This window comes from Salipiger thiooxidans (genome assembly GCF_900102075.1).
In the GTDB taxonomy this organism is placed as follows: Bacteria; Pseudomonadota; Alphaproteobacteria; order Rhodobacterales; family Rhodobacteraceae; genus Salipiger; species Salipiger thiooxidans.
The window spans coordinates 1-57,442 of sequence record NZ_FNAV01000015.1; the positions used below are offsets into that span (position 1 = coordinate 1).

At 61.7% G+C, this 57,442-nt stretch carries 48 protein-coding genes and 1 pseudogene (1 of these 49 cut by a window edge); 16 read left to right on the forward strand and 33 right to left on the reverse strand.

All coding sequences use genetic code 11. From position 1 onward, the window contains the following. Positions 1-22 precede the first annotated feature (22 nt). From BLQ77_RS29480 to BLQ77_RS20520, 14 genes and pseudogenes are all read right to left on the reverse strand, one after another. On the reverse strand, positions 23-187 hold the full coding sequence (locus BLQ77_RS29480; protein ID WP_242661793.1) for a hypothetical protein: 165 nt from the start codon (positions 185-187) through the stop codon (positions 23-25). Between the two features lie 452 nt (positions 188-639). After that, positions 640-1,797 carry an acyl-CoA dehydrogenase family protein gene (locus BLQ77_RS20460; protein WP_009504319.1) on the reverse strand — a complete coding sequence of 386 codons (1,158 nt, stop codon included), beginning with the start codon at positions 1,795-1,797 and terminating at the stop codon, positions 640-642. Positions 1,798-2,002: 205 nt separating this feature from the next. Beyond that, complete coding sequence (locus BLQ77_RS20465; protein WP_009504320.1) at positions 2,003-2,929, reverse strand: electron transfer flavoprotein subunit alpha/FixB family protein; 927 nt, start codon at positions 2,927-2,929, stop codon at positions 2,003-2,005. After that, entirely contained in the window at positions 2,929-3,687 is a 759-nt protein-coding gene (locus tag BLQ77_RS20470) for an electron transfer flavoprotein subunit beta/FixA family protein (protein WP_089962628.1), read from the reverse strand. The genes BLQ77_RS20465 and BLQ77_RS20470 overlap by 1 nt, the downstream gene beginning before the upstream one ends. Positions 3,688-3,726: 39 nt before the next feature. After that, positions 3,727-4,509, reverse strand: coding sequence for an enoyl-CoA hydratase/isomerase family protein (locus tag BLQ77_RS20475; protein ID WP_009504322.1), 783 nt, complete (start codon positions 4,507-4,509; stop codon positions 3,727-3,729). A gap of 11 nt (positions 4,510-4,520) precedes the next feature. Then, a complete protein-coding gene (locus BLQ77_RS20480) occupies positions 4,521-5,393 on the reverse strand; it encodes an enoyl-CoA hydratase-related protein (RefSeq protein ID WP_242661794.1) in 873 nt (290 codons plus the stop codon). Beyond that, positions 5,390-6,640 carry an ABC transporter substrate-binding protein gene (locus tag BLQ77_RS20485; protein ID WP_089962630.1) on the reverse strand — a complete coding sequence of 417 codons (1,251 nt, stop codon included), beginning with the start codon at positions 6,638-6,640 and terminating at the stop codon, positions 5,390-5,392. The genes BLQ77_RS20480 and BLQ77_RS20485 overlap by 4 nt, the downstream gene beginning before the upstream one ends. A gap of 83 nt (positions 6,641-6,723) precedes the next feature. Beyond that, complete coding sequence (locus BLQ77_RS20490; RefSeq protein WP_311135904.1) at positions 6,724-7,962, reverse strand: ABC transporter substrate-binding protein; 1,239 nt, start codon at positions 7,960-7,962, stop codon at positions 6,724-6,726. A gap of 33 nt (positions 7,963-7,995) precedes the next feature. Beyond that, entirely contained in the window at positions 7,996-8,808 is an 813-nt protein-coding gene (locus tag BLQ77_RS20495) for an ABC transporter ATP-binding protein (protein ID WP_009504326.1), read from the reverse strand. A 12-nt stretch (positions 8,809-8,820) separates the two neighbouring features. Beyond that, positions 8,821-9,894: a branched-chain amino acid ABC transporter permease gene (locus BLQ77_RS20500; RefSeq protein WP_009504327.1), complete on the reverse strand. Its 1,074-nt coding sequence runs from the start codon at positions 9,892-9,894 to the stop codon at positions 8,821-8,823. 3 nt (positions 9,895-9,897) lie between these two features. Beyond that, a pseudogene (locus BLQ77_RS29900) lies at positions 9,898-10,784 on the reverse strand (branched-chain amino acid ABC transporter permease). Next, positions 10,785-12,704 carry an AMP-dependent synthetase/ligase gene (locus BLQ77_RS20510; protein WP_223870755.1) on the reverse strand — a complete coding sequence of 640 codons (1,920 nt, stop codon included), beginning with the start codon at positions 12,702-12,704 and terminating at the stop codon, positions 10,785-10,787. It lies immediately after the preceding pseudogene. Then, positions 12,697-13,503: an ABC transporter ATP-binding protein gene (locus BLQ77_RS20515; protein WP_009504332.1), complete on the reverse strand. Its 807-nt coding sequence runs from the start codon at positions 13,501-13,503 to the stop codon at positions 12,697-12,699. Before BLQ77_RS20515 ends, BLQ77_RS20510 begins: the two co-directional genes overlap by 8 nt. 38 nt (positions 13,504-13,541) lie before the next feature. Further along, positions 13,542-14,396 (reverse strand): SDR family oxidoreductase, encoded by an 855-nt coding sequence (locus BLQ77_RS20520; RefSeq protein WP_009504333.1) that lies wholly within the window; start codon positions 14,394-14,396, stop codon positions 13,542-13,544. Positions 14,397-14,946: 550 nt separating this feature from the next. Here BLQ77_RS20520 and BLQ77_RS20525 point away from each other — a divergent pair. Together BLQ77_RS20525 and BLQ77_RS20530 are read left to right on the forward strand one after the other, a co-directional pair. Beyond that, positions 14,947-15,615, forward strand: coding sequence for a cupin domain-containing protein (locus tag BLQ77_RS20525; protein ID WP_089962634.1), 669 nt, complete (start codon positions 14,947-14,949; stop codon positions 15,613-15,615). A 165-nt stretch (positions 15,616-15,780) separates the two neighbouring features. Continuing rightward, positions 15,781-16,842, forward strand: a complete 1,062-nt coding sequence (locus BLQ77_RS20530; RefSeq protein ID WP_089962635.1) for a flavin monoamine oxidase family protein — start codon at positions 15,781-15,783, stop codon at positions 16,840-16,842. Positions 16,843-16,906: 64 nt separating this feature from the next. Here BLQ77_RS20530 and BLQ77_RS20535 read toward each other — a convergent pair whose 3' ends face one another. Both BLQ77_RS20535 and BLQ77_RS20540 read right to left on the reverse strand, forming a co-directional pair. Further along, positions 16,907-19,987 (reverse strand): efflux RND transporter permease subunit, encoded by a 3,081-nt coding sequence (locus BLQ77_RS20535; protein ID WP_009504340.1) that lies wholly within the window; start codon positions 19,985-19,987, stop codon positions 16,907-16,909. A 31-nt stretch (positions 19,988-20,018) separates the two neighbouring features. Continuing rightward, positions 20,019-21,167, reverse strand: a complete 1,149-nt coding sequence (locus tag BLQ77_RS20540) for an efflux RND transporter periplasmic adaptor subunit (protein WP_165617169.1) — start codon at positions 21,165-21,167, stop codon at positions 20,019-20,021. A gap of 623 nt (positions 21,168-21,790) precedes the next feature. Here BLQ77_RS20540 and BLQ77_RS20545 point away from each other — a divergent pair. From BLQ77_RS20545 to BLQ77_RS20565, 5 genes are all read left to right on the forward strand, one after another. Continuing rightward, positions 21,791-22,603, forward strand: a complete 813-nt coding sequence (locus BLQ77_RS20545) for a DODA-type extradiol aromatic ring-opening family dioxygenase (RefSeq protein ID WP_009504343.1) — start codon at positions 21,791-21,793, stop codon at positions 22,601-22,603. 28 nt (positions 22,604-22,631) lie between these two features. Next, positions 22,632-23,129 (forward strand): SDR family oxidoreductase, encoded by a 498-nt coding sequence (locus tag BLQ77_RS20550; RefSeq protein ID WP_089962637.1) that lies wholly within the window; start codon positions 22,632-22,634, stop codon positions 23,127-23,129. Between the two features lie 257 nt (positions 23,130-23,386). Beyond that, positions 23,387-24,454 (forward strand): HlyD family secretion protein, encoded by a 1,068-nt coding sequence (locus tag BLQ77_RS20555; RefSeq protein ID WP_089962638.1) that lies wholly within the window; start codon positions 23,387-23,389, stop codon positions 24,452-24,454. Next, on the forward strand, positions 24,451-27,192 hold the full coding sequence (rbbA, locus tag BLQ77_RS20560) for a ribosome-associated ATPase/putative transporter RbbA (protein ID WP_089962640.1): 2,742 nt from the start codon (positions 24,451-24,453) through the stop codon (positions 27,190-27,192). The genes BLQ77_RS20555 and rbbA overlap by 4 nt, the downstream gene beginning before the upstream one ends. Before the next feature lie 3 nt (positions 27,193-27,195). After that, positions 27,196-28,299 carry an ABC transporter permease gene (locus BLQ77_RS20565; protein ID WP_009504348.1) on the forward strand — a complete coding sequence of 368 codons (1,104 nt, stop codon included), beginning with the start codon at positions 27,196-27,198 and terminating at the stop codon, positions 28,297-28,299. Between the two features lie 31 nt (positions 28,300-28,330). On the opposite strand, the gene BLQ77_RS20570 is transcribed toward BLQ77_RS20565, so the two are convergent. Continuing rightward, the gene (locus tag BLQ77_RS20570; RefSeq protein ID WP_242661796.1) at positions 28,331-28,840 is read right to left on the reverse strand and encodes a universal stress protein; all 510 of its coding nucleotides are present in this window, start codon (positions 28,838-28,840) and stop codon (positions 28,331-28,333) included. A 47-nt stretch (positions 28,841-28,887) separates the two neighbouring features. On the opposite strand from BLQ77_RS20570, the gene BLQ77_RS20575 reads away from it, so the two are divergent. Genes BLQ77_RS20575 through BLQ77_RS20585 form a run of 3 tightly spaced genes read left to right on the forward strand, consistent with a single transcriptional unit; the run spans position 28,888 to position 32,042 of the window. Next, a complete protein-coding gene (locus tag BLQ77_RS20575) occupies positions 28,888-29,352 on the forward strand; it encodes a MarR family transcriptional regulator (protein ID WP_009504351.1) in 465 nt (154 codons plus the stop codon). Further along, the gene (locus tag BLQ77_RS20580) at positions 29,336-30,505 is read left to right on the forward strand and encodes an HlyD family secretion protein (RefSeq protein WP_242661797.1); all 1,170 of its coding nucleotides are present in this window, start codon (positions 29,336-29,338) and stop codon (positions 30,503-30,505) included. The genes BLQ77_RS20575 and BLQ77_RS20580 overlap by 17 nt, the downstream gene beginning before the upstream one ends. After that, a complete protein-coding gene (locus BLQ77_RS20585; RefSeq protein WP_034452351.1) occupies positions 30,492-32,042 on the forward strand; it encodes a DHA2 family efflux MFS transporter permease subunit in 1,551 nt (516 codons plus the stop codon). The genes BLQ77_RS20580 and BLQ77_RS20585 overlap by 14 nt, the downstream gene beginning before the upstream one ends. A 118-nt stretch (positions 32,043-32,160) precedes the next feature. Here BLQ77_RS20585 and BLQ77_RS20590 read toward each other — a convergent pair whose 3' ends face one another. The 4 genes from BLQ77_RS20590 to BLQ77_RS20605 are packed head-to-tail and all read right to left on the reverse strand — an operon-like array spanning position 32,161 to position 35,193. Continuing rightward, the gene (locus tag BLQ77_RS20590; RefSeq protein WP_089962641.1) at positions 32,161-32,886 is read right to left on the reverse strand and encodes a lipoate--protein ligase family protein; all 726 of its coding nucleotides are present in this window, start codon (positions 32,884-32,886) and stop codon (positions 32,161-32,163) included. Continuing rightward, the gene (locus BLQ77_RS20595; RefSeq protein ID WP_009504357.1) at positions 32,883-33,119 is read right to left on the reverse strand and encodes a biotin/lipoyl-containing protein; all 237 of its coding nucleotides are present in this window, start codon (positions 33,117-33,119) and stop codon (positions 32,883-32,885) included. Before BLQ77_RS20595 ends, BLQ77_RS20590 begins: the two co-directional genes overlap by 4 nt. A 30-nt stretch (positions 33,120-33,149) precedes the next feature. After that, on the reverse strand, positions 33,150-34,166 hold the full coding sequence (locus tag BLQ77_RS20600) for an alpha-ketoacid dehydrogenase subunit beta (RefSeq protein ID WP_009504359.1): 1,017 nt from the start codon (positions 34,164-34,166) through the stop codon (positions 33,150-33,152). A 43-nt stretch (positions 34,167-34,209) separates the two neighbouring features. Beyond that, positions 34,210-35,193, reverse strand: coding sequence for a thiamine pyrophosphate-dependent dehydrogenase E1 component subunit alpha (locus BLQ77_RS20605; protein ID WP_242661798.1), 984 nt, complete (start codon positions 35,191-35,193; stop codon positions 34,210-34,212). Between the two features lie 368 nt (positions 35,194-35,561). Between BLQ77_RS20605 and BLQ77_RS20610 the strand changes: the two genes are divergently transcribed. Then, entirely contained in the window at positions 35,562-36,725 is a 1,164-nt protein-coding gene (locus BLQ77_RS20610) for an ATP-binding protein (protein WP_089962718.1), read from the forward strand. Here BLQ77_RS20610 and BLQ77_RS29905 read toward each other — a convergent pair. After that, positions 36,722-37,069, reverse strand: coding sequence for a hypothetical protein (locus tag BLQ77_RS29905; protein ID WP_089962644.1), 348 nt, complete (start codon positions 37,067-37,069; stop codon positions 36,722-36,724). The genes BLQ77_RS20610 and BLQ77_RS29905 overlap by 4 nt on opposite strands. Before the next feature lie 718 nt (positions 37,070-37,787). Between BLQ77_RS29905 and BLQ77_RS20620 the strand changes: the two genes are divergently transcribed. From BLQ77_RS20620 to BLQ77_RS20635, 4 genes are all read left to right on the forward strand, one after another. Then, complete coding sequence (locus BLQ77_RS20620) at positions 37,788-39,143, forward strand: ParA family protein (RefSeq protein ID WP_190323952.1); 1,356 nt, start codon at positions 37,788-37,790, stop codon at positions 39,141-39,143. Next, on the forward strand, positions 39,140-40,162 hold the full coding sequence (locus BLQ77_RS20625; RefSeq protein WP_089962646.1) for a ParB N-terminal domain-containing protein: 1,023 nt from the start codon (positions 39,140-39,142) through the stop codon (positions 40,160-40,162). Before BLQ77_RS20620 ends, BLQ77_RS20625 begins: the two co-directional genes overlap by 4 nt. Before the next feature lie 224 nt (positions 40,163-40,386). Next, positions 40,387-41,667: a plasmid replication protein RepC gene (gene repC / locus BLQ77_RS20630; protein WP_089962647.1), complete on the forward strand. Its 1,281-nt coding sequence runs from the start codon at positions 40,387-40,389 to the stop codon at positions 41,665-41,667. 314 nt (positions 41,668-41,981) lie between these two features. Then, positions 41,982-43,184, forward strand: coding sequence for a CaiB/BaiF CoA transferase family protein (locus BLQ77_RS20635; RefSeq protein WP_009504368.1), 1,203 nt, complete (start codon positions 41,982-41,984; stop codon positions 43,182-43,184). A 315-nt stretch (positions 43,185-43,499) separates the two neighbouring features. Here BLQ77_RS20635 and BLQ77_RS20640 read toward each other — a convergent pair whose 3' ends face one another. The 11 genes from BLQ77_RS20640 to BLQ77_RS20690 form a co-directional block, all read right to left on the reverse strand. Continuing rightward, on the reverse strand, positions 43,500-44,252 hold the full coding sequence (locus BLQ77_RS20640) for an SDR family NAD(P)-dependent oxidoreductase (protein WP_089962649.1): 753 nt from the start codon (positions 44,250-44,252) through the stop codon (positions 43,500-43,502). Between the two features lie 92 nt (positions 44,253-44,344). Then, a complete protein-coding gene (locus BLQ77_RS20645; RefSeq protein ID WP_009504372.1) occupies positions 44,345-45,508 on the reverse strand; it encodes an acyl-CoA dehydrogenase family protein in 1,164 nt (387 codons plus the stop codon). Between the two features lie 3 nt (positions 45,509-45,511). Then, entirely contained in the window at positions 45,512-46,306 is a 795-nt protein-coding gene (locus BLQ77_RS20650; protein ID WP_034452341.1) for a citryl-CoA lyase, read from the reverse strand. Beyond that, a complete protein-coding gene (locus BLQ77_RS20655) occupies positions 46,306-47,220 on the reverse strand; it encodes an SDR family NAD(P)-dependent oxidoreductase (RefSeq protein WP_009504375.1) in 915 nt (304 codons plus the stop codon). The genes BLQ77_RS20650 and BLQ77_RS20655 overlap by 1 nt, the downstream gene beginning before the upstream one ends. A gap of 15 nt (positions 47,221-47,235) precedes the next feature. Then, positions 47,236-48,195, reverse strand: coding sequence for a hydroxymethylglutaryl-CoA lyase (locus BLQ77_RS20660; protein WP_009504377.1), 960 nt, complete (start codon positions 48,193-48,195; stop codon positions 47,236-47,238). A 4-nt stretch (positions 48,196-48,199) separates the two neighbouring features. Next, a complete protein-coding gene (locus tag BLQ77_RS20665; RefSeq protein WP_009504378.1) occupies positions 48,200-50,206 on the reverse strand; it encodes an acetyl/propionyl/methylcrotonyl-CoA carboxylase subunit alpha in 2,007 nt (668 codons plus the stop codon). 10 nt (positions 50,207-50,216) lie between these two features. After that, positions 50,217-51,824, reverse strand: a complete 1,608-nt coding sequence (locus BLQ77_RS20670) for an acyl-CoA carboxylase subunit beta (protein WP_009504379.1) — start codon at positions 51,822-51,824, stop codon at positions 50,217-50,219. Next, positions 51,821-53,212: a phenylacetate--CoA ligase family protein gene (locus BLQ77_RS20675; RefSeq protein ID WP_009504381.1), complete on the reverse strand. Its 1,392-nt coding sequence runs from the start codon at positions 53,210-53,212 to the stop codon at positions 51,821-51,823. The genes BLQ77_RS20670 and BLQ77_RS20675 overlap by 4 nt, the downstream gene beginning before the upstream one ends. 26 nt (positions 53,213-53,238) lie before the next feature. Then, the gene (locus BLQ77_RS20680; protein ID WP_009504383.1) at positions 53,239-54,399 is read right to left on the reverse strand and encodes an acyl-CoA dehydrogenase family protein; all 1,161 of its coding nucleotides are present in this window, start codon (positions 54,397-54,399) and stop codon (positions 53,239-53,241) included. Between the two features lie 9 nt (positions 54,400-54,408). Continuing rightward, positions 54,409-55,188, reverse strand: a complete 780-nt coding sequence (locus tag BLQ77_RS20685) for an enoyl-CoA hydratase/isomerase family protein (protein WP_089962650.1) — start codon at positions 55,186-55,188, stop codon at positions 54,409-54,411. After that, positions 55,185-56,366: an acyl-CoA dehydrogenase family protein gene (locus tag BLQ77_RS20690; protein ID WP_089962652.1), complete on the reverse strand. Its 1,182-nt coding sequence runs from the start codon at positions 56,364-56,366 to the stop codon at positions 55,185-55,187. Before BLQ77_RS20690 ends, BLQ77_RS20685 begins: the two co-directional genes overlap by 4 nt. A gap of 95 nt (positions 56,367-56,461) precedes the next feature. On the opposite strand from BLQ77_RS20690, the gene BLQ77_RS20695 reads away from it, so the two are divergent. Next, on the forward strand, positions 56,462-57,442 hold the start of the coding sequence (locus BLQ77_RS20695; protein WP_207545868.1) for an NADPH-dependent 2,4-dienoyl-CoA reductase. Its footprint extends 1,053 nt past the window's final position; only the first 981 of its 2,034 coding nucleotides appear in the window; its start codon is at positions 56,462-56,464; its stop codon lies off the right edge, out of view.

Genomic DNA, 57,442 nt, shown 5'->3' on the forward strand with positions numbered 1-57,442 from the left:
CCCCCCCCCGCCGGGAAGGCGATCATTTGCCCTCGAGGATCGGCAGCAGCCGGGCCAATGCTTCCGGGTCCACCGAAGACGGCACGAGCAGGCGCCGCCCGCTCCTCAGAACGATCTCGAGCTGGATGTCCGGGGCCGGCTGCCGCAACGACTGGGTATCCAAGTCGGGCACCATCTTCACCGGCACGAACGCCGGACCGCTCTGGGTCGCGAACTCACCGTTCCGATACTGTCGCCGCCAGACGGTCAGCCAGACGGTCAGCAGCGAACGGCAGATGCCATGCCGCCGCGCTGTCGCTGAGACCTGCCGATGTCCCCCAAGGCTTTCTCGACCACCCTGATCTTGTCGGCATCGCTCCAGTACCGACGACGCGGCGCATCCTCGGTGGACAGGATCTCGATCCGGGGTGTGACCGTAAGGTCGACCATAACGTCGGACTTATCATCGCCTCCAACGCCCCGTCAGACGGCCCCCACCGGAGGGATACGACCGAGCACCCCTGCGAAGGGACAATCCGGCCCCCACCGCCGCTCCGGGTCTTCGAGGCCCCGGCCCAGTACGACCGCCGCTTATCGCACGACATACCGCGAAGGTTCCCGGCCTCGACGGCGATCAGGGGGCGACCAGGGCAAGTCCGTTCAGATATCCATTGACCGGGCGATCAGTTCCTTCATGATCTCATTGGTGCCGCCATAGATCATCTGAACCCGGCTGTCGGCGTAGAGGCGCGCGATAGGGTACTCCATCATAAAGCCGTAACCGCCGTGCAGTTGCAGACATTCGTGCATGACTTCGTTCTGCGTCTGGCTGCCCCACCATTTCGCCATCGAAGCGGTGGCCGCGTCAAGCTCGCCGGCCTCAAGCCGCGCGATGCCGTCATTGACAAACGTGCGCAGCAATTCGGCCTTTGTCTTGCATTCCGCCAGCTTGAAACGGGTGTTCTGGAAATCCATGATCCGCTTGCCAAAGGCCTTGCGGTCCTGAACGTATTTCACCGTCTCGTCGATCGCGAAGTCGATGAAGCCAAGCGCGGTGATGCCGATCATCAGCCTTTCCCACGGAAGTTGCTTCATCAGCTGATAGAACCCCTGCCCCTCTTCCTGACCAAGGAGGTTGGCTGTCGGCACCCGCACATCCTCAAAGAACAGTTCGGCCGTGTCAGACCCTTTCATGCCCAGCTTCCTGAGGTTCCGCCCACGACGGAAGCCCTCCGCGCCCTCGGTTTCCAGAACGATCAGGGACACGCCCTTGGCACCGGCGCTGCGATCCGTCTTGGCCACGATGACGATGATATCGGCGGTATGTCCGTTGGTGATAAAGATCTTCGAGCCGTTGATCTTGTAATGATTACCGTCCTTTTCGGCATGGGTCTGGACGCTCTGAAGGTCCGAGCCCGTTCCCGGTTCGGTCATCGCGATGGCCGCAACGCTGTCGCCGCTGATCAGCCGCGGCAACCACTTCGTTTTCTGCTCTTCACTGCCGTAGGCATTGATATAGTGGATAACGATGGTCTGGATGCCATAGCCCCAACCGGTGTCTCCGACGCGCCCCTGCTCGTAAATCGTAATCGCATCGAACCCGATTCCGCCGCCGGACCCGCCATAATCCTCGTCGATCGAGCCCCCCATCACGCCCTGCTCGCCAACTGTTTTCCAGAAGCTGCGATCGACGATACCCTGTTCGGCCCATTTCTCGATATTGGGGGCCATTTCCGCCTGAAAGAGCTTGCGCGTGCTGTCCGCGAACATCTTGTGTTCATCAGAAGCCCAGGTTGTCGTGTTCTTGATCAGAGACATGTTTCTTTACCTGTGGAGCCTTATTTGCATCTCGAAAAAACTACCAAGTGTTTTGTTTTCTGACAACGATCCGGAGCCGGCCCTGGCAATTCCGTTACGTTTCCGGGACGCGCAACGCGCGGTTCCCGACGCGACACAACACCACCGCCGCATGAAAAAGGCCCTCCGCGATCAGAGGGCCTTTTGCGGTTTCGCTATGTCGGGCTCAGAGTTTCTCGACCAGTTCCGGCACGGCGGTGAACAGGTCGGCAACCAGTCCAAAATCCGCAACCTGGAAAATGGGGGCTTCCTCGTCCTTGTTGATCGCAACGATGATCTTGGAATCCTTCATGCCCGCAAGGTGCTGGATCGCGCCCGAGATGCCAACGGCCACATAAAGACCAGGCGCGACAACCTTGCCGGTCTGGCCGACCTGCCAATCGTTCGGGGCATAGCCACTGTCAACCGCCGCGCGGGACGCGCCGACTGCGGCGCCCAGCTTGTCGGCGAGTTTTTCGATCAGGGCAAAATCCTCCTCCGAGCCGACACCGCGCCCGCCGGAAACAACCACACCGGCAGAGGTCAGTTCGGGACGGTCGCTTTCGGCAACCTTGTCTTCGATCCATTCGGAAAGGGCCGGATTTTCCGCAGCCGAGATGGTTTCCACCGCAGCCGAGCCGCCCGTCCCCGCCGCGTCGAAGGTCGAGGTCCGGAAGGACACGACTTTCTTGGCGTCTTTGGATCTTACGGTCTGGATCGCGTTGCCCGCGTAGACCGGGCGTTCAAACGTGTCCCCGTCGACCACGCCCGAAGCGTCGGAAATCACCATAACGTCCAGCAGCGCGGCGACGCGGGGCAGCACGTTCTTGGCGTCGGTGGTGGCGGGGGCGACGATATGTTCGTAGTCGCCCGCCAGGCTAACGATCAGCGCCGCGGTGGGTTCGGCAAGCCGGTGCCCAAGGGCGGGATCTTCGGCCACGAGTACCTTTGCCACGCCGTCGATCTTGGCGCAGGCCTCGCCCGCGGCGGCGGCCGAGGCACCGCAGCAGAGCGCGGTCACGTCGCCCAGTTGCTTTGCAGCCGTAACGGCTTTTGCAGTTGCGTCAAACGCCAGTTCACCATCGGTGACTTCTGCGAGAAGTAGAACAGCCATTACACAGCCCCCGCTTCTTTGAGTTTCGATACCAGTTCATCGACCGACTCGACCATGATCCCCGCCTTGCGGGCCTCGGGTTCTGCGGTCTTCACGATTTCCAGACGATTGGCGACATCAACGCCGTAATCGGCGGGAGTCTTTTCATCCAGCGGCTTTTTCTTGGCCTTCATGATGTTGGGCAGCGACGCATAGCGCGGCTCGTTCAGCCGCAGGTCGACGGTCACGACCGTCGGCAAGGACACTTCGATGGTTTGCAGACCGCCGTCCACCTCGCGGGTGACCTTTGCCTTGTCGCCGACAATCTCCAGATCCGAGGCGAAGGTCGCCTGCGACCAGCCCATGAGGGCGGCCAACATCTGGCCGGTGGCGTTCATATCGTTGTCGATGGCCTGCTTGCCACACAGCACAAGACCTGGCTGCTCTTCGTCAACGATCGCCTTGAGGATCTTCGCAACGGCCAGAGGCTCGATATCGTTGTGCACGTCATCCGCCGCCACAACAAGGATCGCACGGTCCGCGCCCATCGCCAAAGCGGTGCGCAGCGTTTCCTGGCTTTGCTTGACCCCGATGGAAACGACCACGACTTCGTCCACCTGACCCGCTTCCTTGAGGCGGATCGCCTGTTCGACGGAAATCTCGTCAAACGGATTCATCGACATCTTCACATTGGCAAGATCGACACCTGAACCGTCCGCTTTGACGCGTACTTTCACGTTGTAGTCGATCACGCGTTTGACAGGCACCAGCACCTTCATGAGCGGTTTCCTCCAGTTATTGATGTGGTTTCGACCGTCTTAACGGTCCTTGAATTCGGGTCTTCGTTTCTCCGAGAACGCCTTCATGGCTTCGGGGAAATCATGCGCGCACAACAGAACGCTTTGGGCATCACGCTCGATGTCCAGCGCTTCCAGATAGCTGCATTCGGCTGCGGCGCGCATCACGCGTTTGGCGGATTGTACGCCGAACATCGGATGGGGGGCAATTTCGCGGGCGATCTCAAGCGCACGTTTCTCGACCTGCTCGGCAGGAACGCATTCTTCCACAACGCGCAATTCCTTCGCGGTTCGCCCGTCGATCTCGCGACCGGTAAGAACAAGCATCCGCGCCACCCCCGCGCCGGCGCGTTGCTGGAGCAGCCAGCTTGACCCTGTATCGGGACAACCGCCAACGCGGGCAAAAACCTCGCACAGCCGCGCATCTTCGGCGGCAACGACAATATCCGCCGAAAGAGCAAGGCTCAGACCGGCACCGAAAGCGACACCGCAGACGGCCGAGATCAGCGGCTTGCGAAAAAGATATGCGGCGCGTCCGCCATCGTGAACCTTGTCGACCATTTCGGACGTGGCCCTGGCCCCCTTGGCAACCTCGGACTGGAACCCGACCAGATCCCCGCCGCTGCTGAAATGATCGCCCCCGGTCATGACCACCGCCCGGATCGTGTCATCCTGTTCGGCGTCGCGCAGATGCGCCACCAGTTCCCCGACGAAGGCGATGCTGTAGGGGTTGCGCTTGTTGGTCTGAACAAAGCGCAGGATGCCGACAGGGCCATCTTTTTCAAAGCGAATAAGTTCGGTCATTCCAGCCTCCGTCAGGTTCCGGTCCAGACCGGCGCGCGTTTTTCGGCAAACGCCTTGGGGCCTTCAACAGCATCATTGCTGGCATAGACGACCTCATGCAGGCGCCTTCCCTCTTCGAGGCCGCCGGCGCAGCCCAGATCCATGGTTGCGCGCACGCCGCCTTTCGCCGCAATAACCGAAAGCGGGGCCGCGCTGGCGATCCGTCTGGCAAGCTCATATGCCCGCGCGCGCACGGCGTCCGGCGTTTCCTCAAGATAGTTGGTAAACCCGTAATCGTGCAGTCTTTCGATCGGCATCAGATCACCGGTCAGGACAATTTCCATAAGGATCGGTTGGGGCAGCATCGACAGAGCCGGAGCCGCCCACGGAGACCCGCGCCCGATCTTCACCTCGGTGATGCCGACCTTGGTGCCCATGAGGCCAACGCGAAGATCGCAGTTGAGCGTCAGCATCATGCCGCCGGCCATCAGGGATCCGGTCATGGCGGCGATGATCGGCTTTTTGCAGGCGCGCATGGTTTCGTGAAACGGGTCGCGCATCTTGGACAGAATATCGACCCCCTCGTCACGCGCGATCTGGGCAGCTTCCTTGAGATCCATCCCGGCAGAGAACACACCGCAATCGGCCGAGGTCAGAATGGCGACGCGAACGCTGTCATCCGCCTCGATCTTTTCCCAGGCATCCGCCAGCCCGTTCGTTGCGGCCACCGACAGCGCATTCTTGCGCTCGGGCCGGTTGATACTGACGGTCGCGATGCCGTCTTCGATCTTCACGTCAATAGGGTTCATCATATCTGCCTCGTTTCTTTGGGACATTCCCGATGGAAAACTCGGGCCGAGGTTCCCCCGCGCGACGATGTCGCGCGCGGGGGTGTTCAAGCTCATTCGACGGTGAACTTCTCGGAGCTTTCCTTGATCACTTCCCACACAACGTCGAGGTACTCGGCGCTCCAGTCTGTCAGCGGAACCCACTTTTCGCCGTCCCACTGCTCGATGCGGGTTTTACCGCCGCCGCCGTGATCTTCGGGTGTCACAGACAACGGAGCCATCAGGCCGTTGGCATCGTATCCCGAAAGCGCCTCGTAGGCCGTCTTCATGGTTTCCGGGGTCAGCGGCCAACCGTTTTCTTTGATCGCCATCCGCGCGGCTTCAAACCCGGCCGAATAAATCGCCATGCCAATGTTGTAATACACGTCACGCACCAAGCTTTCGGGCCCGCTGCCTTTGCCGTCGGCATAGTAGGTTTCCAGCATCGTTTTCACGATCGGGACTTCCTGGCCACCGGCGACGTTGGTGCCGCGAAGAATGCCCGTCGCCTCTTCCGCGCCGATGTTGGCGATATCGACCTCGTTCAGCCAGTTCGATGTCAGGTAACGGTCGATCGGGAACCGGTTGCGACGCATTTCCTTGGAGGCGACCACATGTCCACCAGCCAGCAGCCAGCTGATGACATAGTCAGGCTTGTCGCGGCGAATTTTGCTCCACGCGCCGGACTGGTCCGACCCGGGCAGCGGAACCGGATACAACTCGAGTTCAAAGCCCTCTTTCTCGGACAGGGTTTTCAAGATCTCGATCGGTTCCTGACCGAACGGATAATCCAGATAGATGAACCCGACCTTGGCGTTGCTCAAATCGCCGTCGAGCTGCTCCTTGATGAAGGCAACGTCGTTGGCGGCCTGCTGCCAGTAGGTCGGACCCACCGGGAAAACCCATTCGAACACCTCGCCGTCAACCGCATCGCCACGGCCAACGAAAGACTGCATCAGAAGGTTTTCGTCCTTCATCGCACGCGGCATGACAGCGTTGGTGACAGGCGTGGACAGGAAGTTGAAAATGAAAACGCCGTCGCGCTTGAGCTGTTCGTAGCATTCCACGCCGCGCTGGGGTTCGTTGCCGTGGTCGCGCACGATGACTTCAACCGGGTGCCCTTCGATGCCACCGTTGTCGTTGGTGTACATCGCGAGATCCTGGGCGGCCTGGGCCACCTGGGGCGAAATGAACGTATACGATTTGCTGAGGTCGAAACAGAGCCCGAACCGGATCGGCTCCTTGTCTTGCGCGGACGCAATAGTCGCGCCTGTCGCCAACGCGGCGGTGAGCGCCACCGCCTTGATGTGCTGTTTGATTTCCATGCTTTCTTTCTCCCTTTGATCGACATCAGCGCAGCTTATCGCTATTCGGGCGCGCCGCCGCCGACCCTTGTGCTAGCTGACCGTCACTGTTCGTATTTCGAGGAACTTTCCCTGACCACGTCCCACACCACATCGCTGTATTCCGCGAGCCAGTCGGTTTGCGGCACCCAGGTCTCTCCGTCCCACATCTCGATGCGGGTCTTGCCGCCGCCGCCGTGATCCTCTGCTGTCAGCGTGATCGGCGCCATCAGCCCGTTGGCGTCGTAGTTTTCCAGAGACTCCAGTCCGGCCTTGTAGGACTGCGCGGTGATTGGAAGGCCTTCCATCTCTTCCGCCCGTCGCGCGGCCTCGAAAATGATCGAGTGCATCGCCAGGCCGGTATTGTAGTAAACGTCTTGCGTATTGACCAACGGACCCGAACCTTGCCCCTTGTCATAAAGTTCACTTATGATCTCGGTCCGAAGGGCCACGTCCGGCCCCCCCACGACATTGGTGCCGCGCTTCAGTCCGATGGCGGCCTCGGTCCCGATATTGGCGATATCCACTTCGTTCAGCCAGTTGACCGAAATGTACTTTTCCATCGGAATGCGATTGCGCTGCATTTCTTTCGAAGCAACGACATGCGCACCGCCAAGCATCCACGAAATCACATGATCGGGCTTGTCGCGGCGCATTTTCGACCAGGCCCCCGACTGGTCGCTGCCAGGCAGCGGCACCGGGTAGAGCAGAAGCTCGAAGCCCTCCATTTCCGACAACGTCTGCAGAATCTCGATCGGCTCCTGCCCGAACGGGTAGTCGAAATAGATGTAGCCAACCTTGACGTCCGAAAGATCGCCGTCGTGCAATTGCTTGATATAGCCGATATCGTTGGCCACCTGCCCCCAGTAGGACGGGCCGGCCGGATACACCCAGTCGAATACCGTGCCGTCCACCGCATCGCCACGACCGACAAGCGACTGCATGAGAACGCGTTCGTCTTGCATCGCACGCGGCAGAATCGCCAGAGACACCGGCGTGGACAGGGTATCGAAGACAAAGACCCCCTCGCGGCTCAGCCTCGAATAGCATTCGATCCCACGCTGCGGTTCGTTACCGTGGTCGCGCACGATGACTTCAACCGGCTCGCCGCCGATCCCGCCCTTCATGTTTATGAGCTTTGCGAGATCCAGCGCGGCCTGCGAAACCTGCGGTGTCGCAAAAGTATACGCCTTGCTGAGATCATAACAGACACCCACCTTGAACGGCTCGGCCAGAGCCTGCGTCCCGGTAATCAGGCCGCCCATCATCGAAAGTGCTGCTAACGCCTTGGTAAGTTGTTTCATCTTTTCCTCCCTGAACACTGCCTGTTTGGAACCTCAACTCAGCCAACGTTTGCGTCGGCTGTAGTGTTTGACATTGTGGAAATCCGTCCCTTCACCTCCTCCGAGATAGAATTCCTGAATGTCCGAGTTTGATTTGAGAGCTTCGGCGGTGCCGTTCATGACAACGCGGCCGTTTTCGATCAGATACCCTTCGGAAACGATCTCCAGAGCGGCCAGGGCGTTCTGTTCCACAAGCAGAACCGACATTCCCTCTTCCTTGTTGATCTTTTGTAGGATGCCAAAGATCTCGGCCACCAGGAACGGCGCAAGTCCTAGGCTTGGCTCGTCCAGCATCAGCAGGCTGGGCTGGGTCACCAGCGCGCGACCGATGGCCAGCATCTGCTGCTCGCCGCCCGACAGATAGCCCGCCAGAGAATTGCGCCGCTCGGCAAGCCGGGGGAAGTAGTTGTATATCTTCTCCTTTTCCCCGCTCAGATCCGATCGCGACATTCCGGTCGGGGCGGCGGCCGTCAGATTTTCGTCCGGCGTAAGATGTTCAAAGACGCGCCGTCCTTCGATGACGTGACAGATGCCCAACTCCACGCGGTTCTGGGCAAGCATCTCGGTGATATCCGTTCCGTTGAACCTGATTTCACCCCGGCTGACGCGCCCGCGTTCAGCTTTCAAAAGTCCACTGATCGCCTTCAGCGTGGTGCTTTTCCCCGCTCCGTTCGACCCCAAAAGCGCGATCATCTCGCCCTTTGGGACCTGAATCGAAACACCCTTGATCGCCAGCATCACGTTGTCATACAGCACCTCGACACTGTTCATCGACAGAATGGGCTGGGCTTCGACCTTTTCCTGCATCGGCTTTCCTTTTTACTTCCTGAGCTGATCGAAGGGCCAGACCATCAGATAGTCCCGGATGTTTCCGTAAAGCTTTCCCAGCCCCAACGGTTCGATCAGAAGAACCACGACGATCAGCGCGCCATAGACCGCGTTCGGGATATGGGCGAGCGTTTCGACATTGATCTGCGTGCCAAGTCCGGCACTTCCCGCAACGACCAGACCGTTCACAAGACCGGGTACGAGCAGGATCAAGGCAACACCGAAATAGGATCCGATGACGCTGCCAAGCCCGCCGACAATCACCATTGCCAGAACCTGGATCGAAACGTTTACCGAAAACTGCTCGGGCGCGGCCAGGAAAAAGAAGGTCGCAATCAGCAGGGCGCCACTGACGCCCGCAATAAAGGACGATGTCGCGAAGGCCAGGATCTTGTAGTAGAAACTGTTCACCCCCAGGATCGCGGCGGCAAAGTCCTTTTCCCGCACGGCGACCAGGGCGCGGCCCAGACCCGTACGCTTCAGATTCAACATGAAAATCGTGACCAGCACGCACCATCCGAAGGCGACATAGTAATAGCCGGCATCCGACGTGATATCCTGCCCAAGCAGCGCCAGCGTCGGAGATTGCAGCGACGCATGTGAGCCCCCGGTGATCGCCGGCGAATGGGTCAGCACCCAGTCCATCACGAATTGCATCGCAAGCGTCGTGAGCGCAAGATACAGACCTTTCACCCGCAATGCCGCAAAGGCAAACAGGCTGCCGATTACCGACGATGACAGCCCACCGATGATGAGGGCGAATTCCCAGGGAATCCCGAACCGCGCGGCGTGGATCGCGGAATACGCGCCAACCGCCATGACCGCGGCATAGCCCAGATGAAGCTGGCCGGCCCACCCCGTCACCAGGTTCAGCCCAAGGGCGGCCGCCGTCCAGATCAGCCACGGCAGTATGTAACTGTTCAGGTAAAGCGACGGTATGATGAACGGTGCCACAAGACCGAACAGAAAGATGAACGCAGCCAGATTCCGGTCGGCAGGCAACTTGAAGATCCGGGTGTCGGATACATAGTCGGCGTGGTGAACACCGGAGAGTCGGTAAAACATTCCTTACACCCTTTCGATGTCGTGACGGCCGAACAGTCCGTGCGGACGGATCATGACTGTCAGAATAAGCACGGCGGCGACGATCAGTTCGCGGCTTCCCCCCCCGACAAGCGGATCCAGGAAGTCGGCGCCCACGTTTTCCACGATCCCCAGGATGAGACCGGCGATCACCGCCCCCAGGATACTGTCGAGTCCACCAAGGACAGCGACCGTCAGACCTTTGAGAAGCAACAGTGACAGCGACTGATCGACGCCCTGGATTTCACCCCAGATGACGCCCGCCCCGAGGGCAACGACCGATGCCAGGGCCCAGGACAGGCCGACGCCGCGCTCGACCGAAATCCCGACCGACCACGAGGCCATGTAGTCATCCGCGATGGCCCGCAGTTTCACGCCGGTTCGCGTGCGGAAAAACAGCATGAAGGCGACAAAGAACGCGATCGTGACCGCTGCGCCGACCAGATGGATGCGACTGACGAAGATGTCGCCGACGAACAGCGGTTCATAACTGACCCCCAATTCCATCGACCGCGACGTACCCCCCAGATTGCAAGCGTTGTGCCGCGCAGGAAGATGTCCAGGCCAAGCGTCAACATGAGGATCATGACGACCGGGCGCCCCGCGAGACGGCGCAGTGCCACACGCTCGATTCCGAAACCCAGCGCGAACATGATGACCGCACCGAGGGGAATGGCGACCCAAAGCGGCAGGCCCGCATCATGGGACAGAGCAAGAACCACATAGGCCCCGACCATCGTCAGCCCGCCCTGCGCAAGATTGGGCACCGAGGAAGCCTTGTAAATCAGCACAAGGCCGATGGCGAAAAGCGAATACAGAAGGCCCGTCAGGGCACCGTTGATCGCAAGCTCTGATAGAAAGACCCAGTCCATTCATACCTCCCTGATGGGAAGGCTTCTTTCGACCTTCCCGACTTCGCCGGTCTCGTAAGTCACCTGGGCGCTTACATGGACCTCTTTTGAACCATCGTAGAGCGCCGCGACGACGTCGGCATAACGTTCCTCCACGACCTTGCGACGCAGTTTCCGTGTTCTCGTGATCTCGCCATCGTCCGGATCGAACTCTTTCGGCAGGCTGACAAAGCGTTGCAGGCGCAATGGCTCGGTGAGGGCGTTGTTCACCCGCTTGAAAGCCCCGTGCAGCAGCGTGGCAACCTCGGCGCGCTGGGACAGATCGGCATAGGACGTGTATGGCACGCCGTTCACCTCGGCCCAGTGTCCGACCGCTTCGAAATCCACGCAGACCATCGCCGTGAGTTCATCCAGCCCGGCACCAAGCACCGCCGCATCCTTGATGTACGGGCTGAACTTCAGCCGGTTCTCGATATAGTTCGGCACATAGCGTTCACCGCCGGCGGTATACATGACCTCGGAGACACGCCCCAACACCACGAGTTGCCCGTTTTCCTCCACATAGCCGGCGTCGCCGGTACGCAGCCACCCTCCCTCAAGGGCCTCGGCAGTCGCTTCGGGCTTGTTGAAATAACCTTTGAACACGCTGTCGGAGCGGATCAGGATTTCCCCGTCGTCCGCGATTTTCAGCTCGACGCCCGGCACCGGTTTGCCAACGGTGTGAAGGCGTACCTCGCCCGGAGACTGGATCGCATTGATCGCGCTGTTTTCGGTCTGGCCATAGAGCTGGCGCAGCTTGATCCCAAGAGCCCGGTAGAAAACAAAAGTGTCTTCGCCGATCGCTTCGCCGCCGGTGAACGCATTCTTCAGGCGGCTCATCCCGAACTGGTCCTTGATCGGACCGAAAACGATCGCCTCTCCCAGAAGCCGTCCCAGAGGCTCCAACGCACCGCCGCTCTCGCCATTCAGCTTACGCGTCTCGGCAGCAACCGCCCGGTCCATGAAGAAACGGTACAGCCATTTCTTCAACGGGGTCGAATTTTCCATGCCGACCTGGATCGTCGTCAGCATCTGGTCCCAGCTTCGGGGGGCCGCAAGGTAAAAGGTCGGTGCGATTTCCCGCATGTCGCGCACGACCGTTTCCTGCCGCTCGGGCACGTTCACGGTAAAGCGCCAAAGCAGCGCCGCCGCGACGGTAATGGCAAAGTCACCCACCCAGGCCATCGGCAGATAGGCCAGCACTTCCTCGTTCTCCTCGAAGGCACCGGCTGCATGGCCGTTTCTTGCCGCGGCGAGAACGTTCTTCTGGCTCAGGACGATCCCTTTCGGTTTGCCGGTCGTCCCCGAGGAATGCATGAAAATTGCCGGATCGTCGGGTTTTGTGCGGTTCAGAATTGACTCTCGGCGGTGCGGATCCTCGTTAAGATCATGTCGGCCGATATCGATCAGGTGATCCCATGACATCAGTCCGTCGTCTTCATAAAATCCAAGCCCGCGCGTTTCGTCGTATATGACATGAGCGATGCCGCTCGCGCCCGCGGTCCGGACCTCGAGAATCTTGTCGACCTGCTCCTGATCTTCCGCGATGGCCGCCACGATTTCGACTTCGCCCAGGAAATGCTGAAGCTCTTCGAGCGTCGCCCCCGGATAGGCCGGCATCGCGTAGGCCCCGAGCAGGGAAACCGCAAGCATGCCAGCGTAGAGCCGCGCACGGTTGTCGCCCAGAACAAGCACGGCCTTGCCCGGCTCTACTCCGAGCTTTTCAAGTCCAGCCGCGCAGGCCAGAATCTCTTCGACATACTCGGCCCAGGTGCTTTCTTTCCAGATTCCGCGCTCTTTTTCGCGAAGCGCAATACTCGACCCGTAGCGTGACGCGTTCCGCGCCAGCAATGTGCCGATCGTCTCGCTGGCGGAGACTTGCAATGTCGCCTCTTCAGCCATGCGTCCCTCCAACATATGCCTCGATGACCCTCGGATGCTTTACAACTTCCCTAGGAATGCCGCTGGCGATCATTTCGCCGTAGTTCAGCGCCAGCATGCGGTCGCAGATGCCGATGATGACATCCATGTGGTGCTCGATCAGAAGGACGCTGACGCCGCGTTCGGCCCGAGCGTCCAGAATGAAGCGGGACATATATCCCTTCTCCTCTTGGTTCATACCTGCCATCGGCTCGTCGAGGATCAGCAATTGCGGCTCCGCCACCAGCGCGCGCGCAAGCTCGACGCGCTTTTTCAGGCCGATCGGAAGGCCATCGACCAGCTCGTGCCGAATGCTCTCAAGCTGAAGAAACTCGATCACCTCTTCGACGATTTTACGGTTCTCGATTTCTTCGCGCTGCGCGACCCACCAGTAAAGCGCCGTGCGCAGAACGCCCTGCTTCATGTGGATGTGTCGCCCAAGCAGAATGTTGTCCAGAACGCTCATTCCGTTGAACAGGGCAAGGTTCTGAAAGGTTCGGGCGACCCCGAGCTTTGCAACCTTGTGCGGCGCGGTGCCCGTGATGTCATTTCCCGCCAGCCGGACAGTCCCTGTATTCGGAGGGTAGAATCCGGTGATCGCGTTCGTAAGCGTTGTCTTGCCGCTGCCATTCGGACCGACAAGACCAAAGATCTCCTTGGGTTGAATGACGAGATCCACACCTGTGACAGCGACGATACCGCCAAACCGCCGTTCAATCCCACGGCACTCCAGTATTGCCCCATCACCGGTACCGACATCTGTTGTTCTTTGCGTCATCATCTGGATCCTGTTGTCCCCCGCTAGGTTCGTCGCTTGTATCAGGAAATCCGGAAATAATCCGGTCGCCCTGTCGGCCAGGGATCGCCCCACATCTGTTGCCCGCCGTCGATGTTCAGAACTTCACCAGTCACGAATTTTCCGGAACTGGCCGCCATATAGACAACGCCTTCCGCGACATCCCATTCGTCCCCGGCGTGCCGCATCGGATTGGAGTCCTGAAAGGTTGCCGCGCCCTCCTCGGGATAGTTCCCGAAACCGTTGCTTTCGCAGCACCCCGGCGCCACGCAGTTCACGCGGATGTCATGCGGCGCCCATTCTACTGCGACCGATTTGGACAGGTATATCACCCCCGCCCTGGCCGCGCAGGTATGCGCGATGCCGGGCATCCCGCGCCAGACGTCGGCCACAATGTTCACGATCGCGCCCGGCTGTTCGTGCTTTACCCAATGGCGCGCCATGGATTGCATCATCCACCAGGTTCCATTGAGGTTGGTGTCGATGACGGCATTCCAGCCCTTTGGGCTGAAATCCAGGGCGGCCTGCGGAAACTGCCCCCCTGCATTGTTCACCAATACGTCAATCGAACCGAATTCCTGATTTACCCGGCCAACGAAATCCTCGACCTGCTCGGGATCCCGGATGGTCATGGGCATGGCAAAGGTTCTGGCACCCAGACCTTCGAGAAATTCCGTGGCCGACGCCAGCTTTTCCTCGTTGCGCCCGTTTATCGCAAGGTTGGCACCCAGCCTGGCGAACAGGCTTGCAATCGCCAGACCCAGACCACCGCCCGCCCCTGTGACAACAGCGGTCTTGCCTGCGAACAGATCGCGTGCGAAAACGGTCGAGCGCACTTTCAGGTCTTCTGGCGAAGAACCGAACTGCGTCTTATTCATGACGCCTCCTCCCTATCCCCATTTGGGGTTATTTCGATAATCTAACGCGCGTTAGAAAGTTAATCAAGACAAGAATATGCTTTGTGCCCGCACCTCGCATTCACATGGCAAATACCTGAAAATAAACGATTTTATCCACTGCCATCAAGAGTGTCCGCGCGGACACCGGTACGATGCGGAACGCCAGCGCTTCTCTGGCAAGGGGCGCGACGGGATATGTCCAGGCATCGCAGAATCCACCGAAAGCGATCCCTGCGGCTTTGCTCGCCCCGCCCGCGGCAATCGACACCGCAGGTCGCACGCCCGGCGTCGATCGTGCCGTCCTTGTGCATTCGGGCCTGCGCCATTTCGCCATCGCAAGACCCGAAGCTTTTGCAAATCGCGGTGCCCGGAGTCAGGCCGTCCGGTACCGCACGCCTGCCGGATGCCCCAAGGACAAGGGAAAATGAACTTGCCATTACAAATCTCGTGCCTAGCTACTGGCAACAATAGGCCATCAACCAGTTAAAAGCCTCTGCCAAGCGCCTGAGGCCAGGAAGGACTGAACGTCGTGGAACTCAACGCTGATTTCTCAAAACCGGTCGTCGTTCATTCGGACAGGATCGACTGGCAGCCTTCGCCGATCAAGGGCGTGGACAGACGTATGCTGGACCGGATCGGCGATGAGGTGGCGCGGGCCACCACCATCGTGCGCTATGCGCCGGGCAGCCGGTTTTCGGCGCACACCCATAGCGGTGGCGAGGAATTCATCGTTCTGGACGGCGTGTTTCAGGACGAGCATGGCGATTATCCGGCGGGCACATATGTGCGCAACCCCCCCACGACCGCGCATACGCCGGGATCGGAGGCGGGATGCACGATCTTCGTCAAGCTGTGGCAGTTCGACATGGCCGACCGCACCCAGTTCCACAAGGATATGGAGGCCGAGCTTGGCGCTCCGTCAGAGGGCGTCGCCACGGCAGTCCTGCACCGGGACGCGCGCGAAGTTGTGGCCTACAGCAAACTGGAGGCGGGCGCCGCCATGACGTCACATGCGCCGGGCGGGATCGAGATGCTGGTCATCAGCGGCACGGTCACGGTAGACGGTGACGTTTTGGAACGAAATGCCTGGCTGCGCCTGCCGGATGGCGCGGCTTTGACCGCGACGGCGGGCGATCAGGGGGCGAAGCTTTGGATCAAGACAGGCCACCTGACCCATGCAAAAGCCCCGGCGGTTTGATCATGGCGATCAGGAAGCCTCGGTCCGTCTTGGGCGCTGCGCCGCCAGAGGCCGGGGCAATGGCTGCGCCATTCGGCAGTTGAGCGACGCACCCTTGACCTGTCTCACATTACGGCCCCCCGGATCATAGGCGATCTGCAAGCCACGCCAAAGGCAATTTGAAACGTGCAAACCCAGACCCTTATCATCGGCGGCGGTCTGTCCGGACTGGCCCTTGCCGCTCGGCTGGCCGCGGAAGGACGCGATTTTCGTCTGGTCGAGGCCCGGGACAGATGGGGCGGTCGTATCCTGACCGAGCGGTTTGGCGAGGGTGCGTTTGACCTGGGCCCGTCCTGGTTCTGGCCCGGTCAACCCCGCATGGCCGCCCTGACCGAGCGGCTTGGATTGACACGATTTGACCAGTTCTACGAGGGTGATCTTCTGTACGAAGATGAAACCGGACATATCCAGCGTGGGCAAGGCTTTGCGTCGATGCAAGGCTCATGGCGGCTGCGCGGCGGTATGGGCAGTCTTATCGACGCCCTCGTGCGCGACATTCCCGAGGACCAGCGTCTAAGCGCGACACCGATCCGGGCGCTGCACGGAACGGCAGATGGCGTCACGGCCCGCACCGATTTCGGGCAGGAAATCAACGCGCAGCAGGTCGTGCTGACCGTGCCCCTGCGGATCGCGGCGCGGCTGTCCTATGTCCCGGCGCTGCCGAATGACACCATCGCCACGATGGAGAGCATTCCGACCTGGATGGCAGGACAGGCCAAGGCCGTGGCCGTTTATGACCGTCCTTTCTGGCGGGACGCGGGCCTGTCCGGTGACGCGATGAGCAGGTTCGGCCCGATGGTCGAATGCCACGATGCCAGCCCCATGCGGGGCGGGCCCTATGCCATATTCGGCTTTATCGGCGTTCCGCCCGCAGGCAGGCGCGATCGCCACGCCCTTGACCGGCAGCTTCGCGCGCAGTTGTCCCGGCTCTTTGGCCCCGAAGCACAGGCGCCAAAGAGCCTTTTTGTCAAGGACTGGGCGGCCGATCCGTGCACGGCAACCGATCTGGATCACCGGCCTGTCCATGCGCACCCCGACTATGGTCTTCCGCACGTTCTGTCCCGGCTTTGGGACAATGCGCTGATCCTCTCCGGGACCGAGGTCGCGCCGACATTCGGCGGCTTTCTCGAAGGCGCGCTTGAGGCCGCGGACCGCGGCTATGACGCTCTGCAACGTAACGGGGATTGAGATGTGATGGCCGACGGCGGCACCGCAATGGTGGATGCCGCCGCGCGCACAGCACGATTTCGGATCAGCCCGCCGCGTCGGCGCTCTCGGGATCGGCGTCTTCTTTCGGAGGCTTGATCCGAAAGAAGAGCGCATAAAGCACCGGAACCGCAACGAGCGTCAGCACCGAAGCGAATGCAAGGCCGCCCATGATCGTCACCGCCATCGAGGCAAAGAAAGCATCCGGCAGAAGCGGGATCATCCCGAAGATCGTCGTGCCGGCCGCAAGCACCACAGGACGCAGACGGCTGACGGACCCATCTATGATCGCCTTGTAATCCGCGACACCCTCGGCGCGTTGCAGGTCGATCTCTTCGACCAGGACGATGGCGTTCTTCATCAGCATGCCCGAAAGCGACAGGAAGCCAAGCAGCGCGGTGAACGTAAAGGGCAATCCGGTGAACAGCAGCCCCAGCACCATACCCGTCACCGACATCGGCACGACAAGCCACAGGATCAGCGGTTGGCGGACCTTGTTGAACATCAGGATCGAGATCGTCAGCATCACAAGAAAGCCCAGCGGAAGCTGCTTTCCAAGACTCTCCTGAGCCATCTGGGCGCTTTCGAACTCTCCGCCCCATTCCAGGCTATACCCGTCAGGAAGCGAGATGGCCTCGACATCGGTCCTCACGCTCCGAAAGGCTTCATCCGCGGTCAGATCACCGCGCGCGCCCCCAAGGACAGTGATGGTCCGCTCGCGGTCGCGCCGGTGAATGAGCGCCTCGACAAGTTGGGTTTCGAAACTTGACACGAGGTTGGCCATCGGCACGTATGATCCGGCCCCATCGGACCACACAGACAGGTCACGCAGGCGGTCAACCCCGTCGCGTTCGTTCTCGGAAAGACGGAGATGGATCGGGATCACCTCGTCGTCCTCGCGCAGCTGACCGACACGCAGCCCGGAGGTTCCGTACTGAATGGTGTCGGCAATCGCGCCGCGCGTTGCGCCGGCCAGACGCATGCGCGATTCATCGACGATGGGTTCGATGAGGATCTCGCGCTGGCGCCAATTGGTGCGCGGATTGGTGATTGTACCGGCATCCTCGTAAATCCGCATCGCGTCATCCGCGAGCTTGCGCAGGATGACCGGGTCAGGCCCCGAAAAACGAACCGCCACATCGGCACCGGAAGGCGGCCCGAACACGATTTCTTCGACACGGATCAGAGCGTGGGGAAATTCGGCGGGCAGATCCCGGTTCAGCCGGCTTGCGATAGACGAGATTGCCTCGGGGTCCGCGACCCGGACGATAAGCTGGCCATAGCTGGGGTCTGCCTGCTCGGGGTTGTAGGTCAACATGAAGCGGCTCGCGCCACGCCCGACAAGGGTTGTCACGTCCGTCACGTTGTTCTCGGCCAGAAGCACTTGCTCCAGCCGTTTCATCTCGTCGTCGGTGACGTTGACATCGGTCCCCTGTGGCATCTGGACCTCGACGTAGAAGATCGGAGTGTTCGATGCCGGGAAAAATGCCTGCTTGACCTGCCCGAAGGCCATCACAGACCAGACGGTAATCCCTAGGATTGCCAGGACGACAATGACGCGGGACCGCAAAGCAAGCCACAGGAACCAGCGGTAGACCCCGTAGAACGCCCCTTTGTAGGGATCGTCCGACGTGTCCTTTGGCGCGCGAAGCAGCAGCTTGCCGAGGTAGGGCGTGACCGAAACGGCAAGCGCCCAGCTCATCAGCAGCGAGATCGCGATGACCGCGAACAGCGAGAACAGGAATTCGCCGGTCGCATCGGGCGACAACCCGATTCCGGAAAACGCCATGATCCCGATAACCGTCGCGCCAAGCAAGGGGATCGACGTGGCGGTTTCGGTCTCGGCCGCGGCGTCCTCCGCCGTCTTTCCGCGCGCCATCCCGATCACCATCCCCTCGGTGATGACGATGGCATTGTCGACCAGCATCCCCATGGCGATGATCAGCGCGCCAAGGCTGATCCGTTCCATCTGTATGCCGAACACAGACATGAAGAACAGCGTCGAGAACACCGTCAGCCCCAGGGTCAAGCCCACCACCAGGCCCGCGCGCCAGCCCATGGTCAGCATCAGCGCGGCAACGACAATGCCGACCGACTGTCCGAGACTGACGAGAAAGCTGGAAACGGCCTCGTCCACGACGACGTGTTGCTCGTAGATCGGAACGATTTCGACACCCTCCGGCAATTTCGCCTTGAGCCGGTCCAGACGGGCCGAAACCCCCTTGCCCACCTCGACCACGTTCCGGTCTGTCAGCGCCGACACGCCGAGGGTAAAGGCCGGCGTTCCGTTTTGCCGGATGACCTGGCTGGGCTGTTCGGCCTCGTCGCGGGTCACTCTGGCGATGTCATAGACCGCGACCTGACCAACCTCTCCCGCCACGCCAAGCCGAAGTTCCTCGATTCCTTCGGGGCTGACATAGCCTGGCGGAACCGACAGGCCGATCCGGGCGGGGCCCTCGGTAATCTCGCCGTTCGTGAACACCTGGTTTTCATCGGCGAGAACGCCCAGGACCTGGTTCGGAGGAAGACCCAGCTCTGTCAGCCGCGATGACGGGATCGAGATGTTGATCACCTCTTCCGCCAGCCCCTGAACCTCGACCTTGGCGACGCCATCGACAGTCACCAGCCCAAGACGCAGGGTGGTCGCCAGATCGCGCTGTTCTATCGGGCTCAGCCCTTCGGTCGTCACTGCATAGAACATGCCATAGACGTCGCCGAAATCGTCATTGATGATTGGCGGGCGGGCGTCTGCGGGAAGGTCGCCCTTTACGTCGCTGATGCGGCGGCGCATTTCGTCCCAGACCTGCGGGATTTCGTCGGGGCCGTAGGTCTGCTCGATCTCGACGGTGATCTGGGCCATTCCCGGCATGGATTTTGATTCCACCCGGTCAAGCTGCTTCATCTGCTGTAACGCGTTCTCGACGACATCCGCGACCTCTTCCTCGACCTCGACGGCCGTGGCGCCCGGGTAAGGCACGAAGACAAGCGCCGTTTTGAGAGTGAAGCTGGGGTCTTCGAGGCGGCCCACTGTATTCAGCCCCCAATAGCCGCCGACGAAGCAGAAGATGATGACCAGCCAAGCCGCCACAGGACGCTTGATGCTCGCGCGTGAGATACTGAATGCCATGGGTGTGTATGGATCCTATTGAAATACGGGATCAGAGGCCGGAAACCGTCACTGACTGATTGTCTCTGAGTCGCCACCAGCCGCCGGAAACAACCAGCTCGTCGCCGTTCAGGCCTTGCAGGACGACAATCTCGTCATCGACCGGAAGCCCCAGTCGGACCGTCCTGCGCGCGACCTGGCCAGAAGATTCCTGATAAACCCAGATGGACGGGTCGGTTCGGCTTGTCGTGTCCACCGCCGATACCGGAACGAGGACGGATTGCGGGTGATTTTCGTCCGACGCGACGGCGATGCGCACATCCGCCGTCATACCGGGCAGGAGGCGCGGGTCGATATCGCCCGTGATTGCAAATTCCAGGTCATAGGTCTGCGCCGTCGGATCGGCATCGGTCGCGAACGAGCGCTGGACAAGCGGCGCGGTGTATCCCGGAACTGCGGGAAAACTCGCGACGATGTCGAACGCGTCGGGCGCGGAACGTGCAACAGCCGCAAGCTCCTCGGGCAGAGAAATCATGATCCGCATCTCACTGACATCTTGCAGCCGCGCGACCGGCGCGGCAGAGGTGACGTTGACGTATTCCTCGGCGAAGGTCCGCGCCACGATCGCATCGAAGGGCGCTGTGATCTGGGTCTGGGACAGGCGTCGCTTGGCCTCGCGAAGCGCGACGTCGGCCTGTGCGAACTGGGCGCGTGCCGTATCGAGGCGCGCATCGGCGGCGACCCCTCGCTGGGCAAGGCTCGAGGCGCGCTCGAACTCGGAATTCGCCAGGTCAAAGGAAGCCTGGGCCCGATCGACGGCAAGATTGAAATCGGCCTGATCGAGCTCTGCGATCACGTCGCCCTCGCGAATTCTGTCGCCCGGTTCGACGTCGAGGGAAAATATCTGTCCGGGTATCTGAAACGCAATATCCACTGTGCGGGCAGGTTCGACACGGCCGGCGACCCCACGGGATTGAGTGATCACCCGGCTGAGCGCACGGGTCACTTCGACGGTGACCAGTTGATCGGGGTCGGGAGTTTCCACCGTGTCGGTCTGGCTCGCCGCGGCGTCTGTTTCCGTCTGGGCCAATACATCCGTGAGTGTCCCCGGAAGAAGCGACACAGCCAGGGCTGCCGCAGCCGCCAGCACGATCACCGAAGCGATCCGTTTCCAGCTTCGGTTCTTATTAATAGAGCTCATAAATCATTGTCCTTAATCGTTCGATGACGCGTTTCCTGATCCCGCTGGCTGCCCTGGCTCATTCGCAACTTTACCGTCCGGTCGGTTTTGATTTCGGTGTGAGTTAGTCTGCGGCAGCACCAAGGTCCAGTTTTGATCTTCCCCGCTCCGATCCAAGGCGCGACCGTGTTGTCAAACGCGGGTGGATGCGGAAGGCCCGCCCCCTTGTGCCAGGCGTTCCCCGCCGAGTAGACCTGCGGAAACGCGGCAACCGATCCGCTCTTTTGCAATGCTCTGACGCATCGGTCAGTCGGCGCTTTCGAAGCCGGATGTTAGAAAGACCGCCCTCCCCGCTCGGCGCGTCGGCGGCGCTACGTTGCATCATGCCACGCACCTGATGCCAAAACGTAAAGAAAACCAACGCGCCGTGTCACCGGGCGCACCGCCCTCAACGCTGGCACACCCGCGCATATGTCGGGTTTGCGCAGCCCGACAGTGTGGTGGCGCTCCGGGCATCGGTGTTCACTTTTTTGACAGCTGGTTACCTTACCATACCTGCTTTAACATACGCCGCACCCAAACTGTTCCACAGCATCCGAACGGCAACCCCGAGGCTACCTGCAAGCCGAGAAGGACAGACAGACATGACGCGCATGCCAACTCTTTTCATTCCTCACGGGGGTGGCCCCTGTTTTTTCATGGACTGGTCGCCGCCTGACGAATGGGACCGGCATCGCCAGTACCTGCGCGACCTGCCCGCGACATTGCCCGCGCGCCCGAAGGCGCTGTTGGTGATTTCCGGCCACTGGGAAGAACCCGCATTCACCGTGCAGAGCAACGCCGCCCCACCGCTGCTGTTCGATTATGGCGGGTTTCCGCCCCACACCTATGAATTGACCTGGCCCGCGCCCGGCGATCCGGCGCTGTCGGAGCGCGTTCATGACCTGATCCGCGCCGCCGGGCTTCCGGTCGCGAAAGATGTCACGCGCGGCTTTGACCACGGCATCTTCGTACCGCTCAAGGTTGCCTTTCCCGATGCCGACATTCCCTGCGTCCAGCTGTCGCTTGCCAGTGATCTGGACCCGGAACGCCATATCGCGCTGGGGCAGGCTCTTGCGCCCCTGCGTGATGAAGGCGTGCTGATCCTCGGCAGCGGCAACACCTATCACAACATGGGGGTGCTTATGCAGAGCCTGCGCGCCGGCCCGCGGGGCGAGGTGGCCGGCACCGAATTCGATACCTGGCTGACCGACGCGATCACCAACCCCGATCCCGACGAACGCAACCGCAGGCTGGCGCGCTGGTCGCAGGCACCGGGCGCACGCAATGCCCATCCGCGCGAAGAGCACCTGATCCCGCTGCATGTCGTGGCGGGTGCGGCGGGGGCAGACATCGGTCGCAAGACCCTGGAGGATCAGGTGCTCGGCGCGCTCGAAAGCGCCTTTCGGTTCGGATGACAAGCAGCTCCGCAAAAGAGCACGGAACATGCCCGACGCGATCAACGGTCCCTTCATCCAGGCCGGCGCATCCGGTCAGCTCGGCAGTCGGGTCATCGACGAACTTCTGGCGCGCGCGGCCGAACCCATCGCCGCGATCACCCCGCACAGCGGACGAGCTTGCCGCGCTGCGGGAAAGGGGGATCGACACAGGGCCGGTGGTTTCCATGACCCGGCCACATCCGGCACGGCCTTTGACGGCCACGCGCGGCGGCGGCGGCTTGCCGCAGCGCGCGATCCCGCGACGGGCAAACGGCGCGCCGCGCGTGGCAACGCCATGTCCGCCGCCACGAAGGTCGGTGTGCCGCACATCCTCTATCCCTCTCTGACCAACCCGGACGAGAACAATCCGATCGGAATTGCGGCAGACCACCGCGGGACGATGATGTCGCCAGAGGATACCGTGCCGCAGATCGTCGAACTGGGCCGGGCAGATGGCGGCGACGGCATACCGTCGCGCATTGCCGAATTTTCAGAAGCCTGTTAAAAACGCAACATAATCACAGATGGGGATGAACCATCCAGCTTGCTCAGGTGGCACGTGATCGTTCGTTAATGCATCAGGCGACGTCCACGATGCGCGCAGGCGCGGTCAGAATGCCGAGTCCGGAGGGGCAAGGCGAGCCCGACCACCCGGCCGGGGCCCATTGACGCGTTTACGAAGACGCCATCAAAGAGTGTAGTGGTGACATCTTCGACCGATGACTTCACGCAATCCGGCCCGCAACAGCAATCGAGCACAGCATGAAAAACACCAGATACCTTCTCTTCACAGCGATTGCCGTGGCCGCGGCGATATTGGGTTTCCTGGTCTGGCAGGGCAACGGCAATGGCGCTGTCCCCGAAGGTTTCGCGCGCGGCAACGGGCGCGTCGAAGCCGTCGAGATCGATGTGGCCTCGAAGCTTCCCGGACGGATTGAAACGATTCTGGTGCGAGAGGGCGAGCTTGTCGAGGCGGGGCAACCGCTGGCCGCGCTTGACACCCGTCAACTGAAAGCCAACCGCCATCAGGCAGAGGCGGAACAGCGCCGCGCCGAGATCGCGGTTGAAAACGCCCGGCTGATGATCCAGCAACGTCAGGCCGAAGTGCGCGCAGCCGAGGCGGTTCTGGCGCAGCAGCAATCGGCCCTTGATGCCGCGCAGCGCCAGTTCGCCCGCTCCGAGGCGCTGGCGGGAAGCAGCATCGCGTCCGAGCGGCAACTTGATATTGACCGGTCGAACGCGCTTGGTGCCGAGGCCGCGGTCGCCTCCGCCGAAGCGAAGATTGCGGCGGCGCGGATCGGGGTATCCGCAGCCGAAGCGGCAGTGGTCGGGGCAGAAGCGGCGGTGGCGGCGGCAATGGCGACGATCGAATCGATAGACGTCCAGATCGAGGACAGCACGCTGAAAGCGCCCCGGCCAGGACGGGCGCAGTACATCGTTGCACAGGCGGGCGAAGTCATAGGCGCCGGCGGGCGCGTGATCAACATGATCGATCTGAACGACGTTTACATGACGTTCTTCCTGCAGACCGCCGCGGCGGGGCGCGCCGGGCTGGGGACCGAGGTCCGCCTGATCCTGGACGCGGCACCGGATATCGTTGTCCCCGCCGAGGTCTCGTTCGTGTCGGACGTGGCACAGTTCACTCCGAAAACCGTCGAGACCGAAATCGAGCGCGAAAAGCTGATGTTCCGGGTCCGCGCCCGAATCGCGCCCGATCTGCTGGAAAAATACCTGGATTACATCAAGACCGGTCTGCCCGGCGTCGCCTGGGTTCGGCTGGACCCCGCGCTGCCCTGGCCCGAGGCCGCCGATGGCAGGGTGCTGGAATGACCGCCTCCGGGCGGGTGGTGCGGACAGAGGGGCTTTCGCTTCTCTACGGCAAGGTCCGGGCGCTCGACGATGTGTCGATCGACCTGCCGGCGGGCTGTATCGTCGGCCTGATCGGGCCTGACGGTGTTGGCAAATCCAGCCTTCTGGCGCTGATCGCCGGGGCCAGGCGTATCCAGCAAGGCCAGCTTGATGTTCTGGAGGGCGACATGCGGCGCGCCGGCCACCGTGCCCGGATCTGCCCGCGGATCGCCTATATGCCGCAAGGACTTGGCCGCAATCTCTATCCCACGCTCTCGGTGCGGGAGAATGTCGAGTTCTTCGGCCGGCTTTTCGGCGAGAGCCGCGAGGAGCGCGAGAGGCGGATCGCCGATCTGCTGGAGGCAACCGATCTTGCACCCTTTGCCGAGCGCCCGGCGGCCAATCTTTCGGGCGGCATGAAACAGAAGCTGGGCCTGTGCTGCGCGCTGATCCACGACCCCGATCTGCTGATCCTGGACGAGCCGACAACCGGAGTCGACCCGCTGTCGCGGCGTGAATTCTGGGCTTTGATCGCGCGTATCCGCGCTGCACGTCCGGGCATGAGCCTGATCGTCGCCAGTGCGTATCTGGAGGAAGCCTCGGAATTCGACCACCTGGTCGCGATGGACGACGGCAGGGTGCTTGCCGCCGGCAGCCCCTCAGAGATTCTGAACCGCACCGGAACCGCCAGCCTTGACGAGGCTTTCATAGAACTTCTTCCCGAAGAAAGGCGCGCGGGACACCACGATCTGATCGTCCCGCCGCGTGACCCCGCAGGTCGCGGCGACTGCGTCGTCGAGGCTGAAAACCTGACGGTCCGGTTCGGAGACTTTGCAGCGGTCAAGGGTGTGAGCTTTCGCATCGGGAAAGGTGAGATATTCGGCTTTCTCGGGTCGAACGGTTGCGGCAAGACGACGACGATGAAGGCGCTGACCGGGCTTGTGGAACCCGCCGAAGGAACCACCCGGATCGACGGCAAAACGGTCGACGCGCGCGACATGGCCACGCGCAAGCGCATCGGTTACATGACGCAGTCCTTCTCGCTTTATTCCGAGCTGACGGTGCGTCAGAATCTTGATCTGCATGCGCGGCTTTTCGACATGGCGCCCGCCGGGATTGCGCCCCGTATCGCCGAGCTTGCGGAGCGGTTTGATCTTGAGGCGGTTCTTGACAGTCTGCCGCTGCAACTGCCGCTTGGGATCCGTCAGCGGCTGTCGCTGGCCGTGGCGCTGATTCACCGGCCCGAGGTGCTGATCCTGGACGAGCCGACCTCGGGCGTGGATCCGGTGGCGCGCGACATCTTCTGGCAGGCGCTGGTGGACCTGTCCCGAAAAGACGGTGTGACGATCTTCATCTCTACCCACTACATGTCCGAAGCCATGCGCTGCGACAGGATTTCCCTGATGCACGAGGGCCGCGTGCTTGTCAGCGACACGCCCGAAGCCATCCGCGAAGGCGCCGGCGCGGCGACGCTGGACGATGCCTTCATCCATCACCTGGAACGGGCACAAGGCGAAAACGGCACGCCCGCCGCGGCGCATCGGGTGGATCTCGTGGCGGAGGCTTCGTCGGCGCCACGTCGGCGCCACGGACGGGTCAGCCTTGCCCGGCTCCTGAGCTTTTCCTGGCGCGAGTCGTTGGAGCTGCGCCGAGATCCGATCCGCCTGACGCTTGCAAGCGTCGGCAGCGTGATCCTTATGATTGTGCTGGGATACGGCATTTCGATGGATGTCGAGGATCTCAAGTTCGCAGTGCTTGACTACGATCAAACCATCGCCAGCCAGTCCTATGTCAACGACCTGGCCGGATCGCGCTACTTCGACGAACAGCCACCGCTCATCGACCATGCCGACATCGACCAGCGGATGCGCGCCGGCGAAATCAGCCTGGCGCTGGAAATCCCGCCGGGGTTTGCGGCAGATGTCGAACGCGGCCGCCCCGTGGAAATCGGGGCCTGGTTCGATGGTGCCATGCCGATGCGTGCGGACACGGTGCGCGGCTATGTCCAGGGGATGCACGTTCACTGGCTGACCGACCAGCTGCGCCAGGTCTATGGCGAAGACGCTGTCACCGGCAGTTACAGTCTGGAAATGCGCTATCGCTATAACCCCGATGTCGAAAGCCTGGCGGCCATGGTGCCGGCGGTGATCCCGCTCTTGCTGATGCTGATCCCGGCGATGCTCGCCGTCCTGTCCGTCGCGCGCGAGAAAGAGACAGGCTCGATCGTGAACCTCTATGTCACCCCGGCGCTGCGACTGGAATTCCTGCTGGGCAAGCAGGTGCCCTACATCGTGCTGGGCTTTCTCAACTTCCTGTTGCTGCTGGCGCTTGCGGTGTTTGTCTTCGGGGTGCCGGTCAAGGGCAGCCTTCTGGCGCTTTCGGCGGGGGCGCTGGTCTATGTCATCCTGGCCACCGGGCTGGGCCTGCTGATCTCGGCCTTCACCCGCAGCCAGGTCGCGGCGTTGTTCTTTACCGCTCTGGCCACCCTGATCCCGGCCACGCAGTATGGGGGCATCATCGACCCGGTCTCGTCACTGGAAGGCATGGGGCGCGGGATCGGCGAGGTTTTCCCAACCAGCCATTTCGTCACCATCTCGCGCGGGGTGTTTGCCAAGGCGCTGGACTTCGGCGATCTGGCCGCGTCCTTCGTACCGATGCTTCTGCTAGTCCCGGTGCTTGTGGCGCTCGGGACGATCTTCGTGCGCAAGCAGGAGGCCTGAGCGATGCGACCCAGACATGTGCTGTACCTCGCGGTCAAGGAGCTACGCGGGCTGGTGCGCGACCCGCTGCTCCTGGCGCTGGTGTTCTACGCCTTTACGCTGGACATCTATTCCCACGCCACCGCCATGCCCGAGACGCTGAACCGCGCCACGATCGGCATCGTGGACGAGGATGCCTCGCCCCTGTCCCGGCGGATCGCGGATGCGTTCCTGTCGCCCTATTTCGTGACACCCGACCAGATCGACATGGCCGAGATGGATGCGCGCATGGATGCTGGCATCGATACGTTTTCGCTGGTCATCCCTCCGGATTTCCAGAGCGACCTTGTGGCGGGCGCCCGGCCCGAATTGCAGCTTAACGTCGATGCGACACGGGTCAGCCAGGCCTTCACCGGCGCGGGCTATGTCCAGGCGATCGTCGATCAGGAAGTCACCGGCTGGACCGGGCGACAAGCCGCGGTGCCGGTCGATCTTGCGCTGCGCGCCCGCTTCAACCCGGCGCTGGATCCTGGGTGGTTCGGTGCGCTGACGGCGGTGATCAGCGCCGTGACCATGCTGTCGATCATCCTGTCGGGGGCGGCGCTGATCCGGGAGCGTGAGCATGGTACCGTCGAGCACCTGCTTGTCATGCCGGTCAGCGCGGCCGAGATCATGACCAGCAAGGTGCTCAGCATGGGGGGCGTGGTGCTGGTGGCGGCGGGGCTGTCGCTGACCTTCATGGTGCAGGGTGTTCTTGGGGTGCCGGTGGCAGGCTCGTTGACGCTGTTCCTGGTGGGCGTGGCGCTGCACCTGTTCGCCACCACATCGCTGGGGATATTGCTGGCAACGATCTCGGGTTCGATGCCGCAATTCGCCATGCTGCTGCTTCTGGTGCTGCTGCCGCTGGAAATCCTGTCGGGCGGGATGACGCCGCGGGAATCGATGCCCGAGGCGGTGCAATACATCATGCTGGCGGCGCCCAACACCCATTTCATCGCGCTTGCACAGGCGGTGTTGTTTCGGGGCGCGGGACTTGCGGTGGTCTGGCCGCAACTGCTGGCGCTGGCGGTGATCGGATCGGTGATGTTCGCGTTCGCCTTGCGACGGTTCCGCGGCTTCCTGCGGTAACGCGGCGCTTCCTGCGCGCGTGGACACCTTTTCAACCGTCGCGGAAAAGGTCTGAATCCTCGACAACCTTTTGTGCCAGCAGCAGGCTGCATCCCAGCGCGTCGGCCAACCCGGCCGCGACCGACCGGCTCATCCAGCGCGTCCAGAGACCTTGGCGATGATGCCCGACGACGACCAGATCGGCCCCGGTTTCGGTCGCGACGCTTGCGATTTTCGCCACCGGATCGCCGAACTCCATGCGGACCTCGGGTGCCAGCCCCATCGCCGAAAGCCTTTGATGGCCTTCGTCAAGGATCCCCCCGAAATCGGCTTGCTGGATGGCGAGCGCGCCGACATCCGCGCCTTGTGCCAGCGCGTTGCCCGCGCCCGTTTCGACCACCGCCAGCAGGATCACCCGCGCGCCCGTGATCTGCGCCAGCCGCGCGCCTTCGCGCAGCGCCAGCCGCCCCTCGCGCGAGCCGTCGTAACACAGCAGGATTTTGGTATACATCGACGTATGTCTCCGGTGCGGGAATGACCCTTGCAAGATAATTGCATCCATATTAATTAGCTCTACAACTATTGGCAAGGCGTTGAAAGCAAAGAGCGATGAAGACAGATCCCGACGACATAGAGATCCAGGAGCCTTTCGCGCGGTCCATGGCAACGGCGTCACGCATGTGGAGGCGGCATCTTGACCTTCGGTTTCGCGATCTCGACCTGTCGCAGGCAAGGTGGAACGTGCTGTTCGAGCTTTCGCGGAATGAAGAGGTGACGCAGATCGAACTGGCGCACCGCCTGGGGATCGAGGCCGCGACGCTCGTCCGGCTGCTGGACGGGCTTGAAGGCGCGGGTCTGATCGAACGCCGCCCTTCCGCCACGGACAGGCGGGCCAAGACGCTTCACCTGACAGAGGTTGCGTGCCCTCTCATTGTCAGGATGAAAAAGATTTCAGCGACCAGCCGGGCAGAAATCCTCGAAGGCATTTCCCTGGAGGACCTGCGCATTGCAACGAAAGTTCTAAGCGGCATCGCGGCCAGACTGGAGGTTTTGAACAATGGTCAAAATGGATGACATAAAGTCGGGTACAGCCATTTCCGACAAGGCTGCGGCGGACAAACAGGTGCCGCCCCCTCCCCCCAGGCGCAGCCGGACGCGATGGGCCAGACTGATCGTGATCGGCGGCGTGCTTGCCGTTGCCGTCTGGCTGGCCGCCCCGTGGCTGGCTGCGCGATTCACGCAGGTACACATCGACGACGCGCGAATCGCGGCCAATGTGGTCACCGTATCCAGCGAGGTCGCTGGGCGGGTCACGGCGATTCCGGTGCTCGTGGGCGACGCTGTCGAAAAAGACGATCTTGTCGCCGCAATCGACCGCACATCTGCGCAGCCGCAGCTTGATGCAGTCCTGTCGAGACTTTCGGCAACCGATGCGCAGTTGGCGGAGCTTCGGGCACGCAAGGTGCTGCTTGAAAAGCAACTCTCCGCGCGGCGCGACGCGGCCCTGGCCAGCATAGCTGCCGCGGAAGCGAACCACGCGGCATCCCTCGCGGTATTGACGAATGCACAGACCCGTCACGAGAGGGCAATCAAGCTTGCTGCGCAGAAAATCATGTCGCAGCAAACTCTGGACGAGGCCAAGGCAGCGCTCGACACCGCAGCACAGCAGGAACGTGCCGCGTTCGCGGCGATCGAAAGCGCGCAGGCGAGTCTGGCCATTGTCGAGGCCGACGGAGAGCAGATGAATGTGCTGGAGTCGCAGATTGCGTCCGTTCTTGCCGGTCGCGCGGGCACCGAGGCCGACCGCAGCCTGAAAGAGATCGACCTCGCGCACCGCACGATCACGGCCCAGTTCGACGGCATCGTTGACGGGACCTTTGTCGATGTCGGCGAATATGTGACTCCGGGCACGCGCATTGCAATGTATCACGCGCCGGATGACGTCTGGATCGACGCCAACGTCAAGGAAACCGATTATGGCCGGATCCATGTGGGATCGAAGGCGGGCGTCACGGTCGACGCTTTTCCGGGCCGCACCTTCGAGGGCAAGGTGATCGGCATGGGCGGGGCGGCGACAAGCCAGCTTGCGCTTCTGCCCAGCCCGAACCCCTCGGGCAATTTCACCAAAGTGACCCAGCGCCTGCCGATCCGTGTGTCGATCGCGGCTGCCGACACCGAACTCAGGCCCGGCATGATGGTCGAGGTTTATGTCGATGTCACAGATTGACCGGTATTTCGAGCGTTACGGCCCTTCCTACAAATGGTTGGCAACCGGCACGATCATGATCGCGACCATCTCGGTCGTGTTGTCCACGACGATCGTGAACGTCGCCATCCCGGCGGTCATGGGGGCATTCGGCATCAGCGCGGTGCAAGCACAATGGATCTCGACCGGCTTTCTGGCAGCCATGACCGCAACGATGCTGCTGGCCGACTGGGCCAACCGCGCCTTCGGCATGCGGCTGACGATGACAGCCGCGATGGGCGTGTTCCTTGGGGGGTCGGTCCTTGGGGGGCTCGCGCCGAACGAGACCGTGCTGACGCTGGCCCGCGTGGTGCAAGGGGCGGCGGCGGGTGTCGTGCAGCCATTGGCCATGATCATGCTGTTCAAGGTCTTTCCGCCCGACAAACGCGGCGCCGCCATGGGGATCTATGGCGTCGGCGTTGTGCTGGCTCCGGCTTTGGGCCCATGGATCGGCGGGGTGCTTATGGATGCCTTCGACTGGCGCTTCGTCTTCTACCTGGGCCTGCCTTTTGCCGGTCTTGCCATTCTGCTGGCGAACCTTTTCCTGCCCGGCCGCGAAGAAAGCGGTCCGATTCCGGGCTTCGACTTTGTCGGGGTGGCGATCCTGTCGGCTTTTCTTGCGGTGCTGCTCAGCACGCTGACGAACGCGCAGCGGCTTGGATGGGAGTCCAACGCCATCCTGTCGGGCTTCGTGATTTCCGCCGCTTCGGCCATCGGCTTCATCGCCTGGGAGATGCACACCGCCAAACCCATGCTCGACATGCGGCTTTTCAGGAATTTCGCGTTCTCCTCGGCCTCGGTCATTGCCTTCATCATGGGGGCGGGGCTGTTCGGCTCTACCTATCTGCTTCCGGTCTTCGTGCAGCAGATCCAGGGTATGACGCCCACGCAGGCGGGCCTTCTTCTGATGCCGTCGGGCTTTGCGATGCTGCTGGTCTTTCCCATTGCCGGGCGATTGTCCGACAAGGTGCCCGCCCCGATCATGATCGGCGTCGGCATGGCGGTCTTTGCCGGGTCTTCCTGGCTTATGACATCGGTAAATGTCCACACGGCCTTCTGGACGCTGGCATGGTGGACGATCCTGTCACGCGTGGGATTGGGGCTTGTGTTTCCGGCCATTTCGTCGGGCGCGCTCAAGGTTCTGCCGCCCCAGCTTCTTGGCCAGGGTTCGGGCGCTTCGAACTTCATTCGGCAACTTGGAGGGGCCTTCGGGGTCAACCTTCTGACCGTGTTCATCGAGCGGCGCACCATCATGCACGCGGATGCCTTTGCCGCGACCCAGACCAGCGACAACGCCACGACGATGGAACTCTTGAGCAAAGTTGCCGGCCTGCTGCACGCCTCGGGGCTGCCGGACTCTCAGCTCATGCCCGCCGCGGCATCGTTCCTGAGCCAGACAGTGATAATCCAGTCCTCGAACGCCGCCTTTCAGGACGGCTTTCTTGTGGTATGCGGTATATTCCTGCTCGCGCTGGTCCCGACCTGGTTCATGTGGCGCGCGCCATCCTCGGGCACATAGGGCGAATTTCAAGCCGAACCGCGGCGCCGCTCTTGCCGGGTGGCGTCGGATCGGTGCGGCACAAGGGACGCGGCTGTTGCCCTTGCGCAAATTGCTTCTCAGCCTCCTGACACCACCTTCATGACATTTGCGGCGTCGACCACAAATGCGCCCGATGCGCGACCATGCGGAGGAAACGGTGCTGGGCCGCTTTATCCTCGTCCGGCTGAACCAGATCCTGCAATCCGACATGGGCGCTGGCGTGGATTATCCGCTTTATTCCACAATCATGATAAAAGCGGTTGAGCATATCGATTGTTTTGTCCTCCGGCGTGCGCATCAGCATCATCGCATGCGTCTGCACTGCCATTCCACCCGCCGTCGGACGCCAGCGTTGAGCGGTTCCGGCGAATTTCCGGCCCATCACGGTAATATTGTAGCGTCCGTCGCAAAAGGCACCGGACACGGATCCATTGCAAGAGCTTATGCCTGCGTTGGAAAGGGCGTCGCAGATCGGCGCCGTCAGTCGTTTGTATGCGTCCTCAAGTGTGGATGACGCGTCCGGCGGCCCACGGAACATCAGCGTCAGATTGACGATGCCTGGCCCCTGCGGCACCAGATCGCCGCCGGTGGCCCGCAAATGAACCGGCCAACCGGCGTCGGTGGCCTGCGCGCATGCGCGCGCGAAACCCGGAAGCCTGGCCATCCCGGCAGGCGCAACCAGGGCGGGTTCGCAGCTCCAAAGCTGGGTGATGGCGGCGCGGTGTCCGGCGGCAATGCCGGTCAGGCACGTTGCCTCCCATGCCAGAGCATCGGCAATTGCCAGTTCCCGCACCGCGCCCGGCGCCCCGGTAGTGGCGATCATGTGATCTGCCCGATGACATCCCCCTTGCGCACGATGTCATCGGCCTGTTTGTCGATTTTCAAGACGCCATCGGCTGGCGCTGTCACCTCGAACTGTGACTTCTCGACCATGATCTCGGCGATCAGCGCGCCCTTGCGCACGGTCGCGCCGTCACTTGCCAGCCAGTTGGTGATGACGGCTTCCATGTCGTCATCCTGCCACAGATCCTGCGGCACCTTCACTTCTGTTGCCATGAGTTCACTCCTTTGCTCAGCCGTGGTCTGCTACATTTTGCGATAAGCGGCGATGATCTTGTCGGGGTTGGGCAGGCAGAACTGTTCCATGTGCTTCGCGTAAGGGATCGGCACATCCGGAAAGGTGACACGCGCCGGCGATGCCTTCAGCTTCGAGACGTCGTGCTCGGTCACGGTGGCGATGATCTCGCCCGAGACGCCGTAGCTGTGGTAATCCTCGTCGATCACGATCAAACGGCCGGTCTTGGCGACCGAATTGATCACCGTCTCTCGATCCAGCGGGACCAGGGAAACCAGGTCGATAACCTCGGCGTTGACACCCTCTTCAGCCAGCTTGTCGGCAGCTTTCAGCGCGTTATGCACCCCCATGGCCAAGCCGACCAGCGTCACATCGGAGCCCGCGCGCACCACTTTGGCCTTGCCGATTTCGACGGTGTAGCCCTCTTGCGGCGTGTTGAGCGTCGCGCCCGGTTCGGTGCCCAACCAGCCCATACCCTGCAACTGCTTGTGATACATGTAGACCACCGGGTTGTCGTCGCGGATCGCCGCGGTCATCAACCCTTTGGCGTCATAGGCGTTAGAGGGTGAAACGACCTTCATGCCCGGCAGATGGGCGAAGGTCCCGTAGAGGCATTGCGAGTGCTGACCCGCATCCGAGTACCCGCCTCCGGTCGAGGTCATCAGAACCATCGGAACCGACGCGTTGCCACCCGAGAAATACGCGTTCTTGGCCATCTGGTTATAAATCGCATCAAAGCAGACGCCGAAGAAATCGACGAACATCAATTCCACGACGGGCCGCATCCCATCCATCGCCGCGCCCACCGCAGCACTGATGAAGCCGGTTTCGGAAATCGGAGTATCGCGCACGCGTTCCTTTCCGAATTTCTCGAACAGGCCCCGGGTGTTTCCAAAGATGCCGCCGAAACCGGCGATATCCTCGCCCATCACGAAGACGCGCGGATCGCGTTGCATCTCTTGCTGCATCGCCTCAGCCATCGCGCGCGCGATCGTCAGCCGGCGTTCGTTGGTCGGTTGGTCAAGCATGGGTTGAATCCTTTCGTACCACACGTCGGTGGAGGTCTGAAATCTAGACGAAAACGGCGGTCAGCGCATCGGATTCCGGCGCATAGTCGCTTTCGCGGGCAAATGTGATTGCGTCCGCCACCAAGCTGTCGGCGCGCTGTTCGATCTCGTCAAGTTCCGTGGCGGTGCAACCCTCGGCAAGCAGGCGCTCGCGCATTTTGGGGATCGGATCCTTGGCAAACAGCGCGTCCTTCTCGCCCTTGGGGCGATACTGCTCGGCGTCGCCCATGAAGTGGCCCGCCAGCCGGTAGGTTTCCGCCTCGATCAGCGTCGGCCCCTCGCCTTTGCGTGCGCGCGCAATCGCCTCACCCGCGACATCGAAGATCGCATGAGGGTCGTTGCCGGGAACGTAGTGCCCCGGCATACCATAGCCCGCTGCGCGCACGTCATTGCGGATCACGGCCGTAGCCTCGGCCTTGGGAACCGAAATACCCCAGGAGTTATCCTCGATCACGAAGACGACCGGAAGCTTCCAGGTCCCGGCAAGATTGAGAGCTTCGTGAAATGCGCCCTGGTTTGCGGCACCCTCGCCCAGGAATGCGACCGCGACTCCCGGTTTGCTCTGAATCGTGCGCGACAGCGCAGCCCCGCAAGCAGGGCCGCAGCTTTCACCGATGATGCCCGAGCATGAAAAATTCACCGCCGGGTCGATCAGATGCATGTGGCCGCCCCGCCCGCCAGACAGGCCGGTCGATTTGCCAAAAATCTCGGCGGCCATCCTTTTCAGGTCAACGCCCTTGGCGATCGCCTGGTGGTGAGGGCGGTGGGTCGCGGTCACGATATCGTCTGCATTTAGATGCGCGCAAACGCCCACGGCGACCGGCTCTTGCCCGTTCGACAGGTGCATCTCACCGGGGATCGGCCCGTTCGCCATGTTGAACGCGGGCGTCTTGCCTTCGAGATAAGCCTTCTCGATCGCTTCTTCAAAGCGTCGGCTGACCACCATGTTTTCGTACATCCACAGTGACTGTTCTTTCGTCGGCTGCATGGCAGTCCTCCCTGTTGTTCGGTTCGCGTGCGGGCGCACAAGCCACTTAACACTATGCCACCGCTCGACTTTCACATTGACGCAGATCAACGAGCTGCCAGTCAGGTCGCCCATTCCAGGCCGCGCTGTGCCAGGGCGAATTGTGCCCGCACGAATTTGCGAGCCCGGCGGGATCGCGCGGGCCCCTTGCCCAGCTGGCGCTTTACGGCGCGGGGGCGATCACCGCCCCCTGCCCCGGCCTGACGATGCCGAATCCCCAGGTCACTGACTGCTTGCGGATGTAGACAAGATTCCAAATTGGGTCGCCACGTCGTCCGCACCCAAGGATAACCTTGCAAATCTGCCATGCAATGGAGTATTTGCAAGGTATGTACACACGCCAGTCTAATCAGATTGTAGAGTCAGCCCTGAAAAGCCAGGCGGCCGTTGTCCTTCTCGGGCCCAGACAGGTCGGGAAAACCACGCTTGCTCTCGACATCGCCTCGGAGCGGGCATCGGTGTACCTTGATCTGGAGCGTGATGCGGACAGGCAGATCCTGATCGAGCCGGATCTTTATCTGGATGAACAGGCGGGCAAGCTGGTCATCCTAGATGAGGTCCAGCAGATGCCCGGACTCTTCAAAAGCCTGCGCGGGCAGATTGACCGCCGCAGGCGGGCCGGGTTTCGGACGGGACAGTTTCTTCTGCTTGGCTCGGCTTCGAACGTTCTTCTGCAACAGTCGGCGGAATCCCTGGCCGGCCGTGTCAGGTATATCGAAATGCCCCCTCTGCAGCTCGCAGAGGTAGGGGCGGATCGGTCGAACACGCTCTGGCTGCGCGGGGGATTTCCCGACAGTTTCCTGGCCGGGAGCGATCAGGCCAGCATGGCCTGGCGTCTGGACTTTTTGCGCACCTACCTGGAGCGGGACATCCCTGCCCTCGGGCCGCGCATTCCGGCCGCGACCCTGCGGCGTTTCTGGACCATGCTGGCGCATGTCCAGGGTGGCCTGCTGAATGCCGCCGCCCTTGCCGAAGGTCTCGGGGTTTCCGGCCAGACGGTTGGGCGTTACCTCGACCTGCTCGTCGATCTCATGCTGGTACGGCGGCTGCAGCCCTGGCACGAGAATGTCGGCAAGCGTCTGGTGAAATCGCCAAAAGTCTATGTGAGGGACAGCGGAATCGTGCATGCCCTGCTGGGCATCGAAAACACCGAAGGGCTTCTTGGGCATCCGGTGGTCGGGGGCAGTTGGGAAGGTTACTGTATCGAGGCCCTTCTTGCCGCTGCGCCAACCGGCACGGAGCCTTTTTTTTATCGCACCTCGGCAGGCGCAGAGCTTGACCTCGTCCTACGCCTGCCCGGAAGCGACATCTGGGCGATCGAAATCAAACGCACGACCGCGCCAAAGGTCTCGCGCGGGTTCCACACGGGCGCGGACGACATCAAGGCCGACCAAAAGCTACTGATCTACGCCGGAGAGCGTGACGTTCCGGTGGCTGACGGAATTCGTGCAACGCCTCTCGAACACGGGGTCCGGCTGCTGAGAGCACTCTAGAGCCCCGACTCACACGTCCGGGGCCAGATGCGCAGTAAGGCGAGATGTAGGGATGCGAGAACATTGTCGTCGCTCCGGTCATAAGCGCGGTCCGCGGGGTGTCGTTCGCGCCGCGCACCGACGAGCAGGTCCGCCGCCGAGCGACTGTCGTGAGCCTGGCCTTCGGTCAGTCTCAACAAGATCGGACGGCCGATCGCATCCACCAGCGCGTGGCTTTTGGTGATCACGCCAGCGGATCGGCCCCCATTATCCGGACGCTGGCCCGATGCTGATGACCCGCGATGGATCAGCAACCACTCAAAATCCGTCAAATCAAACGGGTCCATGCCCAGATGCTGCTGCATTCATGCTGGATCACAACTCGCCTTTTTTGAGACACCAGGTAATGGGTATGCGACCTAGCGCGGCGCTGGCTCATGTCTCCGCGCCCTTGTATAAGACGTGCGTGACGCGATCAGCGTCAACGGTAGCTCTTCGGCGGGATCTGCCAGTTCGCGCGTGACGGATGCTCGCGGCCTGCGGTTCGGGCCCAAGCGACCCTTTGTTTCAGTGGGACGCGGCCGGAAGCTCAGCCGGGCTCAATGGCCTCGCAGCTCTGGGCATCTTCGCAAGGGTGTTGTCGTGGTCAGTCGCAAGACGGTGTCCGAGAACCCTGCGAGATCTCCCTCGCCAGTCCACCGCCCTTATTCGCGCCGCTGCGTTTCTTCGAATGTGATACGCTGCATCACGTGCCGGCCGTCGCGCCGTCATTCCGTTCACTCAGGCTATCGCCGATCCCGCCAGAGCTGCGCGGCGCAAGTCGATTCGTCCTTGCAGGCGTTCATCATCCAGGGTGCGAAAGACGCAGCGCAAGCATGCTAGGCGCGTTGGCTTCCGACAGAGCGGCTGACTGGAACCCCAATCTTGAACGCGTTCAAGATTGGGCCTTTTGGAACAATGGGCCTTCAAAATACGCGCCTGAGAAACATAGGCGCGTGGTATCTTTATCTTTCCACCATAACCGTGCTACTATCGAAGCCGAATCGAGTCGAACTCGGACCCAACCGAAGTCAGGGCTTAGCAATGAGCGGTAGTCTAGAACAGTTTTTGACAGATCTGTCACGCGGGCTTGAGCGCACGATGGTGGCGGTGAACAAGGAACTCACCTTGCGTCAGCGCATCAAACGCACATGGTCCATGCGCCAGTGCGCGCGCTTCCTGAACGTGAGTATACAGTACCTTACCAAGTTCGCCAATTCGAGCGATGACTTTCCCGCCGGCGAATATGTTGGAAGAGAGCGAGTCTTCACGCTGTCCGAATTGATGCGGATGCGGGCTCTTCTCGCGGCCTCGGCAAAGCGACCCTACGATTATCTGGCCTGGCGCAAACCCGACGCCCCTTTGCCCGTCATCTCGTTTGCCAGCCAGAAAGGCGGCACCGCCAAGAGCCTGAGCGCCGCGCATTTTGCGCAGTATCTCAGTTTGCACTACGGTATGCGGGTTGGTGTCATGGACGCCGACCCGCAAAGCACCATAACGCTCTATTTTGTCGGGGGAGAGGGTCTTCCTCAGATGCCGGATGAAAACACCGCCTCCATGGTGGACTTTGCCGGACTCTTTCAATCAGAAGACGCGCCATACACCGATCACGATGCGCAAACGCTCGACAGCTTCTTTCTCAAGACCTCCTGGCCGGGGCTGCGCCTGTTGCCAGCGCATGGCGAAACATCCGAGGGTGAGATCCAGATTGCACGGCTTGTCCGCGAAGCGCCTGCGGGAAAGAGCTTTTACCGCTACCTGCGCGATGCAATCGACCGATGGAAGGCAGGCCACCCCCCAAAGACGCTGCCCAATGAGCTGGCGGTCGACGGCAAGGTCGATCAGAATCGGCTGGACTCGGCTCTGACCGAAACCCTGGACGTCATCATCATCGACTATCAGCCAGCGCTTACCCTGTTCCAGTTGAACAACGTGATTGCCTCGTCTTCGCTGGTTATTCCGCAAACCATGAAGGGGTTCGACATCGCGACGTTGTCGACCTTCGTGAGCGGGCTGCTCGGGATGCTTCAGCACATCCTGGCCCATGAAAGAATCGAAATCGGATCCGGTGCCAACATGCTGTTGCCGACGATCGTCCAGCGGTCCAATGCGCAGGATCTCAACCACATCGGAAACCTGCTGGAACATTGCCCCACGGAAATCCTGCCGGTGTTCTACCTGCGCTCCGATGCTATCTCGAATGCGTCCGACGTCTATCAGTCCGTATATGAATACGAGCCGGATACGCCGGGAAAGCGCAAGGGGATCAATCGGTTCATCACGAATGCCGATGCCGTCAACGACGCCATAGTGTCGCGGCTCTGGCCTGGCCTTGAACGTGGCTATGCCAATACATGGATGGACGAATTCTATGAGGATGACGGCGAGGGTGACGCATGAAACGCAGTATTCCAAGGTCGCTGGTCAGCAAGGCAACCAATCCCGACACACCCAAGGAGCACGTGGCCGGTTCCGAAGGCAGGACGGAACCGGGTGATGCGGTTTCGACGCCTTTCAAGGGGGCCGGCAGTGCCTGGAAATCAGGGGCGCTTGCGCAGTCGCAAGCCGCCGTGGAGCGCAGCAGATCCGAGCTTTGTTCCGATATCCTTCACGGTCGTCACGAGATCAGCCTGACTCAGGACCAGATCTCTGATCCGATGGGGACCGACCGCCGACAAGACTGGATGTCTCAGGACGCTTTCAGGTCTTTGGTAAGCAGCATTGCCACGAACGGGCAGGACACGCCCATTCTGGTCTGGCCCGAAGATCCGGACTGGACGCCGGATTCGCTGGATCCGACGAATGTCGCCGGCGTTCCATTTGTGATGCTGACGGGGCGTCGCCGACTGGCAGCCGCGTCAGAACTTGGCATTCCCCTTCGTGCGATCCTTGCCCCGCCTGATGCGCGACATGCCGAGAACAGCACGTTCGAGATGTTGTTCCTACGGTTCCGCGAAAATGAGGAACGTGAAAACCTTAGCCCGTTTGAGCGTCTGGTTTCGATTGGCGAAATGTATGAGACGCTGGCGTCTGGCGAAAAAAGGCTGACAGCCGTCGCCTTCGCCAAGAAAATTGGTGTGCATGAAAGCCTGGTCTCACGCGCGCGCGCCGTATTCGCCGCGCAGGAGCAAATCTTGAACGCGTTCAAGAATGTCTACGACATGAGTTTTCGCGATTTGCAGGGGGCGCTGGCGAGCCTGGAGAGCGTGAGCAAACCCAAGGCCAAGCCAAGGGCCAAGCCGCGAAAGCTCACGGTGAAGCGCAAGGTGGGCCACCGAAATCTTTCGGTCACGTCTGTCGATGGAAACTTGTCGATCAAGGTCGCGGGTATGCCGATAGATCAAGAGCGCCTTGAAAAGCTTGGAGATCTGGTCGCGAGCTACTTGAGCGGCGAAACCCCGGACAAGACGACCGGCTGACGACCCAGTTCTCGAAATGGTCATCTGAACGACGAGGCAACGAGTAAAAGGAACGACGCGTGAACTAACGGCAAAAGAAAAGCCCCCAAGCGGTGTGGCCTGAGAGCTGATCTAATGGTTTGGTCGCCTTCAAGATAAGTCTCACAAGGTTCACTGTCAACGAAGAACGCTTCCGAGCGAACGGCATTCTTTTGCCTCCACATAATCGGAGGTGAGATACAGGCATGAAACATACAGGTTGGCGCAAGCCAACGCCGGGTCTTGGGGTTGCTGAGCAGCTTGCCCAGGCCGGCGAACGGGTAGCTGTACCCAAAACACGGGCATTTGTCGCGCTCAAGCGCGTCGGGGCGCATATTGGCCTCAAGGCAGCTGACATGATGCTGCTCGATACGCTGGGGGCATTTACCCAGTCCCAGGACTGGGCGCAGGGACGGCGCCCGATCGTCTGGGCCTCGAACGCCTATCTGATGGAGCAGACGGGGTTCTCGCTATCGGCGCTCAAACGCCACGCACGGCGTCTCGCGGAAATCGGAGTTATTTCCTTCAGGGATAGCCCCAATGGCAAACGGTGGGGACGCAGGGATGCGAATGGGCGCATCGTCGAGGCGTATGGCTTCGACTTGTCGCCGCTTTCGGCCCGTGTCGAAGAGTTCGAGGAACTACAGGCAGAATTGCAAGCCGAGCGTGAACTGTGCCAGCGCATGAAGCGCCAGATCACCGTGGCACGTCGGATGATCCGCGCCCGCATAGAGGCGGCGCTCAGCGATGCGCTGCGCGGCCCATGGATGCAGTTCACCGGCCTCTTCAAAGAGCTTCTGGATCGGCTTCCGCGACGCCGTGAACCTTCTGCGCGGTTGGAACGGCTGCTGACCAGGTTCAAGGAGCTCCAGGAACGGGTCGAGTCCGTCTATCTACAAGCGATAGGTGCAGAAAACTCTGTGGAAAACTGCGGCGATGACGGCCTTCAAGCGGGTCGGAACGCTCCCGAAATGGACCCCAGGGAGGTCATTTCAGGACCCCACATACAATCTACAATTCAACTTCATCCTGTAACTAGTAACTCGCGGGAAACATCCGAAATCCACGGGCCGGCACCTCACACACCACAAAAAAAGCCGACTGCAGAGAAGCTCGACGTCTCGGATGCGAATGACCGCCAGACGAAGGCAACGCTCGACCTGTCGACAATCATGCAAGCCTGTCCTGAATTTGCGTCCTGGGCGCAGAATATGGGTGGGTTCCTAAAGAGCTGGGGCGATCTGCATCGCGTTGCCGGGCAGCTCAGACCGATGATCGGCATCTCCGATCACACCTGGAACGTCGCGCAGGGCCGGATGGGAAAACAGGTGGCCACAGCGGCTTTCGTGCTTGTTTTCGAGAAGCACAGCACGGGTGAAATTGCTTCTCCAGGCGGATATCTGCGCGGCATGGTGGCAAAAGCCGGGGCAGGGGAGCTGCATCTCGAGCGTAGTTTCTATGGTCGACTCAGCGAGCAGGCAGCGTGATGGGGCAGGGGCGACAGATATCGACGGCATTGCACCGTTTCATCCAGAAGCGGCGTCCGCCGGTGGCAAAACTCCGATACCAAAGGGCTCGCGATCAAGCAGGCCTTACGCGCACACATGTGTTTTTGCGACTGCGGCGATTGAGCGCCCGCGGCGACACCGTTCTAATGGCTTGCGGAACCGTTCTCGCAAGGCGGTCTCGAAGCAGTGTGGGAGCTTGCGCAGGCTTTCGTCGCCGCGCCCTGAGCAGTGGTCCGCCGGACTGCGGTGCGCATTGCCGGCTTGAAGGTGCGATACCGCAAAGGAACAAGAAAATGGACAGCCAGCCGCAGCAACCATCACCGCAACAGCCAGCCGAGGGGGACGGCCCGCTTGCCGGCTACAGGGTGCTTGATCTTTCGGTCAACGTGCTGGGCCCGGTGGCGACGCAGATCCTCGGCGACATGGGCGCCGACATTATCAAGATCGAGTCACCCGACGGCGATTACACACGCCAGGTGGGCCCCGCACGCAACCCGAAGATGGGGGCGCTGTTCCTCAACACAAACCGCAACAAGCGTTCGGTCGTGCTTGACCTCAAGAAGCCCGACGCGCGGGTCGCGCTTCTTGATCTCGCGCGTTCGGCGGATGTGCTGGTGCATTCGATGCGCCCCGGCGCCGCCGAACGGCTGGGCGTCGACTACGACGCAATCAGAGCGGTCAATCCCCGCATCATCCACGCCTCGGCTTCGGGCTTCCGACTGGACAGCGAGCGCCGCGACTGGCCCGCTTTCGACGATGTGATCCAGGGCGCCAGCGGTGTCGCCGGGATGATGCACCGGGCCACCGGCGAGCCGCGCTATTTCCCTACGGTGATTGCCGACAAACTATGCGGTTACATCCTGGCATCGTCCATCGCGATGGCCTTCGTCTGGCGCGAGCGTACCGGCCACGGGCAGCAGGTGAACGTGCCAATGATGGATGCGATGGTCAATTTCAACCTGATCGAGAATCTGTGGGGGGCGACGCTTGACCGGCCCGATCTTGGGCTGGGCTACAGCCGGGTGTTCTCACCCCATCGTCGGCCCTATCCGACGCAGGACGGGCACATCTGCGTGATGGCGGCGACGGACAACCAGTGGCTGCGTCTCTTCGATGCCATAGGCCGTCCCGAGCTGCGCGACGACCGGCGATTTGCCACGGCCGAGTGGCGCACCGACCACATTGACGCGCTATACGGGATCCTCGCCGAGGCGATCGCGGGGAATACAACCGCCGCGTGGCGCCGCCAATTCGATGCCGCCGATGTGCCGAACGGGCCGGTCAACAGCTTGGAGGATCTTCTGGTTGATCCCTACCTGGTCCAAACCGGGTATTTCGAGCGCCACGAGCACCCGACAGAGGGCGTCCTCGTGGCGCCGCGGATACCGGTCCAGTTCTCGGACAGCCCCGGGCGGGTGCGCCGTCTGCCACCCCGGCTGGGTGAGCACACGGAAGAGGTGCTTTCCGAAATCCGCCCTCTGCACGGCGGCGCCTGACGGAACCGGACCAGGCCGGCAGCCTCCCTCCATGCCCTCCGGCTTTTCCAAAGCCGAACGGAGCGCCAAAGCGGAACAGTCGAACCGATCCGGATCTGTCAGCCGAATTGTTGACGCCCCGCCAGATAGAGGACTCATTCCCGCCAGGAGAGGCGGCGGGCCCGCGCCCGGCCAGGGCTGGCGTTCTTTCAACTTGTCTTGCGCCACATCCCCCGCGTCACGCACTTCGCGACCGGAACAGGCGGTGCCCGGTTGGCCAGGATCTGGACATCGCCAACCGGACCGGCTTTCATTGCGTTTCCGGCGCTGCCCCTTTTACTGCGCGGTATAGCCGCCATCGACGACCATTTCGGATCCGGTCATGAAAGACGCCTCGTCGGACGCCAGAAACAACACCGCCCGGGCCACTTCTTCCGGCTCCGCCGGGCGCTGCAAGATCGTTGTTCCAAGTATCTCTTTCTGACCGCTTGGGTCGGCCAGAATGTCTTGGGTCATCGCTGTGCGGATCACGCCAGGATGAACCGAATTCACCCGGATGTTGAACTCGGCGTAATCCACCGCCGTCGCCTTGGTAAACAGCCGGACCGCGCCCTTGGTCGCTTGGTATGCCGCTGACGAGGGCGCGCCGACCAGGCCATAGATGGACGAGATATTGACGATTGCTCCGCCGCCGGCGGCTTTCATGTTCTCCAAAACCGCCTTGGTGCCCAAAAAGACGCCCTTGGTATTGATCGCAAAGATCTTGTCCCAGTCGTCTTCGGTCGTGTCCTGAACGGGCTTCATGACAAGGATACCGGCATTGTTGACCAGCACGTTGATGTTGCCGAATGCCTTGTTCCCTTCTGCAATGGCGTTTTGCCAACTCGCGGCGTCAGACACGTCCAGATGCACCGCCGCGGCGCGGCCTCCCGCGTTCTCGATGTCCTTCGCCACGGCGCTCGCGCCCGCATCGTCAACATCGGCGACGATGACCTGCGCACCTTCCGCGGCAAAGATACGCGCCTCGGCGGACCCCATGCCCTTGGCCGCACCGCTGATCAAAGCCGTCTTTCCCTGAAGTCGTTTCATGACGATCACCCTTTCAGATTGCTGTGACGGCAATTTTACAGGATGCGGCGGCCGTTCCTTTTGACAAGGATCAACTTCTGCCTCGTCATATCTCAGAACGACCGTGGCATACCCAGAATATGCTCGCCGACATAGGACAGGATCAGGTTGGTCGAGATCGGGGCCACCTGATACAGCCGGGCCTCGCGGAACTTGCGCTCGACGTCGTATTCGCGCGCGAAGCCAAAGCCACCATGGGTCTGGAGACAGGCATTGCCCGCTTCCCAACTGGCTTCGGCCGCCAGCAGCTTGGCCATATTCGCCTGCGCTCCGCAATCCTGCCCGGCATCGAAACGCCGACAGGCCTCAAAGCGCATCAGGTTCGCGGCCTCGACATTCACATAGGCCTTGGCGATGGGAAACTGCACGCCCTGATTCTGCCCGATGGGACGGTCAAAAACGACACGCTCGCCGGCATAGGCGCGCGCCTTGTCCACGAACCAATAGCCGTCGCCAATACATTCCGCCGCGATCAGCGTCCGTTCGGCGTTCAGCCCGTCGAGGATATGGTAAAAGCCGCGCCCCTCGGTGCCGATCAGGTTCTCGGCCGGGATTTCGAGATTGTCAAAGAACACCTCGTTGGTTTCGTGTCCGGGCATATTGGCGATGGGGCGGACTTCCATGCCATTTCCGATGGCCTCTTTCAGATCGACCATGAAGATCGACAGACCCTGGGATTTCTTTTTGACATCCTTCAGCGGTGTGGTGCGGGCCAGCAGGATCATCAGGTCGGAATGCTGGATACGGCTGATCCAGACCTTCTGACCGTTGATCTCGTACCGATCGCCCTTTTTGACCGCTGTGGTCTTGAGCTTGGTGGTATCGGTTCCGGTGGTCGGTTCGGTCACGGCCATGGATTGCAGGCGCAACGCGCCGCTGGCGATGCCGGGCAGGTATTGCTGCTTTTGCGCGTCCGAGCCGTGCCGCAAAAGCGTGCCCATGTTGTACATCTGCCCGTGGAAGTGACCGGCATTGGCGCCACAGCGATTCGCCTCTTCCATGATGATAGAGGCTTCGGTCAGACCGAGGCCCGAGCCGCCATATTCCTCGGGGATCATCGCCGCCAGCCAGCCCTCGCGGGTCAGCGCGTCGACGAATTCTTCGGGATAGGCGCCATCCTCGCCGAACCTGCGATGATACTCCGGCGGAAATTGCGCGCAGAGTGCACGAAGCGCGTCGCGCAGATCGTTATGGGTGTCGGGTGCCGAAGTCTGCATCGTTCAAGCCGCTCCCGGGCCGGAGGTTTCGAGGATCTCTTCTTCGGCGCGCTGCCACAATTCGAAGGAGATCGGATTTTCGCTTTCCTCAAGGATGTGACCGACCAGCCCGATGGCGCGTGCCATCACGCCGAAACCGCGCACGATCTTCCAGGGGAAACCGAATTCGCAGCAGATCGCACCGATCGCACCTGTGGCATTGATCGGCAGCATCTTGCCGGACTTTTCCTCGGCGACGGTCTGAATTTTCTGGATCAGTTCGATGTATTCGCCGGATTTTCCATTCTCGGCCGCGATCTGGAACAGACGTGGCGCGCGCGGGTCAACCGGCTTGTGCACCGGATGGCCCAGCCCCGGAACGATGGCCTTTTTGGCGCGGAATTTTTCGACAGTCTCCAGCGCGATGGCGTCCAGATCGGCGCCGGTGCCCAGCTTGTCCTCGGGCAGCGCTTCGTAAAGCATCTTCGACGCGCCTTCCATTGATCCGACAAAGACCGTGCCCAGCCCGCACAGCCCCGCCGCGACGGCCGCCTGCAGCGATTCCGGCGCGCCCATATAGGTCATGCGCGCCGCCAGAGCCGAAGGTGTGATGCCGTGTTCGACCAGGGTGATGATGATGGCGTTGAAGACGCGACTTTCCTCGGGCGTGGCCTTGCGGCCCGTCAACTGAAGAAAGGCAAGATCGCCAAGGTTCATGTGCCCCAGAATTTCGTTGGGCAGGTCGAGACCGCGCACGCAGATCTTGTCGGGGGTGCTCCAGCCGATTTTCGAGCTGATCTTTTCCTTGCGCTTTCCCATCAGACCGGATCCCACGAAAAGACATCCGCTGATACTTCAAGCGGTGTGAATTGCGACTTGAGCGCGGGAATGGCGCGCTCGGCGATTTCATCGGCGGTCCAGCCTTCACCCGAATGGACAGAGCGCACCGGGCGGGGCTGGTTGAACAGGAATATCTCGTTCTTGCGTACCGCGAAGATCTGCCCCGAGACGTCCGACGCACGGTCGCTCATCAGGAAACAAGCCATCGGCGCGACTTTGGCCGGCGTCATTTCCTTGATCTTCTCGACGCGGGCCTGCTGTTCCGGCGTGTCGGTCTTGATCGACGAGATCATCCGGCTCCAGGCGAAGGGCGCGATGCAATTGGAACGGACGTTCCAGCGCTTGAGGTCAAGCGCCACCGACTTCGAAAATGCGGCGATGCCCAGCTTGGCGGCGGAGTAATTCGCTTGCGCGAAATTGCCGATCAGCCCCGAGGTCGAGGTCATGTGCACCAGCGCGCCGCCCTCCTGCTCACGGAAATGGTCGGCGGCGGCGCGGCTGGTGTTGAACGCACCGTAAAGATGCACCTTCACCACCGCGTCGAAATCCTCATAGGTCATCTTGTGGAAGAACCCGTCGCGCAGGATGCCGGCGTTGTTCACCACGGCGTCGATGCGGCCGAATTCCTTGACGCCCGCCTCGATCATCGCGCGCGCGGCGTCGGGATCGGTTACGTTGCCGCCATTGGCAACCGCATCGCCGCCAGCGGCCTTGATTTCATCGACTACCTTTTGCGCCGCGGTTTCGGTTTGCCCGGTGCCTTTCAGCGACGCGCCCAGATCGTTGACCACCACGGCGGCGCCTTCGGACGCGGCCATCAGCGCAATATCGCGCCCGATCCCGCCGCCCGCGCCAGTGACCAGAACCACTTTTCCATCAAGTGCCTTCGCCATTTTCGTCGTTCCCCCTCAGCTTGCCTTGCGGTACTTGTCGAGCCCGCCAGTATGCATGACGCGGCCCATAAGCGGCGCGTCGATAATCTCTTCCGCCTTGACCGCGGCTGCGATCAGCTTGTCCAGGTCGATGCCGGTTTCGATGCCAAGTTCATGGCACAGGAAAACCGCATCCTCCGTGCAGACATTGCCGGCGGCGCGCGCGTGGCCGTGGCCCGCGAAAGGACAGCCGCCAAGGCCCGCGACCGAGCTTTCGAACATGTCCACACCCATCGACAGGGCGGCATAGACATTGGCGATGCCAAGCCCGCGCGTGTCGTGAATGTGCATGCCGATGCGTGCATCCGGCGCCATCTCGCGCAGCGCACCGATCATCCGCTTGACCGCCTCCGGATTGCCCCAGCCCATGGTATCGGCGACCACTAGGATCGGCACCGGAATCTGCTCTTCGTCGCAAAGTTGCAGGATAAAGCGGAAATCGTCCAGTATGCGCTCCTGCGGCATGGGGCCTTCGAAGTTGCAGCCAAACGCCGTCATCACATAAGCCGCATCGACAGTGTAGCCTTCTTCCTTGTAAAGACGGACCCAGTCGCGTTGTTTCTCGCGCATTTCGGCAGAGGAGCAATTATTGTTCGACTGCGCAAAGGCTTCGGACGGGTAGAACAACAGGCGCGGGTCGATATCGACCTCATGCGCGGTCAGGGCCTTGCGAAACCCCTTGTCGTTCAGCCACAGCGACGTGTAGTTCACGCCGGGCTTGCGCTTGATACGCTGGAACAACTCGCCGGTATCGGCCATTTGCGGCACATATTTGGGGCTGACGAAACTGCCCACCTGAATGCGTTTCAGACCGGTCTCGCTGAGCATGTCGATCAGCTCGATCCGATCCTCGATCGGATAGATCTTCTTTTCAATCTGAAAGCCCTCGCGCGGGCCTTCTTCACGGAATTCGACGAATTTGGGAAAGTCGCTCATCTCATCACTCCTCGGGTGCTAGGATCTCGGCGATGACCTGGCCGCGATCGACCATGTCCCCATTCGAGACGGATATGTTGCTGGCGATCCCGGCTGCGGCAGCGCGGATCGAGATCTCAAGTTTCATGGATTCCATGATCGCAATCACGTCGCCCTCGGCCACGGTCTGACCCTCGGCCACCTTGATCTCGACGATCATCCCGGTCAGCGGAGAGGCCACCGCACGATCCGCCGCCACATCTCCCCCCGCAAAGTCCAGAGGTGCGGCAGGACGGAAGACCAGACGCCCTTCGGGCGTGTCCATCTCGATCACCCCCGCGTGCAGCCGCGCGTTGATGTGGTGGACCGTGTCGCCCTCGCTCAGGCGCCACCGGCCCGGCTTGATTTCGCGGGCGGTCAATGTCGCCGCATCGCCGGTTTCCGACAGAACGGTGTAGCGGTCCTTGTGCTTGACCGGCCCGACGCGCAACTCTTCGGAGGCTCCGCCGGAATCGGTCAGTGTCACACGCTGTCCGGCTTCGATCGCATCGCCGCCCAGGCCAAGCCGCCAGCCGGTGAAGGTGTCGCGATTGGTCCAGGGGTCGGCACATAAATCACGACGCGACGTGGCTACGAACAGAACGGCGGCGGCGGCCTTCCACAGCTCGGGGCGGGCCAGAGACCCTGCCTGTGTCAGCTCGTCGAGCCTGCCGTCGATCCAGCGGGTATGAACCTGCATCTGTTCGAATTCAGGGTCACGCGCCAACGCCGTCAGAAAGGCACGGTTGGTTTGCACGCCCTCGACCGCGACGTGGTCCAAGGCTGTCGCCAGCCGCGCCAATGCGGTTTCCCGGTCCGGCGCGTGGACGATCAGCTTGGCGATCATGGGATCGTAGAAGGGTGTGACCGCGTCGCCTTCTTCGACACCGCTGTCGATGCGCAAACCATCCGGCAGGCTGAGCGTGGTCAGCGTACCCGTTGACGGCGCGAATTGCATCGCCGGGTCTTCGGCGTAAAGCCGCGCCTCGACCGCGTGGCCGCTGATCGCCAGATCGTCCTGCACCAGGCCAAGGCCCGCGCCTTCGGCAATGCGCAGGTGCAGCGCGACAAGGTCCAGCCCGGTGATCGCCTCGGTGACGGGGTGTTCGACCTGAATGCGCGGGTTCACCTCAAGAAAAAAATACTCCTCGCCGGCAACCAGAAACTCCACCGTGCCGAGGCCGCGATAGTCCAGCGTTTCGCCCAGGCGCACCGCGTCATGCGCGATATCGTCCAGAAGCGTGCGGGGCAGGCCCCAGGCGGGCGCCTCTTCGATGACCTTCTGGTGACGCCGCTGAAGCGTGCAGTCGCGTTCGAACAGGTGCACCACATGCCCCTTGCCGTCGCCAGCGATCTGCACCTCGACATGGCGCGCCTCGGGCAGGAATCTTTCCAGAAGCAATCCTTCGGAGCCGAAGGTGGATTTTGCTTCGCGCAGCGCTCCCTCGATGTCCTCAACCAGGGTGGCCTCGTCGGTCACCAGGCGCTGTCCGCGCCCGCCGCCGCCACCGACCGCCTTGAGAAGGACCGGCAGGCCCATTTCCCGGACCTCCGCTGCGATCTGCCGGGGGTCCGACCGCGCGCCCTCGGCGCCCGAGATCACCGGCACACCGGCGGCCACGGCGGCCTCTTTGGCGCTTGCCTTGTCGCCGAAGCGTTCGAGCGTTTGCGGCGTAGGCCCCATGAAGATCATGCCGGCGGCCTCGACCGCACGGGCGAAATCGGGGTTCTCGGCCAGAAAACCGTAGCCGGGGTGGATCGCATCCGCGCCGACCGACTGCGCGGCGGCAATCACCGCGTCGATCTTCAGATAGCTTTCGGATGCCGGGCCTGCTCCGACGCAGACGGAGTGCCCGATTTCGCGGACATGCAGGGCGTTGGCGTCGGCCTCGGAATGCACGCCGACAGGGGTGATACCGCTGGCCCGCGCGGTGCGCGCGATCCGGCAGGCAATTTCGCCGCGGTTGGCGATGAGAAGCGTTTTGATTTTCATGACTCGCGCCTCACATTCTGAACACGCCGAAATTGGTTTCGACCTTTGGCCTGCGCGAAGTTACGTCCAGCATGAGCGCCATGACATCGCGGGTTTCGCAAGGCTCGATCACGCTGTCGATCCAGAGGTTCGAGGCGAAATTATACGCGCCTTGAAAATCCTCGTATTCCTTGCGGATCGGGGCCTTGAAGGCTTCCTCCTCCTCGGGCGTCCAGCTCTTGCCCTCGCGCGCGTTGATCTGAGCGCGCACCTGCGCCAGCACGCTGGCGGCCTGCTCGGGCCCCATGATGGCAGAGCGGCCCGTAGGCCAGGCGAACGTTGCATCCGGCTGGAACGGGCGGCCCAGCATGGCCAGGTATCCCGCGCCGTAGGAGCCGCCGGTGATGATGGTGAACTTTGGCACCCGGGCCGAAGACATGGCCGTGATCATCTTGGCCCCGGCCTTGGCGATGCCCATCTGCTCGACCTCGCGGCCCACCATGAAGCCGTTCACATCCGCGAGGAACAGCAGTGGAATGTCGCGCTGGACGCAGAGATTGATGAAATGTGTGGCCTTCAGCGCGGCCTCGACGAACAGCACGCCGGTGTTGGCAAGGATGCCGACCTCGTGGCCGTGGATGCGGCCCCAGCCGGTCATGATGGTATCGCCGTAAAGGGGCTTGAATTCGTGGAAGTCGCTGCCGTCCACCAGCCGCGCGACGATCTCGCGGTTGTCGGTCGGCACCTTGGTGTCGCGGCTGACAATGCCGTAGATCTCCTCGACCGGATAGGCTGGCGCGCGCGGCGGTTCGGGGGTCTTGCGGGGCAGGGGCTTTTCGCCCAGATGGCTGACGATTTCGCGCGTGATCGCCAGTGCATGCGCGTCATCCTCGGCCAGGTGATCTGTCACCCCCGAAACGGAAGAATGCATCTTGCCGCCGCCCAGTTCTTCGGCTTCGACTTTTTCGCCGGTCGCCGCGAAGGTCAGCTCTGGCCCGCCAAGATACATGAAGCCCTGGCCGCGCACGATCACCACCTCGTCGCAAAGCGCGGGGATATAGGCACCACCCGCAGTGCACGGGCCCATGACCACGGCGATCTGCGGAACGCCGTCGCCCGACATGCCGATCTGCTGGTGAAAGATCGAACCGAACTGACCCTCATCGGGGAAAATGTTCTCTTGATCCGGCAGGAACGCGCCGCCGGAATCGACCAGCGTGATCACGGGCAAGCGGTTCTTCCAGGCGACTTTCTGGGCGCGGACATGCTTGCGCGAGGTCATGCCGAAATAGGTGCCACCCTTCACGGTGGCGTCATTGGCGATGATCATACACTGACGGCCCTCGATCACGCCGATGCCGGTGATGATCCCTGCGCCCGGCGGCACGCCGTCATATTTGTTCAGCCCGGCAAGTTCACCGAGTTCCAGAAAGGGCGTGCCCGGGTCGATCAGACGCTCGATACGCTCACGCGGCAGGATCTTGCCTTTGGACAAGTGTCTGTCCCGCGCCTTTTCGGGACCACCGACACGTTGTTGCAGGCGAAGCGCATGCAGCTCGACGATCTTTTCGCGATACCGCGCGTCGTTTTCCCGGAAGTCGTCGGACCCGGTGTCGAGAAGGGATTTCATTTTTGTCATGGCAGGTCGGGGTATTCTCTCAGAACGAAGGCGACCTTGGCGGCGCCGGGTTTTTCGAACGTGTCGGGCGCGATCAGACGAACGTCGGCCTTGAAGACAAGAGCGTCGCGCAGACGCTGTTCGATTTTCTTCTTGAGGGCGTCGTCATCCGCCGGATCGCGGTCGGGACCGCGTTCGACGATCACCTTCAGCGCGCCCTGCGTGGTATGGCCTGCGAAATCGGCCACGATGCGCATGACGCCGTTGGTGTCCGGCACCATCTCGGTCACCACGCTGTTGATGGCCGACGGGAACACATTGGCGCCGCGCACGATCAGCATGTCATCGGTCCGGCCGGTGCAGCGGATCTTCGGGCCGGTGCGCCCGCAGGTGCATTCGGTGTCGATGACCTCGATATAGTCGCCCGACCGGAAGCGCACGACCGGGCTGGCCTGCCGCCCGATCGCCGTATAGATCATCTCGCCCTCGGCACCTTTTTCCCAGGGAATGATCCTGCCGCTTTCGGGGTCGAGCAGTTCGGTGATGATGTAGTCCATGTTGACCATATGCATCCCCGACTGTGCATCGCATTCGGCCCAGTAGGTCACGCCCAGATCGGTGCCGCCCAGCATTTCGCAGCATTTCGCACCCCAGGCCGCTTCGATCTTGGCGCGAATTGCCGGGATGCCGCCACCGGGTTCGCCACCGACGACAATTTGCTCGACGCCCAGCTCGGTGGCTTTGCATCCAAGCACCTCCGGCGCCTTATCCGCAAGGTGCAGAACGAAATTCGGGGCGCCCACGATGCAGCGCGGCCGCGTGTCGGCGCAGGCGCGCAGCAGCCGTTCCGCGCCACCGTCGGCGCCCACCGGCACGTCAATTGCGCCCATATACTGCAAACCCTGCATCACCGGGATGCCGCCGACAAAGCCTTTGGCCAGCGAAAACGCATGCAGCGCCATGTCGCCGGGACGCACGCCATTGGCGAAGAAACAGCGCGCCGTCATCTCGTGCCACATTTCGGTATCGGCTTCGGTCAGCGCCACGTAGGACGGGTTGCCGGTTGTGCCGGATGAGGCCTGCATCTGGATGATGTCGGCCATCGGCGCGGCCCGGTGCTTGCCGAAGGGCGGTTCCGCGGCAAGGCTTTCGCGGATTTCGGTCTTGTAGGTAAACGGCAGCTTCTGCAGGTCTTCGATGGTGCGGATATCGTCGAAATCGACACCCGCCTCCGCGAACCTTTCCTGATAGAAGGTCGAGTTCGCCTTGAGATAGGCCATCTGCTCGCGCAGCCGCTCTTCCTGAATGCGGCGCACTTCGTCGAGCGGCGTGCCCTCGATCTCGTGCCAGAAGCGATCGTTCACCTTGTCGGCGGCGTCCTGCCGCCGGAAGCGCATTCCAAATTGCATGTCGTCCTCCCTTACAGGCCGCGCGATCAGTAGGATCGCGGCAGGCCCATGACCTTTTCGCCGATAAAGCTGAGGCACAGCTCGCGGTTCACGGGTGCTGTGCGCAGCAGGCGTACCAGCGGATACATTTCGTAAAGCCCCGTATCTTCGGTAAAGCCCGACCCGCCATGGGCCTGAAGCGCGGCATCCACGGCCTCGATTCCGGCTTCGGCGGCGGCGTATTTGGCCATGTTCGAAGACGCACCCGCAGGCAGCTTGTTGTCGAATTCCCATGCGGCGCGGCGGGTCATCAGGCTGGCCATCTCGACCGCTGTATGCGCCCTGGCCATCGGGTGCTGCACACCCTGATGCGCCCCGATGGGCTGGCCGAACACATTGCGCTCGGAGGCATAGGCCACGCCCTTGTTCAGGGCGAACCGGCCGATGCCGCAGCACAACGCGGCAAGGATAATCCGCTCGGGGTTGAGGCTGTCGAACAGGATCGAGAACCCTTCGTCCACCTCGCCGACCACATCCTCGGGGCCGAGATCCACCTCGTCGAAGAAAAGCGTCCATTGTTCCTCGGGCAAGGGGATCGAGATTTTCACCCGCTGCTTTTCCACGCCCTTTTTCTTCAGATCCACGGCAAAAAGGGTAAAACCGTCGGTCTTGCGGCTGACTTCGGTGTGCGGCTTGGTCCGCGCCACGACCAGACAGTAGTCCGATACCTCGGCGCCGGTGATAAAGGTCTTTTCCCCCGACAGGCTGAACCGGTTGCCCCGGCGTTTGGCCAGCGTGGTGGCCTTCATCGTGTTGGATCCGGCCCCCGGTTCGGTGATCGCGAAACAGAACTGGATATCGCCCCGGCAGGCAGCCGGAAGAAGCTCTTTCTTGTGGAACTCGGACCCGTGGCTGGCGATGTGGGCCAGCGACATGGTCGGGCCGACCACCATCATCAGCAGCGGAATGCCGTGATTTGCGGTGCCCTCCATGAACAGGGCCATTTCGGTCATGCCAAGGCCGGCGCCGCCGTATTCCTCGGGCACCATGATCCCCAGAAAACCGTCATCGGCAATCTGTTTGAACATATCGTGCGGGAACTCATGCTTGCGAGCGTGTTCGAGCCAATACGCATTGTCATATTTCTGCGCCAGCTGGCCGCCATATTCGTAAATCTGGCGTTGTTCGTCGTTCAAAGTGAAATCCATGGTGTCTTCTCAGCCTTTGAAAGCGGGGTCGCGGCGGTTTTCGAAAGCATCAAGGCCTTCGGCGACGTCGTCGCTGGGCAGCGCGCGCACCGCGGCGTCGCGCTCAAGCCGCATTTTCTGGTCGATGCCCAGGTCCGCACCTTCCCGTGCCAGACGTTTCATCTCGGCGATACCGGGGCGCGAACGGGTGGCGATCTTTTGACAATACTCAAGCGCGGTCTGATGCAGCTCCGCATCGGGCACCACATAGTTCACCAGACCGGCCGCTTTCGCCTCGTCCGCCTTGAGCCAGCGGGCCGAGAACATCAGATCAAGCGCCCGGCGCTGGCCCATCAGCCGCGTCAGCCGTTGCGACCCGCCCCAGCCGGGAATCAGGCCGAATTGCGCGTGCTGATCGCCGAATTGCGCGGTTTTGGCCCCGAAGCACACATCGCAAGCCAACATCAGTTCGATCCCACCGGCCAGACACAAACCCTGCACCGCCACTACGACAGGGAGGGAGGAGGTTTCGAGCGCGCGCAGGTTGTTCATTCCAAAAGCGATGAAATGGTCCAGCGCGGCGGGATCGTTCAGTTTACCTTTCACCTCGGCCAGATCGGCGCCGGTGCAGAAGTGCTTGCCTTGCGCCCGGATCAGGATCGACCGGATGTCCCGGTCGGCCTCGAACCCGGCGCGCGCGGCAGCGATGTGCTCATGCACTTGCAGTGAAAGGCAATTAAATTTCTCGGGGCGCGCCAGCTCGATAATGCCGACGCTGCCTTCGGTACTTACGGCGACCGGGTCACTCATTTCGCGGCTCCCTTCGCCTTCTTGTCGTATTGAAGCGCCATCCGCCCGGCCTTTTCGCGGGCGATCACCAGCTTCTGGATCTGCGCGGTGCCGTCGCCGATCTGAAGGCCGAGAACGTCGTTGTAACGCTGGTGATGCGGCAGGTCGGTGGTATAGCCATAATGTCCGTGCAGGATCAGGCACTGGTGCAGGATCTCGCAAGATACCTTGGGCAGGTACCATTTGCACATCGCCGCCTGCGAGGTGTGGGGCAGGCCACGGTCGCGCAGATCCAGCGTATAGTAGCAAAGCTGGCGCATCATGGTCAGTTGGGTTTCGGCCTCGGCCAGCGGAAAGCTGACGCCCTGGTACTGCACGATGGGCGCGCCGAACGCCTCGCGTTCCTGGACATAGGCCCAGGTTTCATCCACCGACGCCTGCGCCGCGCCGAGGCATTCCAGCCCGATCAGCGCGCGAGAATAGTCAAAGCCTGCCATGATCGTGCCAAAGGCGCGGTCCTGTTCAGCCATCATGTTTTCGGCCGGCACAAACACGTCGTCAAAGAACACCGATCCACGCCCGACAGGCTTGGTGCCGATGTCGTCGAAATGGGTGCGCTTGATGCCGTCCTGATTGAGATCGACAAAAAACGCGCTGACTCCGCGCGACCCGCCGTCAGGGTCGCCGGTGCGGGCGAAAACCACCGCCGCATCGGCCTGACTGGCAAAGCTCATCGAAGTTTTCTCACCATTCAGCCGCCAGCCGTTGCCGGATTTTTCGGCCTTCAGGATCAGGTTCGCCGCATCCGATCCGCCGCGCGGCTCGGTCAGACCCAGGCCAATGACGGCGTCCCCCGAAACGACCTTGGGCACCCATTCCGACGCGATGTCCTTGGAGGCGTGCTTGGCGACCATGCCGCCCATGAGCGAGCCCAGAAGCTGCACATAGCTTGCGTTGAAATCGGCATAGGCGATCTCTTCGACGATCAGCCCCGAGGTGACAGACGTTTCGCCAAGCCCGCCGAATTCCTCGGGCAGATCGGCGCCGATCAGACCCAGTGCGCCCATCTCTTTGATCAGCGCCCGATCAAAGGTGTGTCCGCTGGCGCGTTCCAGATAGCTGGGCGCCAGCTTCTCCGTTGCGAATCGCTTCGCGGTTTCGCGAAACGCTTTTTGATCTTCTGATGGCTGGAATTGCATCGGTGCCACTCCCCATGACCGAAATTATGTTCTTCCCAAAAATCTAACAAATGTTAGAATACAGATCAAGCGAATTTTTGAGGAGGAGGTGCACAATGACAAACACGCAAAAGGAAAGCTTTGGGACCATGCTTTCGCCGATCCGCGCAGGCCGGCACATGGTGCGAAACCGGGTCATTATGGGGTCGATGCATACCCGGCTGGAGACCGAGCCAGACGGTATCGCCAAACAGATCGCGTTTTACGCCGAACGCGCGCGGGGGGAGGCGGCGATTCTGGTCACCGGCGGGTTTTCCCCGAATGCCGAAGGGATATTCGATCCCGAAGGTCCGCGCATCGACGATCCGAAAGAGGCGCTCAGCCTGCGTCCGATCTGTGAAGCGGTGCAGGCCGAAGGCAGCCTGCTCTGCGCGCAGCTTCTTCACGCCGGGCGCTATGCAAAGATCGAAGGCTGCGTTGCCCCAAGCCCGATCCGGGCGCCGATCAACCGCTATGTCCCGCGCGAAATGACCGACGCCGACATCCGCCGCACCATCGAGGATTTCGCCAAATCCGCCGCCAATGCGCAGGCGGCGGGGTTCGATGGCGTCGAAATCATGGGGTCCGAAGGGTATCTTATCAACGAATTCACCGTCACCCATACCAACAAGCGCAACGACGACTGGGGCGGCTGCGTCGAGAATCGCCACCGTTTTCCGGTCGAGATCGTGCGCGCGGTGCGGGACCGTTGCGGCACCGACTTTCTCATCATTTACCGCATTTCGGCCGCCGATCTGGTCGAGGGCGGCGCGCCCGCCGATGAAATCGCAGACCTGGCGCGCAAGATCGAGGCGGCAGGCGCGGATATTCTGAACACCGGGATCGGCTGGCACGAGGCGCGCGTGCCGACCATCGCCTATCCGGTTCCGCGCGGTGCCTGGCGTCAGGCAGCGGCCAACGTCAAGGCTGCGGTGTCGATCCCGGTCGTCGCCTCCAACCGAATCAACACGCCCGAGCTTGCAGAGGATATCCTTGCCTCCGGCGAGGCCGACATGGTCTCGATGGCGCGGCCCTTTCTGGCCGATCCGCATTTCGTC

Excerpts from the sequence above, each read along its gene's own strand:
- BLQ77_RS20460 (WP_009504319.1), bottom strand. The coding sequence starts at position 1,797 with ATGTCTCTGATCAAGAACACGACAACCTGGGCTTCTGATGAACACAAG.
- BLQ77_RS20465 (WP_009504320.1), bottom strand. The coding sequence starts at position 2,929 with ATGGCTGTTCTACTTCTCGCAGAAGTCACCGATGGTGAACTGGCGTTT.
- BLQ77_RS20470 (WP_089962628.1), bottom strand. The coding sequence starts at position 3,687 with ATGAAGGTGCTGGTGCCTGTCAAACGCGTGATCGACTACAACGTGAAA.
- BLQ77_RS20475 (WP_009504322.1), bottom strand. The coding sequence starts at position 4,509 with ATGACCGAACTTATTCGCTTTGAAAAAGATGGCCCTGTCGGCATCCTG.
- BLQ77_RS20480 (WP_242661794.1), bottom strand. The coding sequence starts at position 5,393 with ATGAGCTTGAACACCCCCGCGCGCGACATCGTCGCGCGGGGGAACCTC.
- BLQ77_RS20485 (WP_089962630.1), bottom strand. The coding sequence starts at position 6,640 with ATGGAAATCAAACAGCACATCAAGGCGGTGGCGCTCACCGCCGCGTTG.
- BLQ77_RS20490 (WP_311135904.1), bottom strand. The coding sequence starts at position 7,962 with ATGAAACAACTTACCAAGGCGTTAGCAGCACTTTCGATGATGGGCGGC.
- BLQ77_RS20495 (WP_009504326.1), bottom strand. The coding sequence starts at position 8,808 with ATGCAGGAAAAGGTCGAAGCCCAGCCCATTCTGTCGATGAACAGTGTC.
- BLQ77_RS20500 (WP_009504327.1), bottom strand. The coding sequence starts at position 9,894 with ATGTTTTACCGACTCTCCGGTGTTCACCACGCCGACTATGTATCCGAC.
- BLQ77_RS20510 (WP_223870755.1), bottom strand. The coding sequence starts at position 12,704 with ATGGCTGAAGAGGCGACATTGCAAGTCTCCGCCAGCGAGACGATCGGC.
- BLQ77_RS20515 (WP_009504332.1), bottom strand. The coding sequence starts at position 13,503 with ATGATGACGCAAAGAACAACAGATGTCGGTACCGGTGATGGGGCAATA.
- BLQ77_RS20520 (WP_009504333.1), bottom strand. The coding sequence starts at position 14,396 with ATGAATAAGACGCAGTTCGGTTCTTCGCCAGAAGACCTGAAAGTGCGC.
- BLQ77_RS20535 (WP_009504340.1), bottom strand. The coding sequence starts at position 19,987 with ATGGCATTCAGTATCTCACGCGCGAGCATCAAGCGTCCTGTGGCGGCT.
- BLQ77_RS20540 (WP_165617169.1), bottom strand. The coding sequence starts at position 21,167 with ATGAGCTCTATTAATAAGAACCGAAGCTGGAAACGGATCGCTTCGGTG.
- BLQ77_RS20545 (WP_009504343.1), top strand. The coding sequence starts at position 21,791 with ATGACGCGCATGCCAACTCTTTTCATTCCTCACGGGGGTGGCCCCTGT.
- BLQ77_RS20550 (WP_089962637.1), top strand. The coding sequence starts at position 22,632 with ATGCCCGACGCGATCAACGGTCCCTTCATCCAGGCCGGCGCATCCGGT.
- BLQ77_RS20555 (WP_089962638.1), top strand. The coding sequence starts at position 23,387 with ATGAAAAACACCAGATACCTTCTCTTCACAGCGATTGCCGTGGCCGCG.
- rbbA (WP_089962640.1), top strand. The coding sequence starts at position 24,451 with ATGACCGCCTCCGGGCGGGTGGTGCGGACAGAGGGGCTTTCGCTTCTC.
- BLQ77_RS20565 (WP_009504348.1), top strand. The coding sequence starts at position 27,196 with ATGCGACCCAGACATGTGCTGTACCTCGCGGTCAAGGAGCTACGCGGG.
- BLQ77_RS20570 (WP_242661796.1), bottom strand. The coding sequence starts at position 28,840 with ATGGATGCAATTATCTTGCAAGGGTCATTCCCGCACCGGAGACATACG.
- BLQ77_RS20575 (WP_009504351.1), top strand. The coding sequence starts at position 28,888 with ATGAAGACAGATCCCGACGACATAGAGATCCAGGAGCCTTTCGCGCGG.
- BLQ77_RS20580 (WP_242661797.1), top strand. The coding sequence starts at position 29,336 with ATGGTCAAAATGGATGACATAAAGTCGGGTACAGCCATTTCCGACAAG.
- BLQ77_RS20585 (WP_034452351.1), top strand. The coding sequence starts at position 30,492 with ATGTCACAGATTGACCGGTATTTCGAGCGTTACGGCCCTTCCTACAAA.
- BLQ77_RS20590 (WP_089962641.1), bottom strand. The coding sequence starts at position 32,886 with ATGATCGCCACTACCGGGGCGCCGGGCGCGGTGCGGGAACTGGCAATT.
- BLQ77_RS20595 (WP_009504357.1), bottom strand. The coding sequence starts at position 33,119 with ATGGCAACAGAAGTGAAGGTGCCGCAGGATCTGTGGCAGGATGACGAC.
- BLQ77_RS20600 (WP_009504359.1), bottom strand. The coding sequence starts at position 34,166 with ATGCTTGACCAACCGACCAACGAACGCCGGCTGACGATCGCGCGCGCG.
- BLQ77_RS20605 (WP_242661798.1), bottom strand. The coding sequence starts at position 35,193 with ATGCAGCCGACGAAAGAACAGTCACTGTGGATGTACGAAAACATGGTG.
- BLQ77_RS20610 (WP_089962718.1), top strand. The coding sequence starts at position 35,562 with ATGTACACACGCCAGTCTAATCAGATTGTAGAGTCAGCCCTGAAAAGC.
- BLQ77_RS29905 (WP_089962644.1), bottom strand. The coding sequence starts at position 37,069 with ATGCAGCAGCATCTGGGCATGGACCCGTTTGATTTGACGGATTTTGAG.
- BLQ77_RS20620 (WP_190323952.1), top strand. The coding sequence starts at position 37,788 with ATGAGCGGTAGTCTAGAACAGTTTTTGACAGATCTGTCACGCGGGCTT.
- BLQ77_RS20625 (WP_089962646.1), top strand. The coding sequence starts at position 39,140 with ATGAAACGCAGTATTCCAAGGTCGCTGGTCAGCAAGGCAACCAATCCC.
- repC (WP_089962647.1), top strand. The coding sequence starts at position 40,387 with ATGAAACATACAGGTTGGCGCAAGCCAACGCCGGGTCTTGGGGTTGCT.
- BLQ77_RS20635 (WP_009504368.1), top strand. The coding sequence starts at position 41,982 with ATGGACAGCCAGCCGCAGCAACCATCACCGCAACAGCCAGCCGAGGGG.
- BLQ77_RS20640 (WP_089962649.1), bottom strand. The coding sequence starts at position 44,252 with ATGAAACGACTTCAGGGAAAGACGGCTTTGATCAGCGGTGCGGCCAAG.
- BLQ77_RS20645 (WP_009504372.1), bottom strand. The coding sequence starts at position 45,508 with ATGCAGACTTCGGCACCCGACACCCATAACGATCTGCGCGACGCGCTT.
- BLQ77_RS20650 (WP_034452341.1), bottom strand. The coding sequence starts at position 46,306 with ATGGGAAAGCGCAAGGAAAAGATCAGCTCGAAAATCGGCTGGAGCACC.
- BLQ77_RS20655 (WP_009504375.1), bottom strand. The coding sequence starts at position 47,220 with ATGGCGAAGGCACTTGATGGAAAAGTGGTTCTGGTCACTGGCGCGGGC.
- BLQ77_RS20660 (WP_009504377.1), bottom strand. The coding sequence starts at position 48,195 with ATGAGCGACTTTCCCAAATTCGTCGAATTCCGTGAAGAAGGCCCGCGC.
- BLQ77_RS20665 (WP_009504378.1), bottom strand. The coding sequence starts at position 50,206 with ATGAAAATCAAAACGCTTCTCATCGCCAACCGCGGCGAAATTGCCTGC.
- BLQ77_RS20670 (WP_009504379.1), bottom strand. The coding sequence starts at position 51,824 with ATGACAAAAATGAAATCCCTTCTCGACACCGGGTCCGACGACTTCCGG.
- BLQ77_RS20675 (WP_009504381.1), bottom strand. The coding sequence starts at position 53,212 with ATGCAATTTGGAATGCGCTTCCGGCGGCAGGACGCCGCCGACAAGGTG.
- BLQ77_RS20680 (WP_009504383.1), bottom strand. The coding sequence starts at position 54,399 with ATGGATTTCACTTTGAACGACGAACAACGCCAGATTTACGAATATGGC.
- BLQ77_RS20685 (WP_089962650.1), bottom strand. The coding sequence starts at position 55,188 with ATGAGTGACCCGGTCGCCGTAAGTACCGAAGGCAGCGTCGGCATTATC.
- BLQ77_RS20690 (WP_089962652.1), bottom strand. The coding sequence starts at position 56,366 with ATGCAATTCCAGCCATCAGAAGATCAAAAAGCGTTTCGCGAAACCGCG.